Genomic DNA, 56869 nt, shown 5'->3' on the forward strand with positions numbered 1-56869 from the left:
ACAAACGCGACAACGAAATCACCCCGGTCAACCTGCGCCCCCACCCCTACGAATTCGCGCTCTACTACGACTGCTGACCGGTTGAGCCCAGCCCGCACTGCACGTCGCGGGCTGGGCTCACTGGTGCGGGGCACCTCCGCGATTAAGCTGCGGTGGTATTGGGCCGCCTGGCCATGCCGCTGCCGTATGTCTCGAGGAGCCGATGAACGCAGACGACGACTTTCTGCGGCAGCGGATGCCGCCGCAGCAGCCGCCGGGGCGCTGGACGCCGCCTCCGCAGCAGCCACCGCCGCTGCAGATGCAATTCCCGCCGCCGGTCCGGATGTCGCGGCCCCAACCTTCCCGGGGCTGGCGGAAAGTGGTCCTTTCCGCGACGCTGGGACTGGTCAATCTGGGCCCATCGCCCGCCGAGCGGGAAGAAATGGCGTACCACGCTGCCATCCGGTCACTGCCGAATGGCAGCTACAAGGTGGGTGTGCTCGGTAAGGGCGGTGTCGGCAAGACGACGGTGGCGGCCAGCGTGGGGTCGGTGTTCGCCGCACTTCGCCGGGCCGACCACGTGGTGGCGCTCGACGCCGACACCGCGTTCGGCCGGCTCGGCAGCCGGATCGACCCGCATGCCACCAGCTCCTACTGGGATCTGGCCGCCGATCAGAGTGTGCAGTCGTTCTCCGACATCCGCAGCCGGGTGGGCGCCAACGCGGCCGGACTGTACGTGCTGGTCGGCGAGCCGGCAGCTGGGCGCCGGCGGACCCTGGACGCGGCGTTGTACCGGGAGGCCGCGTTGCGCCTGGACCGGCACTTCACCATCTCGATCATCGACTGCGGTTCGACGATGGACTCGCCGGTGACCCAGGAGGCCCTGCGTGACCTCGACGCTCTGATCGTGGTCTCTTCGCCGTGGGCAGACGGCGCCGGTGCGGCCGCTAAGACCATGGAGTGGCTGGCCGACCGCGGCCAGGGCGGGCTGCTGCAGCGCACCGTCGTGGTGCTCAACGACTCCGACGGCCATTCCGACCGGCGCACCCGCTCGGCACTGACGGCGCAGTTCCTGCAGCACGGGCAGGCAGTGGTCGAGGTGCCGTTCGACCCGCACCTGCGTCCGGGTGGGGTGATCGACGTGATGCACGAGATGGCGCCGGCGACCCGCCGACGTTTTCTGCAGATCGCCGCGATCGTGGCGCATTACTTCGCGTCACGGCCCCGGGGCCGCGACGCGAGGCCGGGCACTGCTCACAGCACGTAGCGCACGACGCTCTCAGCGACGCAGGCCGGCTTGGCCTGGCCGTCGATGGACACCGTGGTCGAGTAGGTCACCTGGTGGGCGCCGCCGCCCACATCGGCGACCTCCACCACGGAGGTCTCCGCACGGATCTTGGAGCCGACCGGTACCGGCGCCGGAAAGCGCACCTTGTTCAGCCCGTAGTTGATCGCCAACTTGACCCCGTCGAGGCGGCTGATCTGCGCCATCAGCTGCGGCAGCATGGCCAGGGTCATATATCCGTGGGCGATCGTGGTGCCGAACGGCCCGGTGGCCGCACGCTCGGGGTCGACGTGAATCCACTGATGGTCACCGGTCGCGTCGGCGAACAGGTTGACGGCGTCCTGGGTGATGGTCACCCAGTCGCTGTGTCCGATCACCTCACCCTGGCATGCGGCAAGTTCATCGATTGATCCGAAGGTACGCACGTGGGTGAAGCTCCTTTGCTAATCCGTTGCCACCGCGCCGCTTTGGCGCAGCTGGTTGATCTCTTCGGTGGTCATGCCCAGCCGAGCGGCCAGCACCTGCTCGGTGTCGGCGCCCAACGCCGGTGCCGCGACCGCAGGCGGGTGTGCGCCGTCGATCGACGCCGGCAGCCCGGCAGCCAAGTACTCCCCCACCCGGGGCTGATGCAGCGGCGTGAACATCGGGTTGTCGTGCACGCGCTCGCCGGCGGCCACCTCGGCAAAACTGCGGTACCGGTCCCACAGCAGCGACGTCCCCGCCAAGGCGGTTTCGATCTCTGCCGCCGACCGCTCGGCGAACCAGCCGCTGAACAGTCCGGTCAGAAGGTCGCGGTGACGATAGCGCTCTCCTTCGTCACCGAAATCGATGCCGCGCGCCTGCGACAGGGCCGCAAGGACTTTCGTGGAGCCGGTCAGCTCGGCCAGGTCACGGAAGTGCCGGTCGGTCAGCGTGACGACCATGAACGCCGCGCCGTCGCCGCTGGCGAAGCTCTGTCCGTACTGTCCGTAGATCGCATTGCCGATGCGTTCTCGCCGATCGCCGTTCACCATGGCCTCGGTGAGGAAACCCAGGGCACTGGCGGTGCCCAGCGCCACATCCTCCAGCGCCAGTCGGATCTGGGCGCCCGCACCGGTCTGGTCGCGGCGGCGCAGCGCGGCGGAGACCGCCAGCGCGGCGTGCAGTCCACAGGCGATATCCCAGGCCGGCAGCACGTGATTGATCGGGGCGGCGTAATCGCTGGGCCCGGTTATCAGCGGAAAGCCGACACCGGCGTTGACCGTGTAATCCACGGCGGTGGAGCCGTCGGCACGTCCGAGCACCTCGAGATGGATCAGATCGGGACGCCGCCCTGCCAGCGCTTCATAGGAAAGCCACTGCCGGCCAGCCATATTCGTCAGCAACACGCCGCTCTCGGCAATCAGTTCCTGCACCACGCGCTGACCCTCGGGCGCGCGCAGGTCAGCGACCACCGAGCGCTTGCCCTTGTTGAGGCCGGTCCAGTAGATCGAGGTGCCGTCATCGGTGACGGGCCAGCGCCGGTAGTCCGCCGCTCCGCCGATCGGGTCGACACGCACTACGTCGCAGCCCAGTTGCGCCAGGGTCATTCCGGCCAGCGGGACGGCGACGAAGCTGGCGATCTCGATGACGCGTACCCCGGCCAACGGGGCCCCAGCGGTCCCCAAGACCGGAGCGCTCGCCTGCATGACCTGCCCTTCGTCGATGACTGCCTCGACTATATGCCTACCAAAACGCCCGGCCCGGCCGGCGGTGAGTCCGTGCCGAATCTCAATCGTTGCCGAACCGCGATATGAAAACCCGTGGCGGCGAACAGGTCACGGCCGCGAATCGTGTTTGACTCCGTTGCGAAGGGCTTGACCGCACGACATTTGGGATGGGACAAGAGCATGAAGAGCGTTGAGAAGTTGCGTAAGGCGGCGAGTCGGCTACCGCGCCGGCTGACGGTCGCTGCGGTGGGGGCCGCGCTGCTGAGCGGCCTGGTCGGGGCTGTCGGTGGTGCGGGTAACGCCTCGGCGTTCTCCCGCCCGGGCCTGCCGGTGGAGTACCTGCAGGTGCCCTCGGTCTCGATGGGCCGCGACATCAAGGTGCAGTTCCAGCCGGGCGGCGCCCACGCGGTGTACCTGCTCGACGGGCTGCGCGCCCAGGACGACTACAACGGCTGGGACATCAACACCCCGGCGTTCGAGGAGTACTACCAGTCCGGGTTGTCGGTGATCATGCCGGTGGGCGGGCAGTCCAGCTTCTACTCCGACTGGTACCAGCCCTCGCAGGGCAACGGCCAGAACTACACCTACAAGTGGGAGACCTTCCTGACCCGGGAGCTGCCCACCTGGCTGGAGACCAACAAGGGTGTGTCGCCCTACGGCAACGCGGTGGTCGGCCTGTCGATGGCAGGCGGTTCGGCGCTGATCCTGGCGGCCTACTACCCGCAGCAGTTCCCGTACGCAGCAGCACTTTCGGGCTTCCTGAACCCGTCAGAGGGCTGGTGGCCGACGCTGATCGGGCTGGCCATGAACGACGCCGGTGGTTACAACGCCAACAGCATGTGGGGGCCGTCGTCCGACCCGGCCTGGCGGCGTAACGACGCGATGGTGCAGATCCCGCGGCTGGTGGCCAACCGCACCCGGATCTGGGTCTACTGCGGCAACGGCACGCCCAGCGAGCTCGGCGGCAACAACCTGCCCGCCAAGTTCCTGGAGAGCCTGACGCTGCGCACCAACCAGCAGTTCCAGCAGAACTACGCGGCGGCCGGCGGCAACAACGGCGTGTTCAACTTCCCGGCCAACGGTACGCACGACTGGCCGTACTGGAACGAGCAGCTGGTCGCGATGAAGCCCGACATCCTGCGCACTCTGGGTGTGGGAATCGACCCGACCTGATAAGGCCCCCCAACACGTCGGCGGCAGTGCAGTCCAGCACTGCCGCCGACGTGTTTATGGGATGGAAAACCATTCGGCCGTAACGCGGGTCAGCGCCACAACCCGCGACGGTCGACATAGCGATGGCTGTACCAGGTGGCCAACAGGCAGATGACCGTTGCGGTGGCCAGCATCCAGGTACCGCCCACGAAGATGCCGATGACGCCACCCACCGCTGCGCCCAAGATGTACCCGCTGAGCAGCATGAAATTTCCGAGCCAATCGTGAATCGTCCCGCCGCTGATGTGGCGCTCGATGCCCTGCCCCAGCTTCACCACCGTGCCGGTCACATAGCTCAGGGGAATCGAGACCTCACCATTGCGGACGAACGTGGTGTTCAGTGCGCCGACCCCGAACGCGACCAGCAGGATCGGCAGCAGCGGCACCGGCAGCGCGGGCCCGCCCTCGATCCAGTCGGTGACGGTTGCGGCCAACAGCGACGCGGCGGTCAACCGCAACGCCCCGTGCGGCCGGCTGCGCCACACGTGGCGGTGGCACAGCGAGGCGATCACCACACCGGAGATGAACGACACCAGCAACGCCGCGGCGGAAATCGACATCCACTGGCTTTCGGTGAACAGGCCCAGTACCGCGCGCCCGGCGTTGCCGGTCATAAAGGTGACGAAGTAACCCTCGGAATGGGTGAAAGCCGTGGCGGCCAGCACCCCGGCCAGCCCAGCGAGAACCCACGACAGTCGTATCTCACTGCCGTAGCGGTTAGCCAGCACTCGCGCCTATGTGTGTCAGCCGACCGGACCCGGAACGAGGGTCACGGTCGCGGTCTGCTCGCCGCCACCCGGGTTGCGCCACGTCAGGGTGACCTCGTCGCCCGGGTGGTGCTGGTCGAGTTCACCGGTCAGGTCGGTGGCCGAATTCACCGGCAGGCCGTTGACCGAAGTGATGATGTCGTCCCGGGCGATACCGGTGGCGGCGGCCGGGGTGCCGTCGAGCACCTGTGCGACCCGCGCGGTGCCGTTGCTGTCGACGACACCGACACCCAGGAATGCCGTCTCACCGATGTGCACGGTGGGCGACGGGATGCCGGACCGGATCTGGTCGGCAATGGCCATCGCCCGGTTGATCGGGATCGCATAGCCCTCGCCGCCGGGCTGGGCGAACTTGTAGCTGTCGGAAGCGGCGGTGTTCATCCCGATCACCTGTCCGGCGGCGTTCACCATCGGACCGCCGGAGTCGCCGGGACGGATCGCGGTGTCGGCCTTGATCATGTTGGTCAGGGTCTCGGTGCTGCCAGTCAGCTCGTCGGCTGCTGACACGGTCTGGTTCAGTCCGATGACGCGCCCGGGCGCCACACTGGGCATTCCGCCGTGGCCGCCGGCGTTGCCCATCGCGACCACCGGATCACCGATTGCCACCTGAGAGGAGTCGCCGATGATGGCCGCCGGCAACCCCTGGGCGCCGCGCAACTGCAGCACCGCGACGTCGTGGCTGCGGTCGAACCCGAGCACGTCGACCGCGTAACTCTGGCCGTTGGCGACCGAGACCGCGGTGAGCCCGGTGGCGCCGGCGACGACGTGGTTGTTGGTCAGCACCACGCCGCTGGGGTCCAGCACGATGCCGGTCCCGGCGCCGACCGCACTCTGGTAGTCCATCTGGGCGTCGATGTTGACCACCGCCGGGCTGACCTGGGCGACCACGGCCGCATGGTCGAGCGGAATGAGGGGCAGAGTGGGCGATGCCTGAGCCGGGGCCGCCACCAATCCCGCAGTGGCGATCGCCGCGGTCATCACGCTGAGCAGCCGCCTCTGGCCGGGGCGATGCGCTCTGCTCATACGTCCTACCTCCTGCAGTCGGGCGCGGCCAGCCGCCTGGACCCGGCGCACCCCGGGACGTCCCGACGCTGAACTCGCGAAACAAGAATCCCCAGCTTACCGGAACCGCGAATTCGGCTAGCAAACGCTGTACGCACCGCAGCGCAGACGCCGCCGGGCGCAACTCTTGTGCTCAGCGCCCGTGGAGGGAAGGCTGAATTCGGCGAGGAGGCTGCCATGGCAGACAAGACCGGAACTTCACGGGGCGGCACGGCCGCCACCGCGGCCACCCCGGCCGCCATTCGCAATGTCGCTCTGGTCGGTCCACCCGGCTCGGGAAAAACCACCCTGGTCGAGGCGATGCTGGTGACCGCCGGGGTCTTGCCCCGGGCAGGGTGCGTCGCCGACGGCAGCACGGTCTGCGACTACGACGAGGCGGAACTCCGCCAGCAACGTTCGGTCGGCGTCGCGTGCGCCTCGCTGGCGTACGACGGTGTCAAGGTCAACCTGATCGACACCCCCGGCTACGCCGACTTCGTCGGCGAACTGCGTGCCGGGCTGCGGGCCGCCGACAGCGCCCTGTTCGTTATCGCGGCCAACGAGGACGTCGACGACGCGACTGCCGCACTGTGGCAGGAGTGCAGTCGAGTCGCCATGCCGCGCGCCGTCGTGATCACCAAGCTGGATCACGCGCGGGCCGATTTTCCGGCCCGGCTCGCCGCCGCCCAGGAGGCTTTCGGCGACACTGTGCTGCCGCTGTATCTCTTCGCGCCGCCCGAGGCCTCCGGACTGATCGACCTTTTGGCGGCCGAATCCTTCGAACTGCCCGGCGCCGAGTCACAGCGCAGCGCGCTGATCGAGGCGATCATCGAGGAATCCGAGGACGAGTCGCTGCTGGACCGCTACCTGGGCGGCGAGCAGATCGATCCGGCGGTGCTCACCGCTGATCTGGAGCGGGCCGTGGCGCGCGGTAGTTTCTTCCCGGTCATTCCGGCTTGCAGCGTCACCGGCACCGGCATTGCCGAGTTGCTCAAGGTCATCTCGACCGGTTTTCCCGCTCCGCCGGAACATCTGCTGCCGGAGGTGTTCCGCCCGGACGGTGTGGCGCGCACCGGGCTCAGCTGCGACCCGGACGGGCCGCTGCTGGCCGAAGTCGTCCGAACCACGTCGGACCCCTACCTCGGCCGGGTCAACCTGGTGCGGGTGTTCTCCGGAACCATCAAATCCGACAGCGCAATTCACGTCAGCGGTCACTGCACGGGATTCTTCGGCGACGGCACCGGACGCTGCGACCACGATGAGGACGACCGGATCGGGACCCTGGCGTTTCCGTTCGGCAGGCAACAGCGCCCGGCCACCGTCGTGATGGCCGGGGACATCTGCACGGTCGGCCGCCTCAGCCACGCCGAGACCGGAGACACCCTGTCCGGCAAGGACGAACCCCTGGTCTGCAAACCGTGGTCGATGCCGGATCCGCTGCTGCCCGTGGCGGTCATTCCGCACGCCAAGACCGACGAGGACAAGCTCGCGGTGGGGCTGGCCCGGCTGGCCGCCGAGGATCCCAGCCTGCGCATCGAGCGGAATCCGGAAACCCACCAGACCGTGCTGTGGTGCATGGGCGAAGCACACTCCGGCATCGTGCTGGACGCACTGGCACACCGCTATGCGGTGTCGGTGGACACCGTCGGGCTGCGGGTGGCACTGCGAGAGACGTTCGCCACCAAGGCCAAAGGCCACGGTCGTCATGTCAAGCAGTCCGGCGGCCACGGCCAGTACGCGGTCTGCGACATCGAGGTGGAGCCGGCCGGTCAGGGTGCGGGCTTCGAGTTCATCGACCGCGTGGTCGGCGGGGCCGTGCCACGCCAGTTCATCCCCAGCGTGGAGAAGGGGGTTCGCGCCCAGATGGAGCGCGGGCTGACCGGCGACGCCGGCGGCTATCCGGTGGTCGACATCCGGGTCACCCTGATCGACGGCAAGGCGCACAGCGTCGACTCCTCGGACTTCGCCTTCCAGATGGCCGGCGCCGCCGCGCTCCGTGATGCCGCGACCAACGGGACCGTGCGACTGCTCGAGCCGATCGACGAGGTCACCGTGCTGATACCCGACGAACTGGTCGGTGCGGTGATGGGCGATCTGTCCGCCCGCCGCGCCCGGGTGCTGGGCACCGAGCAGGCCGGCGCCGGCCACACCTGCGTCAAAGCCGAAGTACCGCAGACCGAGCTCATCCGCTACGCCGTCGACCTGCGATCGTTGACGCACGGCGCCGGTTCGTTCACCCGCGGCTTCGCCCGCTACGAACCGCTGCCGGAGTCGGCGGCCGTACACGCCGCCGGCATCGCCTGATCCCCACAGAGAACACCGAGAGGACGCCAATGTCGACAATCGCCGGGCTGCCTGCGCACGTGGTGTTGCTGCACGTGGTGGTCTCGCTGGTCCCCGTGACCGCGCTCCTGCTGGTGGTGTGCGCGCTGTGGCCGGCGGCCCGCCGGCGGTTGGTCTGGCTGCTGGTGGCGTTTTCCGCCGTCACGCTGCTGGTGACACCGCTCACGGTCACCGCCGGCGAGTGGCTGGCCGACACCGGCAAGTTCGCGCCCTCTCCCAAGCTGGACGCGCACATGGCCGCCGGCGAGTACGGCCTCTACATGGCACTGGGCCTGGCGGCCGCCGCGGTACTGCTGGCGGGGCTGCACGTGGCGCTCTCACGAGGCCGCAGAGTCAGCGCACTGCTGCGACTGGGGATCGTCACCGTGGTGATCGCACTGGCCGGTGGATCGATGTTCGCGATCCACACCATCGGGTCGACCGGGACCGAGGCGGCCTGGGGAGACCTGCTCACCGAGGCAGACGGCGACTAACCCTGCGCTGATGGCGTAGCTGTTGGCACAATGGACGCCATGCGCAACGTGAGGCGGGGAATTGTGGCGATCGCCGGGTCGATGGCCCTGGCTGTCGTGTCGGTGGGAGCGTCGGCCGGGATCAGTACCGCGGCCCAGACATCGCCGGCACGGGGGTTGGCCGTCGCGGCGATCGAGCCGGCCGCCGGCTCGGTCGTGGGGGTGGCTTACCCGGTGATCGTGACCTTCACCGCCCCGGTCGGGGACCGGGCGGCCGCCGAACGAGGAATCCACATCAACTCCACGGGCAACAATGCCGGCCACTTCGAGTGGACGAGCAGCGATGTGGTGCAGTGGGTCCCGGACGGCTACTGGTCACCGCACAGCAAGATCGATGTCGACGCCCACGGCATGACAACAGGTTTCGAGACCGGCGACGCGGTGGTGGGGATCGCCGACATCTCCGATCACACCTTCACCGTCAGCGTCAACGGCGAGATCCAGCGGATCATGGCGGCTTCCATGGGTAAACCCAAGCGCCCCACGCCAGTCGGCTCTTTCACCGCGCTGTCGAAAGAACGCACCATCAAGTTCGACTCGCGCACCATCGGGATTCCGCTCAGCGACCCGGAGGGCTACCTGATCAATGGTGAGTATGCCGTTCGGGTCACCTGGAGCGGCGTCTACGTACACTCCGCACCCTGGTCGGTGGGCTCACAGGGTTACTCGAACGTCAGCCACGGCTGCATCAATCTGAGCCCCGAAGACGCCGCGTGGTACTTCAACTCGGTGCACCTGGGCGACCCAATCATCGTGCAGGCCTAAGGCGATCGTAAACGCGGCGACGGGCCGCCGCGCTTACGATCGCCTTGGCCTCGGACGGGACGCACCGCGTCAGCAGGCGCCGAGGACTGCCGTGGGCATGTTCGCCACGTAGCGCTCAGCGCGCTGGTCGCCAGGCAGTTTGCAGCCGGCGGCCAGGCGGTTACGCAGCCGGTTCATGCCGGTGCGGTGATTCGTCGAGCCGTGCAGAGCACGGATGCTGATGAATGCCATGATTTTTCTCCTGCCGGGAAACTCACCGGCCGACAACCATGGGTCGGCGGAACTGGTTCTTCAGTCCGCGGCGGAGGCGCCGGAACCGGTGAGGAACAAATCGATCGTGCAACTCGGATACGGATGCGGACCGTCACTGGAACTCACGTCGCCCTCACCTCCTTCCGGCCGGGACACACGGGCATGTCGTGGTAATTTCCACCATGGTCCCATCGAAATACCAGGTCGTCAACCGCAAACGGGCTCCGGTGGTGCCGGCCGCCGAACCGACGGCGACCGGTACCTTCCCGAAACCCGTTCGCGGAAAACGCTATTGGACGTCCGGCTCAGAGCAGCCCGAGCAGTTGCAGATCGGTGACGTACTTGACGATGACCGCCGGCGTGACATGCGGAATGTCGGGATGCTCGGGGTCAGGCCCGATCCCGGCCGACTGCACCGCGGCACGGAACCGGTCCGTCGTTGCGATCGACCCGCAGATCGGCGGCTGCGGCTTCTGGTAGTTGTGCAGCAGCGGCAGCAGCGACGCCTGGCGCTGGTGTTCCGGCAACGCCCGAAGCGTGGTCTCGAACCGCTGCAACCAGTCGCCGTAGTCGGCTATCCGCCGGATCGGGTAACCGGCCTCGATCAGCCAGTCGACGAACTCGTCCATCCCCAGACCGTCGTCGTACGGGTTCATCACGTGGTAGGTGGTGAACCCCCCGCTCGCGAAGGACCCCAGCGCGGTGGCGGCCTCGGCGACGAACTCCACCGGCAGTCCGTCGTAGTGGGCGCGTTGCCGCTGACCGTCGTCGCTCAGTTCGTAGAACGAACCGGGTGCCACGCCGGTCGCCACCAGGCTGAACATCATCCGGGTGAACATGTCGGGCAGGTTCAGCTGCCCGGCGTAGCTGGTGTCGGCCAGGATCATGTCGCAGCGGAACACCGCCACCGGCAGGCCGCACAGGTCGTTGGCCTCACGCAACAGCACCTCGCCGGCCCACTTGCTGGTGCCGTACCCGTTGGCGTAGCCGTCGTTGATCGCCCGGACGGCGCTCATCACCCGGACGTCGGCGTCCTCGGTGAACTTGCCCACCGGGATCTGGTCACCGACACCGATGGTGGAGAAGTAGGTGAACGGCTTGATCTTGCTGGTGAGCGCGATCCGGATCAGCTCGGCGGTGCCGAGTGCGTTCGGGCCGAACAGCTCGCTGTAGGGCAACACGTGGTTGACCAGCGCCGCCGGGTCGACGATCACGTCGACGGTGTCCGCCAACCGCTGCCAAACCTCTTGGTCCAGACCGAGATTCGCCTCACCCTTGTCACCGGCGATCACCTCGAGGTGCTTGGCGGCCAGTTCGGTGTAGCGGGCCAGCAGCTGCGCGTCTCCGCTGTCGAAGACCCCGTCGAGCCGCCGGCGGGCGTCCTCGTCGGACTTGGCACGCACCAGGCAGATCAGTTTTCCGTCCACCGGCGCCAGTCGCTGCAGCCACTCCAGCGCCAGGTAGCGGCCCAGGAAGCCGGTCGCCCCGGTCAGCAGCACGGTGCGCACCTGCTCCGACGGACCGGGCAGCGACGGAGCCGCGGCCAGGGTCGCCTCGTCGAGGAACTTGTCCAGGGTCAGGTCGGCCGCCGCCACTTCGACCGCGTCACGGCCGTGCACCGAGGCGAAGGTCGGCCGCTTGGAGCCGTTGCGCTCGGCGGTGATGTAGTCGGCGATCGCCGCCAGATCGTTTGCCGGACTGACGATCACGCCCACCGGCACGTCGACGTCGAAGATGTCGCGCAGCAGATTGCCGAAGGTCAGCGCGGACAGGGAGTCGCCGCCCAGGTCGGTGAAGTGGGCATCGGGGGCCAGGTCGCCGGCCGAGGCGCCCAGCAGCGCCGCGGCGGCGCGACTGACGGTCTCCAGAACCGGACGCTGCGCTCCGTTCTGACGCAGCTCGCTCAACTCACTGGCCTGCCCCTGCGCCAGCTCGGCGTAGCGACGCTCGAGGCGATCGCCGTAGTGCGCCTTGAGCTTCGGCCAGGCCAGCTTACGGATGCCGGTCAGCAGCCCGTTCTCCAGTGTGAACGGTTCGGTCTCGACGATGAAGTCGCGCGGAACCTCGTAGGACTGCAGGTCGGCGTCCTTGGCCGCCTGCTGCAGCGACTCGGCGATGCCGGCTTTGAGGGCGGCCTCTGAGTCGAAGCGCGCCAGCGCTTCCGGAGTCGGAACCACCACAGCCAGCAGGTAGGGCTGCGCACTGTTGCCGTAGACATAGATCTGTCGCACCAGCGGGCTGTTGCCGAACACCGCCTCCAGCTTGGCCAGCGTGACGAACTCGCCCTGGGCCAGCTTGAGCACGTTGTTGCGCCGGTCGACGTAGACCAGGTGGTCCGGCGCGATCTCGGCCACCACGTCGCCCGTCCGGTAATACCCGTCGGTGTCGAACACCTCGGCGGTCACCTCGGGGCGCTTGTAGTAGCCGGGGAACAGGTTCTCGGTCTTGATCAGCAGCTCACCGCGCGGGTGCGGTGTGTCGGTGCTGAAGTAGCCCAGATCCGGCACGTCGACCAGCTTGTAGTCCATAACCGGCGGCCGCTGCACTTCGCCGTCGAAGAGCACCATGCCCGCCTCGGTGGAGCCGTAGCCGTTGAGCACATGCTGCTCGGTGAGCTGATCGATCCACGCCCGCAACTCGTCGGAGATCGGGGCCGAACCGGTCATCGCGAACACGCACCGCCCACCGAGGAGCTCGGCGCGCATCTGCGCCAGGACCTGCGCCTCGGCGGCGGCCCGGTCTCCGCTGACACCGTCGACTTCGCTGCGGAAGTGCTGGTAGAGCATCTCCCAGATCCGGGGGACGAAGTTCAGTTCGGTCGGGCGAACCAGCGCGAGGTCTTCGAGGAAGGTCGACAGGTCGCTGCGGGCGCTGAAGTAGGCGGTGCCGCCGTTGCCGAGCGTGCCGTACAGGATCCCACGGCCCATGATGTGGCTCATCGGCATGAAGTTCAGCGTGATCGAGACAGCGGTCGGGCCGAACCAGTTCTTGGCCGACCGCACCCACATCCGGGCCACGTTGCTCTCCGGGTACATCGCGCCCTTGGGGGCGCCGGTGCTGCCCGAGGTGTAGACCAGCAGTGCCAGCGGGTTGGAGTCGTCGCCGGCGTCCGCCTGGACCGGCAGCGACAGGACGTGGCCGCGGGTGAGCAGGTCGGCGAGCGGCTCGACGACCACCTCGACGCCGGCCAGCCTCGCCCGAGCGTCGGCAAGCGCCTCGCGGTGGTCGTCGACCTGCTCGTGGTAGTCGAAGACCACCAGGCGGGTGGGGGCCGGCCCGGTCAGCACCAATTCGACGGCGTCGGACAGCGAGTCGACGCCGGCGGCGATGACCCGGGGTTCGGTCTCGGCGACGATCGGCGCCAATGCGCTGATCGCCGCGGAGGTCTGCAGCGGCACGGAAACCGCGCCGATCTGGCCCAGCGCCACGTCGAGGACGGTGTAGTCGACGCTGGTGAAGCCCAGCAGCGCAACCCGGTCCCCGGGCCGCACCGCGCCGGCGGACAGGGCGGCGGCCGCGGCACGGACGCGCTCCCCCAGCTCGGCGTAGGTGATGGTCTCAAAGCGCGGCAGCAGTGCGGCGGTGGTGCGGCCGGTGGCCGGATCGGTGACGTACTCGACGGCGCGCTGACCGAGCGCGGGCCGCTGCGCGTAGCCCTCGAAGATGGTCCGGGCGATCTGCGCAAGTCGCGACTGGCTTTCGACGGCGGCGGTGACGGCCGGGTCGGGCCGGGCAGCGGCGAACTGCGGGTCGGTGGCGACTAATTCGGTGATGCGGCGGGCGAGTTGCTCCTCGTCTGCGGTGGACGTGACAGTGGACATAGTCAAACCTCTGATGAATATCTCGCGAAAGCGATTTTTAAGGGCACGGTCTGCGCCGATGTAACTACGTTAGCAAAACTAACTTAATCTGGGACCCCTGAACGGGTGTGACGTTGCACTCACCAGAACGTTTGCCGGCGTGTCAGCTCAGTGATTCCTCCAGCCACGGGAGCAGCCACTTCACCCCTTCGGGAGTCAGGTGGATCCCGTCGCTGCGGACTTTGATGCCGTCGACTTTGGCGGTGTAGGTGCCATTCGGCCCCAGCTTTTTGTTCAGGTCCATCACCGTGACGGAGCTGCGTCCGGCGACCTCTCGGCGCAGCAGCGCGTTCCAGCGGTCGACGCGCTCCGGTTGGTCCTCCGGCCACAGCGTGCCGTCGGGCCGCTCGCCGTATCGGCTGTAGGGCACGGTCGTCACCACAACCCGGCTGCCGGCGGACTCCAGCACGTCGAGCGCGCGACGCAGCTCCGCGGTCAGATAGGCGTCGAACGTCGGGTCGCCGATATGCGACCACTGGCCCTCGTTGACTCGGTCCACGGTCTCCCATCGGCCGACGAACAACAGCACGACATCGGGCTGGTCGGCCTTGACCTGCCGGGTCCAGCGCGCCGGCCATCCGTCGCACTCCTTGCCCTGATCGATGGTCTTGCCGGCCCAGCGATACGGGCCGGCTCGCACGATGCTGCAACCGACGACAGTGTGGTCGATGAAGTCATAGCCGGGGGTTTCCGGCAGATAGTGCATCAGGGTCCAGCCGATCGAATCCCCGAACACCGACACGGTGCGCGGCCGATTCGGGTCGCGCCGCACCGGCTGCGGCCGCGGAGTCTTGGGATCTGAAAGCCGCGGCGGGGGTGACGGGGACACCGCCGCGGCCGCGGCCACATCCGGGGTCACGCCGTTCTCGGCCGTGGGCCGCTCGACGACCGGGACCACCAGCAACGTGACCGCCACCGCGGTGCCGCTGACGGCCGCCCCCAGCGGCAGCACCGACACCCGCGCCGGCCGCCATCGGCGGATGGGCTCCTCGATGACCCACCATGACACCGCGGCCAGCAACACGGTGGCGGCGCATCGCACCCCGAACAGCGCCCACCCCGACCACCCGGTGCGCTGCCCGTTGAGGACCAGGAAAACCGGCCAGTGCCACAGGTACACGCCGTAAGAGATGGTCCCCAGCCACACCAGCGGAGACCACGCCAGCCCACGGGCGATCAGGCCGCTCTGGTGCAGGGCGACCGGAGCGATCACTGCGATCGCGGCGACCGCCACCAGGGTCAGCAGGCCACCACGGAACTCCGTGGCCGAGCCGGTCGCGCGGTGGGCCGCCATCGCCAGTACGGCCAGCCCACCCAGTGGCAGCAGCCGGGCGACCCACAGCGCGCGGCGGGTCCGCACCACCGACCAGCCGGCGGTCAACGCCGGCCAGTCCCCCACCAGCAGGGCAGCCGCCGCGGCACCGATCAGCAGAGCCTGCGCGCGCGTGTCGGTGCCGAAATAGACGCGATCGCGGGCGGCGTCCGAAGCCAGCATCTCCGCGGCAGTCGCCGACGCGGCCGCCCCGGCGCTGGCCAACAGGAACACCGTGAGCCGCACCCCGCCGACCGTGGCCCACCCGCCGCGGCGCCGGGCGCGGGCTCCCAGCAGCAGGGCGATCGCGATCAGCAGCAGCGGCCAGGCGAAGTAGTACTGCTCCTCCACGCCCAGCGACCAGGTGTGCTGCAGCGGTGACGGCGTGCCGGCCTCGGTGAAGTAGTCGGTGTGCTGCGCGACGAAGCGCCAGTTGGCCACCCAGAAGAAGGCCGCGATGGCATCCTCGCGCAGGCCCACCACCGCCTCCGACGGCAGCAGCTCGTGGGCTATCGCGACGGTCACCACCATGAGCACCAGAGCCGGCAACAGACGGCGGATGCGACGGATCCAGAATCCGGCCAGGTCGATCCGCCCGGTCCGGCCCAGCTCGTCGATGAGCAGGGAGGTGATCAGGAATCCGCTGAGCACGAAGAACAGGTCGACACCCAGGAACCCACCCGACAACCCGGGGATGCCACCGTGGTCGGCCAACACCAACATGACGGCCAGCGCGCGCAGACCGTCGAGAGCGTGGATGCCCGGACGTCGCCGCTCGCGTCGCATGCGGTCCGCGGCACGCGCAGTGGCCAACCGGGCGGGACGGGGGGCCGGCGCAACCCAGCGGGTTTTGCCCGAGGTGCGCATCGAGGTGGCCCCGCGAGTCCGACTCCCGGCCGGCTGACTCACATGATGGTCGCCGTAGGCGCCGATTGGTCGATCCTCTCGCTGGTGGACCAACGAAAGCTTAGGGGGCGATCAGGCTTCTGGACCGGATGACACGCTCGCGATCAGTAGACCAATTCGGCAGTGCGCCACCAGATCAGCGCGATGAACAGCGCCAGGAGCAGCACGCCGGCGGCGGCCTGGAGCCGGTCCCGGTCGCCCAGTGGCGGGTAGGCGTAGGCGCACGCGATCACCACCCCGGTGATCAGGCCGCCGACGTGGCCCTGCCAGCTGATGTTCGGCACGGCGAAGGTGAAGACCAGGTTGATGACGATCAGGGCCGCGATCCACCCCACGTCGACGTTCAGCCGTCGGCCGATGATCAGGGCGGCGCCGAACAGCCCGAAAATGGCACCCGAGGCACCGGCCGTGGCGGTGGTCAGGGGCGCCAGCAGATAGACGGTGACCGAACCGCCGAGTGCACTGAACAGGTACAGCGCGATATAGCGCGGTCGGCCGAGCCGGCTTTCCAGCGCGGGCCCCACCACGTAGAGCGCCCACATGTTGAGCAGCAGATGCAAGGCGCCGTAGTGCAGGAACGCCGAGGTGATCAGTCGATAGACCTGGCCGTCAGCCACCGCCGGCGGCCAGAGCACCAACGCGGCCTGCAGCTCGTGCGAGGACAGCTGGCCGACGAACGCCAGCACGCTCAACGCGATCAGGCCGTAGGTGACCACCGGCGTGTGGCTCATGACGCGGGACATCGGGGCGGTAGCCCGGCGCCGCACCGGCGCGCCACCGGCCTGGGAGCAGTCCACGCAATGCTGGCCGACGGCGGCGGCTCGCATGCAGTCGCCGCAGATATAGCGCCCACAGCGGGTACAACTCAGGGCGGTGGCCCGGTCGGGATGCCGGTAGCAGACGGTCATGGCTATACCTTCTCAGAGCGCGATTTCCCGAACGCTGCCGGTAGATTTCACACCATGTCGTCGCAAGCTCCGCGCCAGGCGTTCAATGACACCGTCACCCGGTTTTGGAGCTTCGCCGCTCCGGCCTATGACGCCCGGTTTCTGCAGCGTTGGGTCTATCGGCCGGCTCAGGACGAGCTGATTGCCGCGCTCCGGTCGCACCGGCCGGCCCGGGTCGCCGACATCGCCTGCGGCACCGGCATCCTGGCTGACCGCATCGAACGTGAGCTGTCTCCCGAGGCGGTCTTCGGGGTGGACATGTCCGACGGCATGCTCAATGAGGCGCGGGAGCGCTCGTCGCGCGTGCAGTGGCTGACCGGGCCCGCCGAACAGCTGCCCTTCGAAGACGGCGCGCTTGACGCGGTGGTCACCAGCTCGGCGTTTCACTTCTTCAATCAGCCGGCCGCGGTGCGCGAGTTCTACCGGGTGTTGGCGCCGGGCGGGATGGCAGCGGTCACGGGGATGAGCCCCCGGCTGTCCGACCCGCTCAAGGAGCTGACCGGGATCCGCTGGAATCCGGCGCGGCAGCCGACGCCCCGCGAGATGCGCGCCCTGTTCACCGACGCCGGTTTCACCGTTGCCGATCAGCATCGCGTGGCGCGGCCGGCCTGGACGCTGGTCGTGTCGGATCTGATCACGGTCGGCGTCAAACCGTAAGTCGCCGGCGACGGCCCAGCCGCGGTTGACCCTGCGCGGTACCTTCGTTAGGTATGAGATCGATGAAGCTGGCCGGGACGACGGCGATCGCGCTGGTGACCTGGTTGGGTGCCTCCGGTGTCGCCGGGGCTGATCCGGCCCCTCCTCCCCCGCCCGCACCCAAGCAGGTGATCGACGGCGACGGCACCTTCGCGGTCGGTAAGGACATCGTGCCGGGCACCTACCGCTCCGACGGGCCCCGGGACGGCGCCGCCTGCTATTGGCGCCGCATCGGCGGCGACAAGACGCTCGACAGTGCGATGACCAAGAAGCCACAGGTCGTGCTGATCGAGGCGAGCGACACCGCGTTCCGGACCGACCGCTGCCAGACCTGGCAACTGGCCCAATGCCCGCCCACCTGCGCGCCGGTACCGCAGCAGTCGGTGGGCCTGCCCGATGTGCTGAAGGGCTTCGTGCCCCAGGCGCGGCCGCCGGCCCCGGCCCCCGGCGGCTAGCCCGCTCAGACTCGTTCGGCCTCGGCGAGCAGCAATGTTGCGCCGTCGACGAGCGTTCCGATCACCTCGTCGGTGCTGAAATCGCTGAGCCACAGGTTCGGGGTGTCGGTGCGATGCAGCATCGCGACGCCGTGCAGCGCCACCGACAACGCCGCCGCGATCCGGTCGGAATCGGGATCCGACGCCGACTCCGGCGTCTCCCCGCGGCACGCCAGCAACCCTCTGGTGACCGCGGCCAGTGCTCGCCGAGCCGCCGGCGGAGCGTGACCGTCCTGGGTCATCAGGGCGTAGCGCAGGGGGTGGCGCTCGGCGAACGACACATAGACGCGGCACCCGATGAGCAGGCGTTCCCGCGGGTCAGTGGCCCGCTGGATGTATTCGGCGATCTCATCGGAGACCTGATCCCAGCTGGACTCGGCGACGGCCTCGAGCACCCGCTCCAAGTCGTCGAAGTGTGCGTACACCGAGGGGGCGGCTATGCCGGCCTCCCTGGCGATGCGACGCAGCGAAACCTCCGCCTCACTCTCGGCGCTGTCGATGACCCGCACCGCGGCAGCCAGGATCTCGTCGCGCAGCAGCGCGCCGCGGCCGCGCAGATTGCGCCGACGGGGGTGAGTGGGCACGCGGTGATCCTAACGGTGTGTTAGTTGTCCCCACTCGTGTTCTGCAAACATCTTGCGCGCAAGATGACCTGGCATTTTTAGCGTTACATACGTATGTTTACAGCCGTACAGCTAACCGACTTGAGCGGTGTCGCCGTTGCTCCCGCGCTGAGCGGGCCCGACAGTCTTACTGTTACGCCAAGATACTCTTATTTTTCTTAACTCCGCTGTATCGTCGGATGCGCACTGGTTCCCGACACCCACAGGAGGCTCCCTTGCTTGACGCCGTCTACCGGGCCGCCCGCGGCAGGGTCAGCGCCCTGGCCGCCGGACTCAGTGAGGACCAGTTGAACCTCGTGGTTCCGGCGACCCCGGAATGGTCGGTGCGCGAGGTCCTGGCCCACCTCACCGGTGGCGCAGCGACTCGACGGCGCGCCGGGACAGTCCTGGACCGCACGGCACGTCGCCGAACGTCGCGACCGTCCGGTCCACGCCCTGCTCGAGGAGTGGGAGCGCGCCTCCCCGGCAGTCGAGGCGAGCCTGCCGGAGCGGTTCGCCGGACCCAACCTCGCCGCCGACGCGATCTGCCATGAGGCGGACCTGCGCGAGGCACTGGGCCTGACGCGCATTGACCGCGAGCACTGGCAGCTGTTCCTCGACGCCCTGGCTCGTACACCCGGCCGGCACCTGCCCGACACCGACGCCCTGGTGATCACCGATGAGCTGGGGCAGCAATGGCGTTGCGGTTCGGGCGAATCCGTCACCGAGCTGCGGGCCGACGGTTATGAGCTGCTGCGCGGCCTGTTCAGCCGCCGCTCCCGTCGTCAGATCGCGGACTGGGACTGGTCCCCTGCCCCGTCGGCGCGACTGGTCGACGGCTTCGGCGTTTTCGGCCACCGCGACGACGATCAGCCGATCCCGCCCCGCTGACCTCAGACTCCGCAGGAGGTCAGCCGCGGCGGCGAGAATGCCACCGATCCGACCCCGCCGTTGACGGCTCCGTTGTTGGCGAGTTGCATCGTCGTCACGTAGGTACAGGTTTGAATCTCGGTGGATAAATTGAGGTAGACCACGTTGAAGGTGTAGGCGAACGTGCGGACCAACTGCTTGGCATCCCAGGGCACGTCCAGCACGAAACCGAGCGAAGAGTCAAGAGTCCTGATCCAGATGGCCCGCTCGCCGGTCTCCCCGATCGACGGCACCACCGAAAACGGGGAACCGTCGGGCCTGGTGCCGGCGACACTGAGGCTGTCGATGCGGTAGCCGGTGGCTTCGGCCGGTACCGGCGGGCCGGGCTGAATCCTGGTGGTGAACTGAATGGAATAGTTGGTGCCACCGCCGATCGCCCTGGTGGTGGAGAAGCTGGTCCAGCTGAATTCCTCCGGCAATTCCACACCGCAGTTGTCGATCGCCGCGTATGGATCGCCGCACGCGGGTGAGCCGGCCGGCGCGGCCAGCGCACGCGGGCCGGCCAACGCCGCGCCGAAGACCGGCACCGACCAGGCGGCCCCACGCAGGAAGATGCGGCGTGAGATCGCCGTCTTCGCACTGCCGGTCACGTGCCTCACAGTAGGCGATCAGGGCGCTTTCGGTTGTTCGGTCGGTGTTTGGATGCCATGCTCCCCGAATGCTGTGGAAGCGCTTGTCCGCCGTAGTCACCGGCCGCCGTTCCTGGCTCGTCGCGCTGGTTCCACTCCTGATCGCCGGCGCGCTGATGGCACTGAGCAACGGCAATGACGACGCGACTCAGTCGCCCCAGTCACTGCCGGCCAGCGCGGAATCGGCTCGCGCGGCCGCGGCGCTGTCCACCTTCGCCGGGGGCGAGCAGGCGACCGTGCTGCTGGTCGCCACCCGCACCGACGGCGCGCCACTGACTCCGGCCGATCTGGTGGCCGTGAACGCTGCCCGAGACCGTATGGCGCAGGTGCCCGATGTGCTCGCCGGCCCGGGTCCGCCGGTAGTGCCGTCCACCGACGGCCAGGCGGCGCTGGCCACGGTGCCGCTGAATGCCGAGTTGTCCGGTTTCGAGCTCACCGATGTGGTCAAAGCCCTGCGCGCGGCCGCCGCCGACGGGTTGCCGCCGACGCTGTCGACCCACGTCACCGGCGGTCCGGCGTTCGGCGCCGACATCGCCGACGCGTTCACCGGCGCCAACATCACCTTGTTGGCGGTCACCGCATTGGTGGTGGCGCTGCTGCTGATCGTCACCTACCGCTCGCCCGTGCTGTGGCTCATACCGTTGATGGTGATCGGGTTCGCCGACCGGGTGGCCACCGTGGTGGGCTCTGAGGTCGCGCGCGCCGCGGGCGTGACACTGGACGGCTCCACCGCGGGCATCACCAGCGTCCTGGTCTTCGGGGCCGGGACCAACTATGCGCTGCTGCTGATCTCGCGCTATCGCGAAGAACTGCGCGCCGAACCCGAACACCGCACCGCACTGGCCCGTGCGGTGGCCGCGGCCGCCCCGGCGATCCTGGCCAGCAACGCCACCGTGGTCCTCGCGCTGCTGACGTTGGTCTTGGCGGTCACCCCGAGCACCCGCAGTCTCGGGATCTGCGCCAGCTGCGGGCTGTTGGTGGCCGCGGTATTCGTGCTGCTGCTCCTGCCCCCGCTGCTGGCGTTGGCCGGCCGGAAGGTGTTCTGGCCGTTCATTCCCCGGGCCACGGCCGAGGCGAGCACGCCCACCGGAGCGTGGCACCGCGTGGCCGCCGCCGTCTCGCGCCGCCCGGCACTGGTGTGCACGGCGGCGGTCGCCGTCTTGGCGGTGTCGGCCACCGGGCTGCTGGGCACCGGAATCGGGTTGTCGCAGACCGAGCAGTTCCGGGTACAGGCCGACTCGGTGACCGGATTCGACACGCTGGCGGCGCACTTTCCCGAAGGGGCGGCCAGTCCGGCCATCGTGATCGGCCCCACCGTCCGGTCTGCCCAACTCAAGCAGGCGATCACCGCCGTCCCGGGCGTCGTCTCGGTGACCGAGACGGGTGTGTCCGAGACCGGGCGGACCATGTGGTCGGTGGTGCTCGACGCCGCACCGGGGACTGATGCGGCTTTTGATGCCGTTGCCGGACTGCGTGATTCCGTGGGTGCGGTGGATTCCCGCACGTTGGTGGGCGGCGCCGACGCGCAGGCCCTCGATGTGCGCGACGCGGCGGTGCGTGACCGCACGGTGCTGATCCCGCTGATCCTGTTGGTGGTGCTGGCCGTGTTGTTCCTGCTGCTTCGGGCGGTGCTGGCGCCGCCGGTTCTGGTGGCGGCGACGGTGCTCAGCGCGCTCGCGGCCCTCGGGCTGGGGGGCTGGGCCAGCCTGCACCTGTTCGGATTCCCGGCGCTGGACTACAGCACTCCCCTGTTCGCGTTCCTGTTTCTGGTGGCGCTGGGCGTGGACTACACCATTTTCCTGGTGACCCGCGCCCGCGAGGAGACTCCCGCGCACGGCACCCGCGACGGCATGGTGCGCGCGGTGTCGGCCACCGGCGCAGTCATCACCAGTGCGGGCATCGTGTTGGCAGCGGTGTTCTGCGTGCTCGGAGTGCTGCCGTTGATCGTGTTGACCCAGCTGGGCATCATCGTCGGCCTGGGAATTCTGTTGGACACGTTCGTCGTTCGCACCCTGGTGATTCCCGCGCTGTTCGCGCTGATCGGCGATCGGGTCTGGTGGCCGACGCCGCCGCGCTGAGATCTACAGTGCCGCCCAGATCGACTTCGTCTTGAGATAGCCGTCGATGCCCTCGTAGCCGAACTCCTTGCCGAGGCCGGACTGCTTGTAGCCGCCGAAGGGCACGTTGTGGTCGAAGGTCAGCTGGCAGTTCAGCCCCACCATGCCCGCCTGCAGCCGCTTGCCCAGATTGTGGGCGCGGGCCAGGTTGGTGGTCCACACGGTGGCCGCCAGGCCGTAGTTCGTGTCGTTGGCCATCGCGATGGCCTCGTCGTCGTCGTCGAACGGCAGGATCGTCACGACCGGGCCGAAGATCTCCTCCCGGTACAACCGGGAAGTGGCCGGGTCGACACCGGTGACCACGGTGGGCTTGATGAAGTAGCCCTTGCGGTCGAGTCGGTAACCGCCGCTGACGATCTCCACACCGTCCTTGCGGCCCTGGTCGATGTAGCCCAGGACGCGGTCGAGCTGCCGCTGGCTGACCAGCGGGCTGATCATGGCGCCTTCGTCCTTGGGACCGCCCAGCACCAGGTTGTCTCCGATCATCGCGATGCCGGCCACCACGCGCTCATAGACGCTGCGCTGCACGAAGACTCGCGAACCGCACACACAGCCCTGGCCGGAGTGCACGAAGATGCCCATCGAGGCCATCATGATCGCCATGTCCAGATCGGCGTCCTCGTAGATCAGCACCGGCGACTTGCCGCCCAGCTCGAGGGTGACCTTCTTCAGGCTGTCCGCGGCGTTGCGCATGATCTCCTTGCCGACCTCCGTCGAGCCGGTGAAGGCGACCTTCTCGACATCGGGGTGGGCGGTGATCGCCGCGCCGGCGGTGGCGCCGTAGCCGTGGACGAAGTTGGTGACACCGTCGGGAACCCCGGCCTGTGCGATCAGCCGCTCCAGCAGCACCGCGGTCAGCGGTGTCTCCTCGGCCGGCTTGACGACGCTGCTGCAGCCGGCCGCCAGCGCCGGAGCGACCTTGGCGCAGGCGTTGAACAGCGGGCCGTTCCACGGGTAGATCAGGCCGACGACGCCGTACGGCTCCTTGTGGGTGTAGGCGTGGAAATTGGCGTGCGTGCTGTTGACCCCGCCCTCCATCTGAACCTGGTAGCTGCTGCCGTTGAGCTTGGTACACCAGCCCGCGTAGTAGCGGAAGAACTCTGCGCAGGTGGACACGATCATCTCGGCCTGGACCGGCGGCATGCCGGCGTCCAGGGACTCCAGCTCGGCGAACTCCGCCGCGTGCTCATCCATCAGATCAGCGAGCCGCCACAGCACCTTGGCGCGCTGGCGGGCCGGGAGGTCGGTCCACACACCGGACTGGTAGGCCGCTTTGGCGCGGGCGACTGCTTCATCGACGGCTTCGGCGCCGGCGTCGCGGAACTCGGTGATCTGCTCTTCGGTGGCCGGGTCTATCACGGGGATGACGTCACCGGTACCGGGGCGCTTGGAGAGATCTTCGATCACCGACTGCACTGTCATTTGGCGGGTCCTTTGGTCACGACGGCTGATGCTGTGCACCTGCTTAGCATCTGCGACGCGCGGCGGTCAACAGTGGTAGGTGACGCCGGTCAGCTCTTCGGCGACCGTCCACAGCCGCTGCTGCGCGTCGACGTCACAGGCCCGGCCGGCGGCCCGCACCATCACCGGAGGGCCGATCTGCTCGAAACGCCCACCGGGGCCGTAGAACTGACCCCCGGCGGCGGTGGGGTCCGTCGCGGCCCGCAACATCGGCAGCGCCCCCTCGGCAGGACCCTGCGTGAACCAGCCCGTCACAAAACGCGACCGGCTGTTGAACACCCACCGGACCGCCCTGGACTGCTCGCGCAGGATCGAGGTGCGGGTGCCACCGGGGTGGGCCGCCAACGCGATCGCCCGACTGCCGGCCGCCTCCAACCGTCGCTGCAATTCGTAGGTGGCCATCAACTGGGCGAGCTTGGACTGGGTGTAGGCCACCGCCGGCGTGAACGACACCGCCAACTGCAGATCGTCGAACGCGATCCGGCCGCTGCGGTGGGTCTTGCTGCTCACCGCGATGATCCGTCCGGCCTCAGCGGCCAGCACGCGATCGAGCAGCAGACCCGTCAGGGCAAAGGGCCCAAGGAAGTTCGTGCCGAAGTCACCCTCGAAGCCGTCGACAGTCAGCTGCCGCCGCTGGTGCATGACACCGGCGTTGTTGACCAGGATGTCGATGACGGGGTAGCGGGCCCGCAGCTCATCCGCGCACGCCCGTACCGACGCCAGGTCACTGACGTCGAGGTGGACCACGTCGATGCGCGCGCCCGGAGCCGATCGCAGAATGTCGGCCCGGGCGGCGTCTGCCGCGGCGGTGTTGCGGCAGGCCAGCACGACCGTGGCACCCAGGGCCGCCAGTCCCCGCGCGACCTCGAGGCCCACCCCGGTGTTGGCACCGGTCACGACCGCCGTCCGTCCGGTCTGGGGTGAACCCTGCTGCAGCGTCCAGTGCGCCGCACCCATCTGGGCCGGCCGCCTCAGCCGCGGCCCGCCGTCGCGAAACGCTGGTCGGTGTAGCGCCGCAGGTTGGACAGGAAGCGGCGGAACGCCAGGTTCATCAGTGGTCCGCTGACCGGAGCCGCCCAGCCGGCCGGGCCGGTCAACCGATTCGCCAGGGTCCAGGTGAGCCGGCAACCCTGCGGCGTGGGTTCGATGAGGTAGTCCTCGACGAACACCGCCAGCGCCGAGGTCGAAGCGGCGTTGAATCGAAAGGCCATGTGCCGTCCCGGTTCCCAGGCCAGAAATTCTTCGTCTCCGACGATGCCTCCCCGCATGTCGACGGTGCGGGTGGTGCCGATTCCGTGCGGTTCGGGGCTGGTCCAGGTCACGTTGGTGATGACGCTGGCCCAGTGCGGCCAGGCTTCGGCGTCGGCCAGCACCTCCCAGATCTCGTCGGGGGTCACCGCCAGATCAACGCTGTTGCTGAATCGCTGCGGTGCGCGCTCGAGGAAATCGAGACCGACCCGCTCACACGGATGCATCCGAGACAATTGCCGTTCCTTTCCATGGCCTACGAGGCGGTCCGCGCACTCAGCGGGTTGATCAATTTGTACTCCGGCCGTCAGCGCGATGCGACCGCAGTGACCGCTTCTGGCCGCGCCCGCAGTGGCCGTTGCCGCACGATCGTCGGCCACCAGAACCACGGCCCGTAGATGCGCACCAGCGACGGCACGATGAACGACCGCACGATCAGGGTGTCGAGCAACAGGCCGATACAGACCGTGGAGCCGACCTGGCCGATGGTGCGCAGATCGCTGGCGAGCATGGCCAGCATGGTGAAGGCGAACACCAGCCCCGCCGAGGTCACCACCCCGCCGGTGCTGCCCAGCGCCCGGATCAGCCCGGTGTTCAACCCGGCCGGAAGTTCCTCTTTCAGCCGCGCGATCAACAACAGGTTGTAGTCCGAACCGACCGCCACCAGGATGATGAACGTCAACGGCAGGATCAGCCAGTGCAGATGCAGCCCGATCAGATGCTGCCAGATCAACACCGACAGCCCGAAGGCCCCGGCATAGGAGAACGCCACCGTTCCCGGAATCACCAACGCAGCCACCAGGCTCCGCGTGATCACCAACATGATCAGAAAGATCAGCACGAAGGCGGCGATCGCGGCGATCAGCAGATCCGATCGTGAGTACTGCTGAATGTCTTTGTTGTTGGACCCGGATCCGCCGATGTAGATCTTCGCACCGGCCAGCGAGGTCTCCTTCAGCGCGATCTTGATGGCGTCGGGAAACTTCTCGACATGTTCGATGCCCTCGGGCCCCATCGCGTTGCCCTCATGGGTGACGATGAATCGCGCGGCCTTGCCGTCGGGCGACATCATCAGCTGCATGCCGGTCTTGATGTCCTCGTTGTCGAAGGCCGGTCGGGGTATGTAGAAGAAGTCGTCGCTGCGAGAGGCGTCGAAGTCATTGCCCACATTGATCATGTCGTCGAACGTCTGGTCGGTGTTCTCGGCCTGAATACTGGAGGGGCCGTAGGTGTTGACGATCAGCGACCGCAGGGCGATCTGATCGTCGGCCATGATGTTCAGTTGCGCGACCATCTGCGGGAGCAGTGAGTCGACGACTTCCAGCGATGTCACGGCATCCCTGATGTTCTCCGCCAGCTTGTCGACGCTGTCCATCATGTCCCACAACGACCGGAACGCCCAGCAGACCGGGATGTCGTAACAGTGTGGCTCCCAATAGAAATAGCTGCGGATCGGCCTCATGAAGTCGTCCAGGTTGGACAGCTCCTCATCCATCTGCTCGGTGAGGGACTGCATCTCCTCCATGGTCAACACCGTGGCATGCATTTCGTCGGCCAGCCTCTGGGTCAACGCGATCGTGGTCTGCAGCACCTCGACGGTGTGCCCCATGATCTGGGCCTGCTTGTCGGTGTTGGCGTTCTGTTCCCGGGTGAACGGCAGTTGCTGGCCGTTGGCGCTGCCCTGCATGGTGAACAGGTAGGGCAGCGAGGCGTGCTCGAGGGGGCGTCCCATCGGCCTGGTGATGCTCTGCACCATCGCGACCCCGGGTAGGCGGATCAGCGCCTTGGCCACCCGGTCCAGCGAGATGAAGTCCGCCGAGTTGCGCATGTCGTGATCAGACTCGACCATCAGCATCTCGGAGAACAGCTTGCTCTTGGCGAAATGCCGGTCGGCGGCGGCGAATCCCAGGTTGGCAGCGGAGTTGTGCGGCTGATAGGTGCGATCGTCGAAGCTGACCTGGTAGGTCGGCGCAAACACCGCGCCGGCCGTCACCGCCGCGGCACTGGCGGTGAGGATCGGCTTGGGCCAGCGCACCACGCTGGTCGCAATCCGGCGATACAGCCGCGCCTTGGCGGTGCGCCTCGGATCGAACAGGCCGAACAGGCTGCCCACGCTCAGGATCGCCGGGGCGAGCGTCAATGCGCCCACGACCGTCAACACCATGCTGATGGCCACCGCCGGCCCCATCGTGTTGAAGTAGTTCAACCGCGCGAAGCTCAGACAGAAGGCCGCACCGGCGATCGTCAGGCCGGAGCCCAGGATCACGTGCGAAACGCCCCGATAGGCCGTGTAATACGCGTCTTCTCGGCTTTCGCCGTTCAGTCGCGCCTCGTGGTAGCGGCCCATCAGGAAGATGCCGTAGTCGGTGCCCGCACCCAGCGTCAGTGAGACGACCATGTTCACCGCAAACGACGACAGCTCGATGAAGCCGAGGTGCCCCAGAGTCGCGATCACCCCCTTGGCGGCCAGCATCAGGATCAGCACCCCGAACAGCGGCACCAGCATGGTGGTGAAGGAGCGGTACACCAGCAGCAGCATGAAGATGATCAGGAAGATCGTGGCGATCGTGATGTTGTTCAGGCTCGAATTCGCCGTCGCCACTGTGTCGGCGGCCAGCGGTGCCGCACCGCTGACATAGACCTTCAGGCCCGCCGGTGGATCCGATGTCGCGACGGTGTGCCGCACGGCGGCTACGGAGTCGTTGGCCTGCATCTGGCCGATGTCGCCGGCCAGGCGCAGCAACACGTACGCGGCCTTGCCGTCGAGGCTCTGGGCGCCGGCTGCGGTGATCGGTTTGCCCCAGGTGTCCATGACGTACTGGACGTGGTCGGTGTCGGCGCGCAGTGTGCGCACCAGTTCGTCGTAGTAGCGGTGGTCTTCGGCGGCCAGCGGGCGGTCGGCTTCCAGCACCAGCATGGTCATGCTGGTGCTGTCGGACTCTTCGAACTTCTCGCCGATCGCCAGCATCGCGGCCTGCGAGGGCGCATACGTCGGCACCATCGGCCCGGCGAGCTCCTCGGCGACCCTCTCCACCTGCGGCACAAAGGTGTTCGTGGCCATGGCCAGCAGACCCCAGAACACGACGATCGGTATCGCCAGCGCGCGGACCACACGCGCTACCAGAGGCCGCTTCTGGCGATGTTCACTCATGCGGACTTCACTCGGCAGGTGATGTCGGCGTTCTCACGGTTGTTGGTGTGCTCGTCTCGAATCACGCCGTCGACCAGGATCCGGCAACCGACGTAGTCGCCGCGCACCTGTACCGAGAGGCTGCCGGACACCACGCTCAGCATCGTCGTCTCCTCATGGGTCCAGGGCAGGGCATTCAACCCGACCGTGTGGGGATGGCCATCGATATCGACGTAAGACAGCAGTGCGCCGTCGCCCGCGGCGCCGAAAACCTCATAGGTGAGCTTCTTGGGGGTGAACTGTTCGGGTGCTTGGGGCGGGTTGACGGTCAGAACCGGCCCCGGAGCGGACAGTTGGTGGACCTTCCACATCGACAGCCCGCCCAGGCTCAGCGCGACGACGGCGGCCAGTGGCATCCAGGCGCGCGCCAGCAGCGACCTGCGCGTGGGCCGCGGCCTCACTCGGCTTGCGCTTTCGACGGCGCCGGGAGCAGCTTGTTGAGCCTTCTGACCCGCAGGATCTGGGCAGTCGTGTTGAGCGCGCCGAACATGGGAATCACCCCGATGAATGTCCGTTCCGAGGGCGTGGCGCCGTGGAGTTGTTCCAGGCTGCCCAGCACGTACAGGCAGCCCAGCGAGAAGATGGCGGCGGGAATGGTGAAGGCCAGCGGGGAACGCAGCTCGGTGACGGCACGGGTGGCGAACTCCAACTCGTCGGGCGACAGGTGCTGGCGGGTGCGAAGTTTGGTGAACACCGCCCGGCGGGCGCCGATTCCCTCACTGATCGGCAGCGGAGGCCGGCTTCGCAGTTGCCGGATGTAGAGGAGCAGGCCGGTGCCGGAGACCAGCAGCGCGATGCAGGCGACCGCGGCCAGATCGCCGAACAGGCGCCAGTTCGTGCCGAACATATTCCAGTTCATGCCGAGCCAGCCCCCGTCCGTCGCTCGCAGCCGCCGGGCCCCGGCGGACCCGGCAGCTGGTTTGGAATGCTATTCGTCCCGTAATGAGACGTCAACATCTCATTATGGGACTATGCTGTGGCTATCATGGGAATCGTGAATGAGCAGGGCCCGGAACTCACCGGCGCGCAAGCCCGCACCCGGGCAGCCATCCTGGAGGCGACGGCATCGGTGCTGGCCCGAGACCGTACCGCCACACTGCCGGAGATCGCCGCCGCCGCGCAGGTCGGCCGGTCCACCCTGCACCGCTATTTCGCCGACCGGGAGCGGTTGATCTACGCGGCCACCCTGGATTCGATCCGGGTCATCGGCGACATCCTCGCCGCCGCGGCGACTGCCGAGGGTCCGGCGATCGACGCGATGCGCCGCGTCATCACCGCGCTCGCACCGGAAGGCGATCGGATCGTGTTCCTGTTCGCCGACCCCGCGGTACTGCGCGACATCGCCGCTGAGGACCGGCCGAACTCCGCGCCGATCCTCGACCTCATCACCCGCGGACAACGAGAAGGCGTCTTCGACCCCGACATCAGCGCGGAATGGATTCGGATCGCACTGTTCGGGCTGTTGGTCAAGGCATGCAGCGAGGCAGCACGCGGGACGGTCCCGCGCCACAGCATCGTGCCGACACTGACTCGGATCTTTGAACGCGGCGTGACGCTGACTCCCTAGCCGGTGGCCTCAATCCCCGGGCGGGGTCTGCAGCGCCGGCAGGACCAGCGTGTCGATGACCTGACGGACGAAGGAGGCGTCGATCCGCTGGCCGCGGACCACCTGCAACAGCCCCATCGCCAAGAGGGCGTCGGCGACCAGTGACCAATCCCGCTGGGGATCAATCTCTCCGCGTGCCGCGGCCTGGGCAATGATCTTGGCGAGCAGGCCCTTGCCCTTGACCAACACCAAATCGTCGACCGCAGCGGCCAGGTCCGGATCGTGTGCCGCCTCCAGGGCGACGCGCAACACCAGATCGTTGGGAAAGGGCTCGTCGTCGTTACGCCCGACCCGCTCGACGAGGGCGTCGAGGTCGCCGTCCAGACTGCCGGTGTCGGGGGTGTCCCTGGTGAGCAGGTCGGGCCGCCAATAGATGAGTGCGTCGGTGACCAGGGCTGCTTTGGAGGACCAGCGACGGTAGATGGCCGCCTTCCCCACCCCTGCGCGAGCCGCGATGTCGTTCATATTGGCTGCGTCGTAACCGTTTTCCGACACCACTGCCAGGGCGGCATCCAAGATCGCCGGGTCTCGGGATCGGTCCAGGCGCCCGTCGGTGCGATGCCGCAGTCTGGACTCCATGGCGTCACACAGTCGTCGACTGCGGGATCGGCGCGGTGTCGGCGGCCGGCTCAGGGGCCGGCCGGTCGCGCATGGCGAAAGTGTTCAGCGGCCACCAGAACCACCGGCCCAGCGCCGCGGCGATCGACGGAGTCATGAAAGCCCGCACGATGAACGTGTCGACCAGCAGTCCCAGCGCGATCGCGGTGCCCAACTGCCCGATCACCCGCAGATCACTGACCATCATCGAGGCCATGGTCGCCGCGAACACCAGGCCGGCCGCCGTGACCACCCGACCCGAAGCGCCCATACCGCGGATGATTCCGGTGTTGAGGCCGGCCCCGATCTCCTCTTTGAGTCGCGATACCAGCAGCAGGTTGTAGTCCGATCCGACGGCCAGCAGGATGATCACCGTCAGCGGCAGCACGATCCACTGCAGTCCCAGCCCCAGGATGTCCTGCCACAGCAGCACGGACAGCCCGCACGCCGTGCCCAGCGACGCCAACACCGTGCCCACGATCACCAGCGACGCCACCAGGCTGCGGGTGATCAGCAGCATGATCGCGAAGATCAGGATCAGCGTGGACAGGCCGGCGATCATCAGGTCGATCTTCACGCCGTCCTGCATGTCGCTGTACATCGAGGCGGTGCCGGCCAGCGACACCTTCGAGCCCTCCAGCGGCGTTCCCTTCACCGCGTCTGCGACGGCTTCCCGGATGCCCTGGACGTGTTTGATCCCCTCCACCGAAGCGGGGTCGCCCTGGTGGGTGATGATGAATCGCACGGCGTGGCCGTCCGGTGAGACGAACATCTTCAGGCCCCGGATGAAGTCGGGGTTGTCGAAGACTTCCGGTGGCAGATAAAAGGAGTCGTCGTTTTTGGCCTCGTCGAAGAACTTGCCCATCAGGGTTGAGCCTTCGGCGTTCTCCTGCAGATGGTGCTGGATCCCCGACATCGAGCTGTAGGTCGCGAGCATGAAGCCGCGCATCTTCTTCATCGAGTCGATGGTCTTGGGCAGGTCTTCGAGCATCTGCGGCATCAGAACGTCAAGCCGGTCGACGTCTTTGATGGTGGTGCCCATGTCATCGGTCATCGTGTCGACGTCGTCGAGCATGTCGAACATCGACCGGGTCGAGGCGCAGATGGGGATATCGAAACAGTGCGGTTCCCAATAGAAGTAGCTGCGCAGTGGCCGGAAGAAGTCGTCGAAGTCGGAGACGTGCTCGCGGACGGTCTCGATGTCGCTCTGCAGCTCGTGCATGTGGAGGGTCATCTCATGGGTGTTGTCGACGACCTGCGACATGATCGAGTACATGTGCTCCATGGTGGCCACGGTCCGGCCCATCTCGTCGGCCTGCTCCAGCATCGAGGCCATGGAATCGTTCATGAACTTCGCGGTCTGCAGCTGACCGGAAGCCTGCATGGCGATCTGGAACGGGATGGAACTGTGCTCGATCGGAGCGCCGAGCGGACGCGTGATGGTCTGCACCCGTCCGATGCCCCGCTCGTGGAACACGCTCTTGGCGATCCGGTCGATCACCAGCATGTCCGCCGGGTTGCGCACATCATGGCCGGCATCCACCATCAGCAGCTCGGGGTTCATGCGGGCTTGGGAGAAGTGCCGCTCGGCCGCTGTTTGGGCCACGTTGGCGGCGATGGTCTCCGGGGTGAAGTGCCGGTCGTTGTAGTTGGGCACGTAGGTGGCCAGGGCCAGGAATCCGATCGCCGCGATGAACGTCGTCACCACGATGATCGGCTTGGGCCACCTCGTCACCAGGGTGCCGATGCGACGCCAACCACGTTCGGAGACTTCCCGTTTGGGATCGAAGATGCCGAACTTGGACGCGACCACCAGCACCGCCGGGGCCAGGGTGAGGCCGGCCACCATGGTGGCCACCAAGGCGATGGCGCAGGGCACGCCCATGGTCTGGAAGTACGGCAGCTTGGTCGCGGTCAGACACAGGGTGGCCCCCACGATGGTCAGGCCCGAGCCCACGATCACGTGCACCACGCCGTTGTAGGCGGTGTGGAACGCCTCTTCGCGATCCTGGCCGCGGGATCTGGCTTCGTGATAGCGGCCAAGCAGAAAGATGAAGTAGTCGGTGCCCGCGGCGATGGTCAGCATCGTGACCATGCTGACCGCGTAGGGGGTCAGGCCGATGATGTCGAGATTGCCGGCCGTGGCCACAATTCCCTCGGCCGCGTACAGCTCGAACCGCACCAGGATCAGCGCGACGATCGCCGATCGCAGCGAACGGTAGATGACCAACAGCATCACGAAGATGACGCCGATGGTGACCGCCGTCATCAGTTCCATGCTGTTGTGGGCCGCGATCAGGGTGTCGGTGTTGAGCACCGTGTTGCCGGCCACGTGGGCCTGCACCCCCGGCGGTGCCGGGACCCCTTCGACGATCTTGCGCACCGCGGCCACCGACGCATGGCTGGGCGTAGTGCCCTGGGCGCCGTCGAGGAAGACCTGCACGTAGGCCGCTTTGCCGTCCGGGCTCTGGGATCCGGCGGCGGTCAGCGGATCGCTCCAGAAGTCCTGCACGTTCTGCACGTGCTTGTCGGCTTTGAGTCGGGCGACGATCTCGTTGTAGTACTCGTGCGCGCTGTCGCCGAGCTTGTCGTCGCCTTCGAGGACGACCATCGCCGTGGAGTCGGTGTCGAACTCCTCGAACTTGTGACCGATGGTCATCATGTCCTGGTAGGCGGGCGCGTCCAGCGGCGCCATCGGCACCGAGTGCTTGCCCGCCACCACCCCGAGTTTGGGAGTGAACACCGTGGTGCCGACTGCGATCAGCAACCAGAAGACGATGATGGGCACCGCCATGACCCAGAGCAGCCGGGCGATGCGCGACCGCGGCGGGTGCGACAGGTGGTTGCTCATACCGACTTCACCAAGCAGTAGATAAAGGGCTTGTACTCGTCGATGCTGCGATCGTCACGGACGTTGTCGTCGACGATGATCCGGCAGCGCAGATGCTCCATGGCGGTGTTTCCCTGAGCGACGATGTTGGCCGACATCGACGGCAGGGTGGTGACGATGGTGTGCGACCAAGGCAGGGGGGCGTCTTCGACGAGGTGCGGCTGCCCGTTCTCGTCGAGGAAGTTGACGCTGACGGTGCCGCCCGAGGGTGCCGTCAGTTCATAGGTGATGTGTTTGGGGTTGAACGGTTTCGTCTCGTCGGCGTTCGCCTCGGAACTCGCCGTCCGCGCACCCGCACCGAAGCTGTTGCGAACGCGGACCACCACATAGGCGCCCAGCGCGATCACTACGACAAGAAGCAGGGGTATCCACGCCTTCTTGAGCCGAGCGAGCACCCACCATCTCCTTGCCTTGCCCACCACCGGGATAGGGCCATCGCGCCGCATAAAAACGCCGGCGGAACCCGAGTTCCGCGTGGACCGCAACGGACTGTACCGCACCGCCGACCTGGCACGGAAGGTTGTGCGGCGCGCGAGCTTCGCGTGAACCATCACCCGCGCGCGAGCGTGGCTAGTCTGGCGGCAAGTCGCGGGACAACCTATGGAGAGCGCCGTGGAGAAGTCAGCGTGAGCACCGTAGCCCTGAGCACCGAACTGCCGATCTCTGCGCAACGCGCCGCGGCCTTGGCGCGCAAGCCCGCGTTGATGCAGTTCGTGCTGGCCCCTGTGCTCAAGCTGCCCGCCCTGCCCACCCCTGAACATTTCGAGGTGGGCACCACCGCGTCAGCGCGGCTGTGGTGGTTCGGGGTCGTCCCCGCGTGGACTCATCACATCGAAATCAAAGAGCTCGACGATCTGATGATCTACACGCACGAGCACGGCGGGCCGGTGCGCACCTGGAACCATCGGCTGACTTTCACTGCCCTGGACGAGCATCGCTGCCGCTACACCGACGAGATCGAGACCGATGACGGCATCCGGGGCTGGGGCACCCGCGCGTTCGTCCGGCTGATGTTTGCTCATCGACACCGCCGCTGGCACGCCCTCGCCGCCATCCTCGCATAGCCTGCGCCACCGCCAACGCGAATACGGCTGGTCAAACAATTATCTGGTGCCGCGGCGACACAACTACTACACTCAGTCGTAGATTCGGCTCAGTGGCTCCGGGAGATTGCCCATGGATGTTGTCGACATATCGCGGTGGCAGTTCGGGATCACCACGGTCTATCACTTCATATTCGTGCCGCTGACCATCGGTTTGGCTCCCTTGGTCGCGCTCATGCAGACGATGTGGGTGCTCACCGACAATGTCGCCTGGTATCGGCTGACGAAGTTCTTCGGCAAGCTGTTCCTGATCAACTTCGCTCTGGGAGTTGCCACCGGGATCGTGCAGGAATTCCAGTTCGGAATGAACTGGAGCGAGTACTCGCGGTTCGTCGGCGACGTGTTCGGGGCACCGCTGGCGATGGAGGGCCTGGCCGCGTTCTTCTTGGAGTCCACCTTCCTCGGGCTGTGGATCTTCGGCTGGGGCCGACTGCCCCGGGTGGTGCACCTGCTGAGTATCTGGGTGGTCGCCATCGCCACCAACCTGTCGGCGTTCTTCATCATCGCCGCCAACTCGTTCATGCAGCACCCGGTCGGCGCTCACTTCAATCCGGAGACCGGACGTGCCGAATTGGACAGCATCGTGGCGCTGTTCACCAACAACACCGCGCAGGCCGCCCTGTCGCACGCGGTCGCCGGCGCGTTCTTGACCGCCGGGACGTTCGTCGCCGCGGTGAGCGCCTGGTGGATGGTCCGGTCGGGCACCGCCGGCGCCCCGCAGACAGCCGACAGTGACGCGGCCACCCTGTACCGGCCGGCGACCATTCTCGGGTGTTGGGTCGCACTGGTTGCCGCGGTCGGCCTGTTCTTCACCGGTGACGTGCAGGGCAAGCTGATGTTCGTTCAGCAGCCGATGAAGATGGCGTCGGCGGAATCGTTGTGCGACACCGCGACCGACCCCAACTTCTCGGTTTTGACCGTCGGACGGCAGAACAACTGCGACCACCTGACCCGGGTGATCGAGGTGCCCTATGTGCTGCCGTTCCTGGCCGAGGGCCGCGTCAGTGGTGTTCGGCTCGACGGGGTCCGCGACATCCAGCAGCAGTTCGAGCAGAAGTTCGGCCCCGGCGACTACCGGCCGAACCTGTTCGTGACGTACTGGTCGTTCCGCGTGATGATCGGCCTGCTTCTGTTTCCGGTGCTGTTCGCGATGGTCGCGTTGTGGCTGACACGCCGCGGACAGATCCCCCGGCAGCGCTGGTTCTCCTGGTTGGCGCTGCTGACCATCCCCACCCCGTTCCTGGCCAACAGCGCCGGCTGGGTCTTCACCGAGATGGGCCGGCAGCCTTGGGTTGTCGTCCCGAATCCGACCGGCGACCCGAATGTACGGCTGACCGTCGCCGAAGGCGTGTCGGGGCACAGTGTGGGAATGGTGGTCACCTCGCTGGTGATGTTCACCCTGGTTTATGCGGCCCTCGCGGTGATCTGGTTCTGGTTGATCAGGCGCTATGTGGCCGAGGGCCCACTGGAACACGACGCCGAACCCGCGCCGCCGGCACCACCCGCCGAAAACGACGTGGCGCCACTGTCGTTCGCCTACTGAGGTAGAAGGAGGTCATCGCGATGGACCTAAACCAGGTCTGGTTCGTACTGGTCGCGGTGCTGTTTCTCGGGTTCTTCATCTTGGAGGGCTTCGACTTCGGCGTGGGGATGCTGATGGCACCTTTCGGCCGCGCCGGTGCCGGTAGCGGGGAAGCGCACCGGCGGGCCGCGCTGAACACCATCGGACCGGTCTGGGACGGCAACGAGGTCTGGCTGCTCACCGCTGGCGGGGCGATGTTCGCCGCGTTCCCGGGCTGGTATGCCACGGTGTTCTCGACGCTGTACCTACCGCTGCTGGCCATTCTGTTCGGCATGATCGTGCGATCCGTGGCCATCGAGTGGCGCGGCAAGGTCGACGACCCGAAGTGGCGAGCCTGGGCAGACCTCGGGATAGCCGCCGGTTCCTGGCTGCCGGCGATTCTGTGGGGTGTGGCGTTCGCCGTCCTGGTCCGTGGCCTGCCCGTAGACGCCGATCACCACGTCCGCCTGGCATTCACCGACGTGATCAACGCCTACACCCTGCTGGGCGGCCTGGCCACCGGCGGTCTGTTCCTGTTCTACGGTGCGGTGTTCACCGCGCTGAAAACTGCCGGGGCGGTTAGGGACGACGCGCACCGGTTCGCCACCCGGCTGGCGCTGCCGGCGACCGCGCTGGTGGGCGGGTTCGGGGTGTGGACGCAGCTCGCCTACGGCACCGGGTGGACGTGGCTGGTGCTGGGCGTCGCGGTGGCCGCCCAGCTGACCGCGGTGACGCTGGTGTGGCGACGGGCCTCCGACGGCTGGGCCTTCTTCTGCACCGCAGTCGTCGTCGCAGCGGTGGTCGTCTTGTTGTTCGGCGCCCTGTATCCGGCCCTGCTGCCCTCCACCTTGGATCCACAGTGGAGCCTGACGATCTACAACGCCTCATCGACCCCGTACACGTTGAAGATCATGACCTGGGCCGCGGTGATCTTCGCCCCGCTGACAATGGTCTACCAGGGCTGGACGTACTGGGTGTTCCGCCAACGGATCTCGGCCGACCACATTCCGCCGTCCATCGGGCTCGCGAGGCAGCCCTCCTGAGCGCCCCGGCATCTCGGGCACCGCTGGACCCCCGGCTGTGGCGCGCATCGACGGCGATGCGCCGATACCTGCTGGCCATGGTGGGCTGCGGAGTGGTGATCTCGGCATGCGCCGTGGGATCCGCGATCATCTTGGCCGACATCGTGTCTCACGTGATCGCCGATCCGTCGACACGAAGCGTCGCGCACTGGTCACCGCTGCTGGCAGCCCTCGCGCTGGTGTGGGCGGTGCGCACCCTGGCGCACTGGCTGCAGGCACGACTGGGCCAACGCGGAGCCAGCGCGGTGATCGCCGACCTGAGCGGGCAAGTGCTGACCGCGGTCACCGCACGCTCCCCCCGCCGCCTGGCCACCCAACGGGACGATGCCGCCACCGTGGTCACCCGCGGATTGGACGGCCTGCGCCCCTACTTCACCGCCTACCTGCCCGCACTGTTGCTGGCCGCGATCCTGACCCCGGCCACCGTGCTGGTGATCGCCTGCTACGACCGTCGCGCGGCGGTTCTCGTCATGATCACGCTGCCGCTGATTCCGGTGTTCATGGTGCTGATCGGCCTGGCCACCGCGGATCGCTCGGCGGCGGCCCTGGCGGCCATGACGACACTGCAGGCGCGGCTGCTGGATCTGATCGCCGGCATCCCGACGCTGCGCGCCCTCGGGCGGGCGACCGGACCGGAGCGCCGGATCGCCGAACTGTCCGACGCGCAGCGGCGGTCGACGATGGCCACCCTGCGGATCGCGTTCCTCTCGGCGCTGGTGCTCGAGCTGCTGGCGACGCTGAGCGTGGCCGTGGTGGCCGTCAGCATCGGCCTGCGACTGGTGTTCGGCGAGATGGGCCTGACGGCCGGGCTGACGGTGTTGCTGCTGGTGCCCGACGTGTATTGGCCGCTGCGCCGGATCGGGGTGGAGTTTCACGCCGCGCAGGACGGTCGCGCCGCCGCGGAGAAGGCCTTTGCGCTGATCGATGAACCCCCTCGCCGGGCGCCGGGCAGTCGCACGGTGGCGGCGCGAAGTGCAGTGATCGACCTCGCATCGCTCAGTGTGGCCGGCCGAGACGGCGATGCGCCGGCCGGCCTCACCGCGCTGATCGAACCCGGCCAGGTCACCGTGCTGACCGGTGCGAACGGGGCCGGCAAGAGCACCACGCTGGCGGCGATCGCCGGCCTCACCGAACCCAGCTCAGGGCGCATCACGGTGGCCGGCGTCGACATCGCCGATCTGGACCCGCCCGCCTGGTGGGCCCAGCTGTTCTGGCTGCCACAGCGTCCGGCGCTGATTGCGGGCACGGTGGCGGAGAACCTGGCGTTGTTCGGCGACCTCGCCGACGTCGAAGCGGCCTGCGCCGACGCCGGATTCGACGACGTGCTCGCGCAACTGCCCGACGGGGTGCACACCGCGTTGGGTCGCGGCGGCGTCGGCTTGTCCTTGGGGCAGCGACAGCGGCTGGGATTGGCGCGAGCGCTGGGGTCCACGGCCCCGGTGCTGTTGCTCGACGAGCCGACGGCTCATCTCGATGCCGCCACCGAGCAGCGGGTGTTGGCGGCCCTGGTGCGACGGGCTCGCGCCGGGGCGACGGTGGTGGTGGTGGGCCACCGCCCGCCGGTGCTGGCGGCCGGGGACCGGGTCGTGACCGTGCACAGCGAATTGGCCGCAGATCATGCGACAGCCTGATCCGCTGCCGGCCGCCGTGGGGCTGCTGCGCCCGCGCCTGCCCCGACTGGTGCTGGCCGGCCTGCTGGGGACGTTGTCGCTGTGCAGCGCGCTCGCCTTGGCCGCTGTCTCGGCATGGCTGATCACTCGGGCCTGGCAGATGCCGCCGGTGCTGGACCTGTCGATAGCCGTGGTGGCGGTGCGGGCGTTGGCGATCTCGCGCGGGGTGCTGCGTTACTGCGAGCGGCTGGTGAGCCACGATGCGGCACTGCGGGCCGCCGGCAGTGCCCGCGGGCAGCTCTACCGGCGGCTGGCTCACGGCCCGGCCGAGACCGCGGTGCGGTTGCCCAGTGGTGAGCTGGTGGCGCGGGTGGGCACCGATGTCGACGAGCTGGCCGACCTCCTGGTGCGTGCCTTGCTGCCGATTACGGTCGCGGGGGTGCTGGGCGTGGTCGCCACCGCGGTGATCGCGGTGATCGCGCCGGCGGCAGCGGTGGTGCTGGCCGTCTGTCTGCTGGTCGCCGGTGGGGTGGCTCCGTGGCTGGCCGCGCGGGCCGCGGCGGCGCAGGAACGCACCGCCCGCGAGCACCTCGCCGAGCGTGACGTCGCAGCGATGCAGGCGCTGGAGAACGGCCCCGAACTGCGGATCGCCGGACTGCTGCCCGCCGTCATCGCGGAGTCCCAGCGCCGCCAGCGGGCGTGGGCCGCAGCCCTGGATGGGGCCGCCCAGCCGGCCGCGATCGCCGCTGCTCTGCCCACCGCCGCTGTCGGGGTCAGTGTGCTGGGCGCGGTGGTGGCAGGCATCGGCCTGGCCGACGCCGTGGCACCCACCACCCTGGCGATTCTGATGTTGTTGCCGCTGTCAGCGTTTGAGGCGACCACCGCGCTGCCGGGGGCGGCCGTGGCGCTGACCCGCTCGCGGATCGCGGCGCGGCGCATACTCGAGCTGGCCCCGGTGGAACCCCCGGTGGCCGACGCGCCGGCGGTGCTGCCGGAGGCGGCGGCCCAGACGCCCGTCCTGCACGCCGACCTGCGATCTGGATATCGGGCGGATCAGTCCGTTCCGGTGCGGCTCGACCTGGCTCCCGGGGATCGGCTGGCGATCACCGGACCCAGCGGGGCCGGCAAGACCACGCTGCTGATGACCCTGGCCGGCCTGCTCACGCCGCAGACCGGCGGCGTCTGGCTCAGCGGGACTCCGGTGCGGGAGCTTTCCGAAGCCGACCTTCGACGGGCTGTCAGCTTCTTTGCCGAGGACGCGCACATCTTCGCGACCACAGTCCGGGACAACCTGCTGGTGGCGCGCGGGGACTGCCGCGACGACGAACTGCGGGTGGCGTTGAGCCGGGTGGGGCTGGGACCGTGGCTCGACGGCCTTCCCGACGGTCTGGCGACGGTGCTGGCCGGCGGCGCCGAAGCGCTCTCGGCAGGTCAGCGACGGCGCCTGCTGCTGGCCCGCGCCGTGGTCTCGCCGGCCCGGATCGTGCTGCTCGACGAACCCACCGAGCACCTCGACGCCGACGGTGCGGACCAGCTCCTGCGCGATATCTTGGCCGTGCCCGGCCTGTTCGGGGCCGATCGGACGGTCGTCCTCGCCACCCACCAGCTGCCGGACGGCACCGCAGCGCCCGGCTTCGCAACGCTCGCGATTCCCGCTGACCCGACGGCGGCGACCCGCAGCGCCCGGCTTCGCCGTGCTCGCGATCCCCGCTAGGGTGCATCTGTCGGCTTCCCTGAACCAGCCGGCAGAACGGTTGAGTCAACTCATGACCACAGCAGAGACGTCGGCGCTGGAATCGCGGGTCGGCCACTACTACCAAATGGACGGCACCTACCTGGTGGGCCGCGAGAAGGTCCGCGAGTACGCGCGGGCCGTGCAGGACTACCACCCCGCACACTGGGATGTCGCGGCCGCCGCCGAAATGGGCTACTCGGGGCTGGTGGCGCCCCTGACGTTCACCTCGGTCCCGGGCATGAACTGCAATCGCCGCATGTTCGAGTCGGTGGTCGTCGGCTACGACACCTACATGCAGACCGAAGAGGTCTTCGAGCAGCACCGGCCGATCGTCGACGGCGACGAACTGCACATCGATGTGGAGCTGACCTCGGTGCGCCGCATCGCCGGCCGCGACCTGATCACGGTGACCAACACCTTCACCGACACCGCCGGCGAGCGGGTGCACACGTTGCACACCACCGTCGTGGGGGTGACCGCCGAGGACATCGATCCGACCGTCAAGACGGCGGTGCACAACGCGATGATGCACGACGTCAACATTCTCGAGGTCGGCGAATCCGACGCCGCCTACCAGAAGACAGTGCGGCCCGAAGGGGAGGTTCGGATCTCCCAGGGCGGTCTGACCCGCACCCCCGCGACGCCGTCCTTCGAAGACGTCAAGGTCGGCGACGAGCTGCCCACGCGCCACACCCGGCTGGCGCGCGGCGACCTGGTGAACTACGCCGGTGTGGCCGGTGACGCCAACCCCATTCACTGGGACGAGGACATCGCCAAGCTGGCAGGCCTGCCCGACGTGATTGCGCACGGCATGCTCACCATGGGTCTGGGTGCGGGTTTCGCCTCCGCCTGGACCGGTGATCCGGGGGCGGTCACCCGGTACGCGGTGCGACTGTCCGCACCGGCGATCGTGTCGGCCAAGGAAGGCGCCGACATCGAGTTCAGCGGCAAGATCAAGTCATTGGATCCGGAGACCCGCAGCGGTATCATCCTGATCGCCGCGAAGTCCGAGAACCGGAAGATCTTCGGCCTCGCGACCATGAACGTCCGCTTCCGCTGACTCTCGCCCGACTACAGGCGAGCGCAGGTCTGACAGGCTGCCTGCAGCACAGCAACAGTGAAAATCCAGTCCGCTGACAGGTAGTTTCCAGTGAATCGTGCGTAGTATCAGTCCCCTGAGATGACGCTTGTGAAGAGAAACCTCTCCCAGACGCAGAGGCGTGGACCGGATTCACCCGGTTGAGGACATAACCGGATAACTCGAATCGGCCGCGATTTCTGGTTTGGAATTAATGGCGATGGGGCTATTAAGAAAATATGTAATCGGGGAATAGCTGCAGATAGCCTGGTGACAGCTGCCTCACAACAACTTTCGAAGATGTACTGGTACCACTGTCAACTGAAAAAAGTCGCACGCTTTTTACATCGCAAGAGCCTTCAATAGACCACGGCCGTCTAGGGTTTGGGCTTCGACGGCGAGTTCCGAGCGTCGGCAGTCAGAACGCGTGACGTAAGGAGTCACCCGAGATGGATTTTGCTGCCTTGCCACCGGAGATCAACTCCGGCCGAATGTATGCAGGTGCGGGCTCCGGCCCCCTGCTGGCCGCCGCTTCGGCTTGGGACGCGCTGGCTGCGGAATTGAGTTCGGCGGCGTCGTCCTACGAGTCCGTGGTGACGAGCCTCGCCGAGGAATGGTCCGGCCCGTCGTCCGCCTCGATGGCCACCGCAGCCGAGCCGTACGTGGCGTGGATGGCCACCACCGCCGCACAGGCCGAACTGTCGGCAAACCAGGCCCGCGCTGCAGCGGCAGCCTACGAGGCCGCCTTCGCGGCCACCGTGCCACCGCCGGTCATCGCGGCAAACCGGACCCAGCTGGCAACCCTGATCGCAACGAACTTCCTGGGACAGAACACTCCGGTGATCGCGGCCACCGAGATTCACTACGCGGAGATGTGGGCGCAGGATGCCGCGGCGATGTACGGCTACGCCGCAGCGGCCGCGGCGGCAACTCAGCTCAGCCCGTTCACGGAGCCCCCGGAGACCACCAACCCGGCCGGGGCGGTCAATCAGGCCGCCGCAGTGGCGGAGGCGACCGGAAATTCGGCGGCGTCCAACATCGCGCAGGAGGTCTCCCAGCTGCTGACTGCGATGCCCCAGGCGCTGCAGTCGCTGTCCGCCAATCCCGTGGGGACGGCGGCGGCGAGTTCCCTGCTGGAAAACTGGAACCTGATCTTCGCCACACTGACCGGGCCCACAACCCCGCTCGGCTGGTCGACCATCCCCGGTGGCTATTGGCTGGCGTTCGGGCAGATCTACTCCTGGATCATGAACACGATGGCCGCGGAGGCCTTCTTCGCCGGCCCGAAGGCCATCACCGGAGCGCTCGCACCACTTGCACCCCTGGCACCGGCCATGCTGCCGGTCGCCGGCCTCAGCAGTGCCACCGGTGTCCTGGGCAACGCCGCAACGGTCGGCAAGTTGTCGGTTCCGGCGTCCTGGGCGGTCGCGGCGCCGGCCACCAAGCTGGTCAGCATGGCGTCGTCCTTGCCCGCAACGCTGGAGGCCGCTCCGCTGGCATCGATCGCCGGTCAGGACGCCATGTTCGGCGAGATGGCACTGGCCAGCCTGCTGGGCCGCGGCATCGGCGGCACCGCGGCCCAAACCGTGGGCGCGGGAACCCGTCCGCTGCGCAACAGCGGCGGCCCTGATGCCTTCGGTCCGATTCCTCCCGGTGAGGCCGACCCCGCCGCCGCAACCATCATCGTCATTCCGGCACCGGATGAGTGAGCCGGCGATGACCAAACATGGCCCCTTCCCGCTGACCCGGTCGCACCCGACCAGATAAGGGAGTCGAAATGTACTTCTCTTTGCTCCCGCCGGAGATCATCTCGGCCAACATGTACACCGGCCCCGGTTCCGCGTCGCTGATTGCCGCCGCCACGGCCTGGGAACGTCTGGCCGGCGAATTGAGCTCCGCCGCATCCGAATACGAAGCGGTGATCACCTCGCTCACCGATGAATCATGGACCGGCCCGTCCGCGGCGGCGATGACGGCCGCCGCCCAGCCATTCATCGCCTGGATGTCGACCACCGCGGCCACCGCAGCTCAGGCGGCCGCACAGGCGCAGGCCGCTGCCACCGCCTACGAAACGGCGCGCGCGGCGACCGTCCCACCGGAAGTCGTCGAGGCCAACCGCGCCCAGAACCAGATGCTGTACGCCACGAACTTCCTCGGCCAGAACCTGGCGGCCATCGCGGCCAACGAAGCCCAGTACCTGGAGATGTGGGCGCAGGACGCCGCCGCCATGCAGACCTACGCCGCTTCGGCTGCCGCGGCCACCAAGATCACCGCGTTCACCGAGCCGCCGCAGACCACCACCGGGACTGCCGCGGCCACGTCGGCGGCCAACGCGGGGGCGGCGGCCGCCTCGGGCAACCCGGTCATCGATTTCCTGGCCGAGCTGGCGACCCAGTACAACAACTTCGTCAACAACCTCCTCATCCAGCTCACCGGCAATCCGGATGCTCCGGCCAACTTCGCGGCGGTGTTCTCTTCGCTGAAGGGTCCGGCGGGCCTGACCACGCCGTTCAACGACGTATCGCTGCTGGTGAACTTCCCCATCCAGAACTTCCTCAAGTTCGGAACCCCGGCCGGCCGGGCCTTCGAAGGCGTCGGCGGCCTCCCGGCCACCGGGCTGGGCGCCGGACTTCGCGTGGTGGGCCCCGCCGGCCTGACCTCAGCGGTGTCGGCAACCATGTCGGAGGCAAACCTGGTGGGCAACCTGTCCGTTCCGCCGAGCTGGGCCTCGGCCAGTCCCGCGATCCGGCTGGCGGCCACCGGCGCTCCGGCCGCAGGCCTGGCTGCCGCACCCGCCTCGGGTATCGGCGGTGGCCTGCTCAACCAGGCGGCGCTGGGCGCCATGGCCGGCGGCGCCCTGGGCAGCGCAACCCCCCGCCCCGTGCCCAGTGGGCGGATCCGGATTCAGGGCGGCAAGGCCAAGACTCCGGTCAAGCTCGACGCGGTGATCGCCAAGCTGCAGAGCCAGCCCGAAGCGGTCCAGCACTGGAACGTCGACCAAGCCGGACTCGACGAACTGCTTGAGGAACTGTCCCGCAAGCCCGGCGTGCACGCGGTGCACCTCAAAGGCGCCAAGAAGGCAACGCGCCCCGTCACCTGACGCCCCTGTGCGGCGCTACCTCCTGCGAAAGAGAGACACATGCTCCTCGAGTTCTGGCAGAACTTCACCCACAACCTGTTCAAGCCACTGTTGTTGTTCTTCTACTTCGGCTTCCTGCTCGCACTGGCCAAGGTGCCCTTCGAATTCCCGAACGCGGTGTATCAGGGCCTGACGATGTATCTGTTGCTGGCCATCGGCTGGCACGGCGGTGAGGAACTCGCCGGCATCGACCTCTCGCAGATCGGTGGAATCCTCGGCTTCGTCATCGTCGGATTTCTGCTGAACTTCCTGATCGGCATGCTCGCCTACGTCTTGCTGAAGTATCTGACGAAGATGCGCGACATCGACCGGGCGACGGTAGCCGGGTACTACGGCTCCGACTCGGCCGGCACGTTCGCCACCTGTATGGGGGTGCTGGCCACCGTCGGCATGGCTTTCGACGCCTACATGCCCGTGATGCTGGCCATCATGGAAATCCCCGGCTGCCTGGTGGCGCTGTTCCTGGTCGCCCGGCTGCGCCACCGGGGCTTGGACGCCTCCGGAAACATGCCCCACGAGTCGGGCTACACGGTGCCGGCCGGTTCGGTTCCGGCAACCGCAGCCGCACAGGCCGGCGACCCCGCGGGCGGCCTGGCCGTCGGAAGGAACCCCGAGCGCCCGGACGTCGTAGCGACCTCGAACGGGCGCCTGATCAACCGCGAGCTGGTGCGGGAGGTCTTCCTCAACCCGGGCATCTGCCTGCTGCTCGGCGGCATCGCGATCGGGTTCATCAGCGGGCTGCAGGGGTCCAAGGTCACCGGCGTCGACGACCCCGTCTTCGTCACCGCGTTCCAGGGCGTCCTGTGCCTCTTCCTACTCGAGATGGGCCTGACCGCGGCACGCAAGCTGAGGGACCTGAAGGCCGCCGGCCGTGGCTTCATCCTCTTCGGTCTGCTGGCGCCCAACGTCTTCGCAGCGCTGGGAATGTTTGTGGCGCACACCTATTCGCAGCTGACCGGAGTTCACTTCCAGCTGGGCACCTACGTCCTGTTCGCTGTGTTGTGCGCCGCGGCCTCCTACATCGCCGTGCCGGCTATCCAGCGGCTGGCGATTCCGGAAGCCAGTCCCAGCCTGCCCCTGGCGGCATCGCTGGGTCTGACGTTCGCCTACAACGTCACAATCGGCATTCCGCTCTACATTGAGTTCGCCCGTCTCATCACGGCGCAGTAAAGGGAGGAGGAACGCTATGCGCAGCAGCCTGTTATCCATCGTGGGCATTGCCGCCGTCATCGGGTGTGCCGCGCCGGCGTACGCCGACCCCGATGCCAGCGACGCCGCCTTCCTGAATTCCTTGAAGGCCTCCGGGCTCGCCTTCAGCAGCAGCGATCAGGCCATTGCGGCCGGCCGCGCCATCTGCACCATGGCTGACAGCGGCGAGACGGGATTGCAGGTCGTCAAACGGCTCACCGATGACAACCCGGGGCTGACCATGGACGGCGCCGCGCAGTTCGCGGCAGCCGCCGCCAGTGCGTACTGCCCGCAGCACCTGCACAAGTAGCGGCTAGGCCTTTGTCAGCGCTGCGTAACGGGCGACATGGGAGTCGGTGGTTCCGAACTCGTATTGAATTGCGGTGAGGCGCTTGAAGTAGTGACCGATCGCCAACTCTTCGGTCATGCCCATGCCGCCGTGCAGTTGCACCGCCTGTTGGCCGACGAATCGGGCCGCCCGGCCGATCGTCGCCTTGCCGGCCGACACCGCGCGGGCGCGGGTCGCCTCATCCGCCTCGAGATTGAGCATTGCCAGGATTACCGCGGCGGCCGACTGCTCGACCTCCATGAACATGTCGACCATGCGGTGCTGCAGAACCTGGAAACTGCCGATCGGCTGCCCGAACTGCTGGCGTTGTTTGCAGTATTCGACGGTGTCCGCCAAGACTTTCCGCATGCAGCCGACCGCCTCGGAGCACACCGCCGCGGCACCCTCGTCGCGGGCCTGCGCCAATGACGGCCACGCCCCGCCCCGCTCACCGAGCAATGCGTCAGCACCGAGCCGCAGGTCGGTGAAGGTGACGTCAGCGGCGCTGCGGTCGTCGATGGTGCGATACGGGTGCAATGTGATGCCGGCGGCGTCGGCTTCGGTGAGGAACAACGAGATTCCGTCTTCGCCCTCGATGCGGGCGGTCACCAGCAGATGCGTGGCCAGCGGCGCGGCCACCACCACGATCTTCGAGCCGTTCAGCACCCAGCCGTCACCGTCGGCGCGTGCCACGGTCTGGGCTTCCTGCCAACGGTCAGCCGAATCCTCTTCCGCGGCAGCCAATGCCACAACGGCAGTGCCGGCCACCACGTCCTTGAGCACGTCGGCTGCGACCGGATTGCCGGAGCGGTGCAGCAGTCCGCCGGCCACGACCACGGTGTCGACATAGGGCTCGATCACCAGGGCATGCCCGAGCGCTTCGGTGATGATCATGAGCTCTACTGCGCCGCCGCCGATTCCGTCGAACTCTTCGGGGAACGTCGCGCCGAGAATGCCCAGTTCCCCGGCGAAGGCCCGCCAGATCTCGGGCTGCCACCCGGCTCCGGTCTTGACCGCGGCACGGCTGGTCTCGAGGTCGTAGCGTGCGGCGAGGAACTTGGTGATGCCGTCGCGCAGCATCTGCTGCTCATTGTTCAAGTTGAAGTCCATTTAGAGTCCCAATGCCGCCTTGGCCAGAATGTTCCGCTGAATTTCGTTGCTACCGGCGTAGATCGATCCGGCCCGGTCATTGAAGTAGTGCAGCGGTGCCACCGCCTGCCACGGTTCGCCTGACGCATATCCGTCGGCGGGAGGCTCATAGTCGGCAATAGGCCCGCCCGGCGCGGTGACATGCGGTTGGTAGATGCGTCCGCGCGGTCCGGCCGCCTCCAACGCCAGTGCGGTCAGTTCCTGGCTCAGCTCGGTGCCCAGGATCTTGAGCATCGACGACGACGCCCCGGGATTGCGGCCCTCGGCAACGGCGGCGAGCACCTGATATTCCAGGATTTCCAACACCTCTGCGCGAATCCGCGCATCCGCGAGCTTGCGCGTGAACGCGTCGTCGTCGGCGAGCGCTCCACCGCCTGGACCCGGTTGGCTCATGGCCGCCGTGGCGATCTCCTCGGCCATCACCTGCAGGCCCGGCGCCACGGCGCCGCCGCCGCGCTCGAACTCGAGCAGGTATTTCGCCACGGTCCAGCCGTTGTCGATCTCCCCGATGACGTTGGTCTTGGGGACCCGCACCTCGTCGAAGAACACCTGGTTCTGAATCTCTTCCCCGGAGGTCATCACCAGGGGCCGGATCTCGATACCGGGCGAGGTCATGTCGATCAGGACGAACGTGATGCCCTGCTGCTTCTTGGCGGTCCGGGAGGTGCGCACCAGGGCGAACATCCAGTTCGCCTCGCCGGCGTGGGTGGTCCAGATCTTGCTGCCGGTGCAGACCAAGTCATCGCCGTCGACGGTGGCCGCCATGGACAGGGCCGCCAGGTCCGACCCGGCCTCCGGCTCGGAGTAGCCCTGGCAGAAGAACACCTCACCGGTCAGAATCCGGGGCAGGAAGTAGTCCTTCTGGGCCTCCGTCCCGTAGCGGACGATCGCGTGCGCCACCATCCGGATGCCCATCGGCGACAACGAGGGTGCGCCGGCCAGCGTCGACTCGCGACTGAAGATGTAGTGCTGGGTCAGGGTCCAATCACAGCCGCCGTGCTCCACCGGCCACGCGGGCGCCGCCCAGCCCCGCTCGTGCAGGATTGCCTGCCACGCCATGCTGGCCTCGTGATCGGCGTAGACGCTGGTCATCAGCCGACCGGCTCGACGCAGCTCCGGGGTCAGCTTCTGGTCCAGAAACTCCCGCACCTCGGCTTGAAACGCCCGGTCTTCCTCCGACCACAGCAGATCCATTAATCTCCCCTGCCGTACCGGCGGATAGACGCTTTTCCGCGCAGTCTAGCGGCCGCTTTTTCCGGCCCGGCCCCCTGTCTGGGCTCCGGCTATCGGATGCGCCCGGCGATGCCGTCCACCAGCAGTGCGCGGCTCTCCGCGGCGCCGTCGAGCATCCGGGTGATCCGCTTGACGATCTGCCACCCGCCTGGGGAGTTCGCCCGCCTGAGGTGAAAGTAGTTGGCGCCGCCGCGCGCGACCCGAAACTGGTTGTCCTGTTTGACCAGCAGAGTCGACTCACATACGGCGACCGCCTCGTCACCGGTCACGGTGACCACCGCCGGGCCCAGGAAGTGCGTGCAGCCGCGGGCGATGAGAGCCTGGTGGCCGCCGGAGCGCACCATCGCCGCTATCTCCTCGCGGCCGTTCATCAGCCAGTTTTCGACGTCGTAGACGCCGTCGGGCCGCCACAGCGCTGCGGTCGATTCAGCGTCACCGGCATCCACCAGCGGGCCGTAGGAGGCGATCAGCCGCTCGATCGCGCGCTCGTCCTCGATCTGCTGCAGACGCCGTTCCAGTTCGGCCAGGCGCTGCTCGATCATCGCTGCTCCCGGCGGGGCAGGCCGGCCAGCTCGGCGAGCGCGACCAGCTGGTCGCCGAAGTGCGCCGCAGAACGCGCGGAGATCACGCAGCTGACATCGGTGGCACCGATGTCAGCCAGCCGGCCGATCCGATCGAGGGCCTGCTGCGGGGCGCCGATCGGGTCCAGGGGCGGCGTCGACAACACCACCGCGAATTCGTCCGGGAGGTCCACGGAGCCAAGATGTTTGGTCAGCTCTTCCCTGGTGAGGCCGAACGGTGTCCAACCGTCACCCAACTCCACCGCCCGGCGTAGTGAGCGGCGGGTACGTCCACCCACCCAGATCGGCACCCGCTGTTGTACGGCGCACGGCTGCACGATCATTGAGTCGAATCGGTAGAAGGCGCCGTGGTAGGCGGGGTTGGTGGTCGACAGCGACGCCCGCAGCGCCTTCATCGCGTCGTCGGCCCGGGCGCCGCGGTCCTCCCACGCACAGCCGAGCAGGTCGAACTCCTCTCGCAGCGACCCGACCCCGACGCCGAGAATCAACCGGCCGCCGCTGAGCCGGTCGAGGGTTCCATAGCGTTTGGCGAGCTCCAAGGGGTGGTGATAACCGAGCACCACAACCGATGTCACCAATTGGATCGCTTGGGTGCGGGCGGCGAGAAATGACAGCGTGGCCAGCGGATCCCAGTAGGTCGTGCCGCGGCCGGCCGCGGCGTCGGCGGGAACCGCGACATGTTCCGAGCAGGTGAGGTAGGCGAACCCGAGTTCGTCGGCGGCCGAGGCGATCCTGCTGATGTCCTCGACACCGCCCTCGGCTTCCCAGCTCGACGCCGTACCGGGGACCTGGATGACGACCGGCGTCGCCAAGCCGAGCCGCATCAGCAGGACCGAATCCGGGGACCGTTGTACCGCAAGGGCTCTGCGCCTTTCGTTGCGCCTCGGATCTGAGGTAACCTCGATGGTGAAACTAGAATGAATTTTAGTTATGGAGGCGTCTGTTGTCCAGCGGTGCGCAGTGGGCCCAGCAGTACGGCCCCTGGGCTGTGGTCGCCGGCGGCTCGGAAGGCGTGGGTGCGGAGTTCGCGTTCCAACTGGCCGAGGCCGGTATCGATCTGGTCCTGATCGCCCGCAAGCCCGAGCCGCTGCGCGACACCGCCGATCAGTGCCGGGCACGCGGTGTGCGCGTCCGTGAACTGGCCGTTGATCTGACCGCCGCGGATGCGGTGACGCGGATCGCCGAGGCGACGTCGGACATCGAGGTCGGACTGCTGATCTACAACGCGGGGGCCAACACCCACAGCGCGGAGTTCCTCGACGGCGATCCGGCGGCCTTCGAGCGCGTGCTCGACCTGAACGTACGGACGCCGCTGGCGTTGATCCACCATTTCGGCAGGCCGATGCGCGTCCGGCGGCGCGGCGGCCTGCTGCTGGTGGGCTCGCTGACCGGGTATCTCGGATCGGCGCGGCAGACCGTGTACGGGGGCGCCAAGGCGTTCACCCGGATCTACGCCGAGGGCCTCTGGCTGGAGTTGCGCGACTACAACGTTCACGTCCTGGAATTGGTGCTCGGCGTGACCAGCACGCCCGCCATGGCGCGGGCCGGCCTCAACTTCGACGTGCCGGGGCTGGTGATTTCCGATCCGGCCGAGGTCGCCCGCGAAGGCCTTGAACAGCTCGCCCGGGGGCCGGTGCACGTCATCTCCGCCCACGCCGGCAGTCCCGCCCTGCGCGCCACCACAGATCGAGCCGCGGCCGTGCTCGCCTCGCATCGGATGATGCAGAAGCTGCTCGCAACGGCCCCCCGAGCCGCCGATGCCCCGCCCGCCGATTGAACGCGAGGCCGCCACCCCCAGCACGCCCGCGCAGCGGCATCGCTGCGGACGCATCCTCTCCACTGCGGCCCGCCTCGGTGCCCGCGACGGGCTGGAGGCCGTCCGGATGCAGGACGTTGCCGATCAGTCAGGGGTGTCGATCGCAACCCTCTACCGCTACTACCCCACCAAACATCACCTGTTCAGCGCCTTGCTGTTGCACTACACCCAGACCGCCGGTTCGTCGCGCCCGCCGACGGGCTGTCCGGCAGACGATGTCACCGAGCTCATGGTCGGCATCTGCCGATCGATGCTCGCGCGGCCTCGCCTGGCTCGCGCCATGATCACCTCCGTCAATGCCCGCCGATCCGAGTCGACGGCGACCGGAGATTTCGCCCTGCGCGCCACCATCTTGTCCGCCGCCGGGATCACCCGGCCCTCGCCGCGGGACACCCAGCTGGCCCTGCTGGTGGAGCAGTGCGCCTACGGGATCTTGTCCTGGGCGGTGATGGGTGAGACGACCCCCGCCCAGGCCGAACGCGACATGCGCCGCGCCTGCGAGCTGCTGCTAGCGCCCTGGCGAGGTGATACGCACGCCGGCCGCGCGGCGCTGCGCTGACACCGCCACAACGCCACCGCTGGAGGTCGGCATCGCCAGCGCTGTCCCTAGGATCCAGGCGAACAAGAACGCCGGCATGACGGTGATGGCGTAACCCTCGAGCGACAGCGGGCCGCTTGGGAAGACGAACGTCAGCAGCAGCACCGGATGTACCGCTGCGGCGGCAAGGGCCAGGTGACCCGTGTAGGCCGGCAACGTGCGGCGCGAGTAGACCGCGGTCACGAATGCGCCCAGCGCGACCACCAGGGGCAGCCCCGACATGGCCAGCAGTCCGAACGTCAGGTCGTAGAGCAGTGCTGCCGCGTCGGCACTGCGGCGCCGGTACAGCAGCAGATCAAAGGCGGTGAATCCGCTCAGCAGCAGAGTCAGGCAGCCGATGAGGCCCGCGGCGAAGCAGGTCGGAATGACCGATTTGATGGGAACGCGATCCCGCAGGTAGGTCCACACCGCGGCACCGAAGACGAACCACAGCGTGACGCCGACGGTGTTGAGCGCCATCGTCAGGACCAGCCGGTCGTGGTGGGCCGCGGCCCACCGCGCCACCTCGATCGGCTGCGTTGTGGTGCCCGGGAACGACCAGATCGGACAGATCAGCAGCGTGGTCGCGGGCAGGCTGACACCGGCGATGCCCGACCACCGGGCCACTCGCGGCGCGTCCCAGGACGCGCCGATCACGAACGTTCCCCCGCTCCTCGGGCGAGGTCCCACTGACCGAAGTCCGCGGCCAGGACGTCGTTGACATCCACATGCGCGCCGTCGATGACGAAACCCGGCTCGGTCTCGGTGACGATTTCTCGCTGGAAGAGTACGGCTGCCGGTTCGCGGTCTCCGTGCGACCACGCCCGGGTCTGCCATGCCCACCGGTGGCCCGGGCTGGTCGACTGTCCGATCACACCGTCGCTGATCGCCCAGGTGCATTGGCGGGCCCCGCCGTAGATTCCGGTCCGGTCAACGCCCAGAACGGAGTTGATCCCGCGAAACCATTTGACTGCCACGTTCTTCCAGGTGGCGGCGTCGATGTCCTCGTCGACGCTGAAGAAGATCGGCGCTGACGGCGGTCCCCCGGCCGCGGCATGCAGCCGCAACGCCGTCTGCGCATCGGCCACGCCGCCGTCAAAACCCCGAGTGAAGTCCGACGGCGACTGCGTCCAACCCGGCTTGCCGAACTGGTAGCAGCTGGCGACCTGCAGGCCGACCGCGCGCAGCCCGTCCGCGTACTCACGGGTGACGGGCTTGAAATCGAAGGTGGCGCCGGGCCGAAGCTCGGACACATAGACCAACGCCCCGTCGAATCCGGCAGCCTTGATCTGTTCGGGCGGCACCAGCCGGTGGGCGAAATCGATGACCTGCAGCCCGTTCGCGCCGGCCCGCGGCACGCCGGCCGTCGCCCCGAGGGCGCCGGGCAGGGCCAGCGCCGGACCGAGTAACGCGGCGTACCTGAGCATGTCGCGCCGCGAAGCCGAACGCGTCACAACTAGGAAGGGTACCGGCCGGAACTTCGGCAGAAGGTGCTGATCACGGATTCACCGAAGTGGCCGATGGCCTCCACCGCGTGGCCGAGACTGTCGCCGGGAACCGCGACCTGCACCCAGGTCACCCCGACTTCGGCGAGGCGGCCCAGGCCGTCCAGGTAGGCGCCGGGATCGAAGTCGTCGTGGCCGAGCCGGCCGCCGGCGAGGTTGGAGAAGCAGACGTCGATGGTCGACCAGTCCCGGCCGGCCTCGTCGCAGCGGCGCTTCAGGTCGTCGATCCCGGATGCCAGCGCTTCGATCGAACTGAGCTCGGCGGTGCGGGCTGCGCTGGCCAGACCCGCCGGCGCCGCGAACGGCACCCAGCCATCACCGCGGGCCGCGACGCGCCGGCGCGCGTTCCCGGTGTTCCCGCCGATCCAGATCGGCGGATGCGGGCTGCTGGTGGGACGTGGATGAGCGGTGATTCCCCGGGCCCGGAAGTGCCGGCCCTCGAACGAGATGTCATCACCGGTCCAGATGGCCCGGATGACGTCCAGGCTCTCTTCGACCAAGGCCGTGCGCTCATCGAAGTCCACCCCCAAGGCCGCGAATTCGCCCTTGAGGTATCCCACGCCGACGGCCAGGGTGAACCTTCCCCCCGACAGGAGATCCAGTGTTGCGCCCGATTTCGCCACCACGAACGGGTTGCGGTAGGGCAAGACGACCACATTCGGTATGAACCGGATCTTTTCGGTATGCGCAGCGGCGAATCCCATTGCCACAAACGGGTCGAGGCTGTCGTGGCCGCCGGCGTCGAGCCAGCGCTGGGTGGGCGCCGGATGGTCTGTGAAGCCCATGGCGTCAAACCCGGCGGCTTCGGCGGCCCGTGCAACGGTGGCCACCCCGTGCGCAGAGGCGAGCTCGGGATCGCACGGATGGGTGATGATTGGATAGGTGAACGCGAATCGCATGCGGCTCCCCTTCGGCTGGAGTTGCTAAGCGGTCGTCGGCCGAGAGGGCCCGAGAATGTAATCGCCACTGTCGGGGTGGTGGTACCAGCCGCCCGCGGCGTGCGTTCCACCGTCGACATGCAGCGTCTGACCCGTCACGTAGGAACTCAGGTCACTGGCCAGAAATACGGCAGCGCCCGCCATTTCGTCGACGTGCCCGGTCCGACCCATAGGGATCATGTGGGCGGCGTTGGCCAGCATCCCGGCCGAGCCGACGCGCTCGATACCTTCGGTGAGCGTGAGGTCCGGGGCCAGACAGTTGACCCGGATGCCGTGCGGTGCCAACTCCAGAGCCGCAGTCTTGGTGAGGTTGATGACGCCCGCCTTCGCCGCTGCGTAAGCCGCGTAGCCGGGCGCGGCACGGGTGCCCTCGATGCTGGCGACATTGATGATGCTGCCCGCCGCTCCGCGTTGGACCAGCGTTTGCGCGACGCGCTGCGTACAGAGCAGGACGTGGGTGAGGTTGGAGCGGATCAGGGTGTCCCACCCTTTGGGTGCGGTGTCCAGCAACGGGGAGAAGAACACTCCGCCGGCATTGTTGACCAGCACCGTCGGTACGCCCGCCACGGCAAGGGTTTCGGCCAGTGCCGCATCGACCTGATCAGAGTCGCGAACGTCGATTGCGCAGGCGTGGCCGCCGACCAACTTCGCGGTCGCTCGGGCAGCTTCGGTGTCACGTTCCCAGATCACCACCCGAGCGCCGAACTCCGCGAAGCTCTCGGCGATACCGCGGCCGATCCCCGAACCGCCCCCGGTGATGACGGCGACGCGTCCATCGAGTGTCGCCGCCGCTCGCCGCAGTACCACTACCGATCCTCGGACTTCGGTCCCGCGAGCGGCTCGGCTATCGGCCGGACCAGGACTTCTTGCGCGGTGCTGGCCACATGGCGACCGGTGGCATCGACCAGGGTGCCGTGCACCAGAGCACGGTGTCCGGCGGTGGCAACGGTCTGCTGGGTGTAAAGGTGCCACCGATCGAAGTGGACCGGGCGGTGCAGCCACACGCTGTGGTCCAGGGTCAGTCCGACGTGCGTGGCATGGTCGATGGGCTCCGGGTGGGCACGAAAGGCGGTGTCCACCAGCAGATAGTCGCTGGCGTAGGCCAGCAGCACCGCGTGCAGCTGCGAGTCGCCGTCCACCCCGCGCGGCAACCGCATCCAATGGGCACGTGGGCCCGACGCCTGTGCGCCACCGAGGAAGACAGGCGCTTCGGCGGTGCGGACTTCCAGCGGCGGGGGTCGTTCGATCCAGGTGTTGCCCCGCCCGGCCAGGTGCGCCGGGGCGTGTTGCACCCAGTGCTGCAGCAGGGGAAGGGCTTCGGGCTCAGGTCCCGGCAGCGGCACGGGAACGCCGTCGGCGCTGTCGGGGCTGGTGTCGAAGGACACCGTCGCCATCATGAGGGTGCGCCCGCCCTGTTGCACGGTGACCTGCCGGGCCGACATGGTGCGTCCGTCGCGGGTGCGGTCGACGGCGATCTCCAGCGGTACGGCTGAGTCACCGGGGCGCAGGAACGACGCGTGGATCGAATGCGCCGTGAGCTCGGGCACCGTCGCGGCGGCCGCGGTCATCGCCTGGCCGATCAGCTGGCCTCCGAAGATCCTGCCGAACCGGCCGGCCTCATTGCCCGCCCGAAAGCGGTCGTCGCCCAGCGGGTGCAGCGTCAATACCTGCTCAAGCGTGTCCAGCGCGTCGAGCGTGGCGCGTTCCAGTCGGCTTCCGGACCCGAGCAGGGGGCCGACGTAGTCGGGTAAGGCGACCTCGGACGCCGACGTCTGCACAACTTCCTCCTCACCCGCTGGCCCGTCCGCGGCGGACTGCCGACACGGGTGAATAACTGCTAGCCCATTTAAGTAAAGGCGAACGACTCAGGTCAAACTCCCCCGCATTGTCCGGTTCCCGGCGCGGGTAACACCGTTAACAGCAGTCACATTGTTAACATCGGGCCGTGTCAGACTCTGCGCGGTCTCCCCGCCCTCGCCACCACGTCTCCCGACGTGACGCGCTGCGCTACGCATCCGCGGCGGCCCTCGGGCTGGGCGCAGCCACCGCCGGCGCACCGACGGCATCGGCCGCAGGCCCCACGCTCATCGATTACGCCATGCGCCAGATTCCGGCGCAGGATATCCGGGCCGCCGGCCATGCCGGCGTGATCAATTACGTCTCGACGTCGCGGCCCGGTTCCAACTTCGGGGCTAAGCCGATCACCCGGCCCTATGCCGAGTCGCTGACCGCCGCGGGGCTGGTGATCGTGAGCAATTACCAGTACGGCAAGCCCGGCGGTACGGCGCCGTCGGACTTCACCCGGGGATACCCCGGAGGAGTCGCCGATGCGCGCACCGCCTGGCAACTGCACTCCGCGGCCGGCGGCGGCCAGAGTGCGCCGATCTTCTTCAGCGTCGACGACGACATCGACCGCAACACCTGGAACACCGTGGCACTGCCCTGGTTTCGCGGGATCAACTCCGTGCTGGGAGTGCAGCGCACCGGGGTCTACGGGGGCATCAACGTGTGCCAGTGGGCGGCCGCCGACGGTGTCATCGGGGTATCCCGCACACCCGGCAAGCGGTGGGCTTGGCAGACGCGATCCTGGTCGCGGGGCCAGATCGACCCCGCGGCGGTGCTCTACCAGCGGATTGTGAGTACCGCCTCGACGCCGGGCCCGATCGTCGGCGGCATCGAGGTCGACGTCAACGACGTCCTGGCCCAGGACTGCGGCCAGTGGAATCTACATCCCTAAGGTCGCGAACCGATCAGGACTTGCTGGCGAAGAAGAGTGCCAGGGTAAGCAGCACGACACACGCGAGGCTCGTGTAGACGCCCAGAGATGCTGACGCCATGAGTGGGCTCCTGTCTGCGAAGACTGTTGGTCGGTTCGTTGAAGGCCGATCTACAGCAGCTGCGTAGCTGGACGGCCGTG

General features: G+C 67.8%; 52 protein-coding genes. 24 read left to right on the plus strand and 28 right to left on the minus strand.

The window, feature by feature from the left end:
• Together AWC18_RS22335 and AWC18_RS11680 are read left to right on the plus strand one after the other, a co-directional pair.
• The coding region (locus AWC18_RS22335; RefSeq protein ID WP_420093331.1) for a hypothetical protein at positions 1 to 77 on the plus strand (77 nt) is incomplete at its 5' end.
• 125 nt (positions 78 to 202) lie between these two features.
• The gene (locus AWC18_RS11680; protein WP_109470298.1) at positions 203 to 1246 is read left to right on the plus strand and encodes a MinD/ParA family ATP-binding protein; all 1044 of its coding nucleotides are present in this window, start codon (positions 203 to 205) and stop codon (positions 1244 to 1246) included.
• Here the strand turns inward: AWC18_RS11680 and AWC18_RS11685 are convergent.
• Positions 1234 to 1689 carry a MaoC family dehydratase gene (locus AWC18_RS11685; protein WP_064996868.1) on the minus strand — a complete coding sequence of 152 codons (456 nt, stop codon included), beginning with the start codon at positions 1687 to 1689 and terminating at the stop codon, positions 1234 to 1236. The two genes, AWC18_RS11680 and AWC18_RS11685, sit on opposite strands and share 13 nt — an antisense overlap.
• Positions 1690 to 1707: 18 nt before the next feature.
• Positions 1708 to 2931, minus strand: a complete 1224-nt coding sequence (locus tag AWC18_RS11690) for a CoA transferase (RefSeq protein WP_085138841.1) — start codon at positions 2929 to 2931, stop codon at positions 1708 to 1710.
• A 201-nt stretch (positions 2932 to 3132) separates the two neighbouring features.
• Here AWC18_RS11690 and ag85C point away from each other — a divergent pair, with 201 nt between their 5' ends.
• On the plus strand, positions 3133 to 4125 hold the full coding sequence (ag85C, locus tag AWC18_RS11695; RefSeq protein ID WP_076049429.1) for a diacylglycerol acyltransferase/mycolyltransferase Ag85C: 993 nt from the start codon (positions 3133 to 3135) through the stop codon (positions 4123 to 4125).
• Positions 4126 to 4214: 89 nt separating this feature from the next.
• On the opposite strand, the gene AWC18_RS11700 is transcribed toward ag85C, so the two are convergent.
• On the minus strand, positions 4215 to 4892 hold the full coding sequence (locus AWC18_RS11700) for a YoaK family protein (RefSeq protein ID WP_064996870.1): 678 nt from the start codon (positions 4890 to 4892) through the stop codon (positions 4215 to 4217).
• A gap of 15 nt (positions 4893 to 4907) precedes the next feature.
• A complete protein-coding gene (locus AWC18_RS11705; RefSeq protein ID WP_085138842.1) occupies positions 4908 to 5954 on the minus strand; it encodes a S1C family serine protease in 1047 nt (348 codons plus the stop codon).
• A gap of 216 nt (positions 5955 to 6170) precedes the next feature.
• Between AWC18_RS11705 and AWC18_RS11710 the strand changes: the two genes are divergently transcribed.
• The 3 genes from AWC18_RS11710 to AWC18_RS11720 are packed head-to-tail and all read left to right on the plus strand — an operon-like array spanning position 6171 to position 9592.
• Entirely contained in the window at positions 6171 to 8276 is a 2106-nt protein-coding gene (locus tag AWC18_RS11710; protein ID WP_085138843.1) for an elongation factor G-like protein EF-G2, read from the plus strand.
• Between the two features lie 29 nt (positions 8277 to 8305).
• Positions 8306 to 8788 (plus strand): hypothetical protein, encoded by a 483-nt coding sequence (locus AWC18_RS11715; RefSeq protein ID WP_085138844.1) that lies wholly within the window; start codon positions 8306 to 8308, stop codon positions 8786 to 8788.
• Positions 8789 to 8836: 48 nt separating this feature from the next.
• Positions 8837 to 9592, plus strand: a complete 756-nt coding sequence (locus AWC18_RS11720; protein ID WP_165758000.1) for a L,D-transpeptidase — start codon at positions 8837 to 8839, stop codon at positions 9590 to 9592.
• Positions 9593 to 9661: 69 nt separating this feature from the next.
• Here the strand turns inward: AWC18_RS11720 and AWC18_RS21660 are convergent, their stop codons facing one another.
• The 4 genes from AWC18_RS21660 to AWC18_RS11735 form a co-directional block, all read right to left on the minus strand.
• Positions 9662 to 9823, minus strand: a complete 162-nt coding sequence (locus AWC18_RS21660) for a hypothetical protein (RefSeq protein ID WP_165607195.1) — start codon at positions 9821 to 9823, stop codon at positions 9662 to 9664.
• 326 nt (positions 9824 to 10149) lie between these two features.
• Positions 10150 to 13665 (minus strand): carboxylic acid reductase, encoded by a 3516-nt coding sequence (gene car / locus AWC18_RS11725; protein WP_085138845.1) that lies wholly within the window; start codon positions 13663 to 13665, stop codon positions 10150 to 10152.
• 142 nt (positions 13666 to 13807) lie between these two features.
• Positions 13808 to 15802 carry an SGNH/GDSL hydrolase family protein gene (locus AWC18_RS11730; protein ID WP_234806507.1) on the minus strand — a complete coding sequence of 665 codons (1995 nt, stop codon included), beginning with the start codon at positions 15800 to 15802 and terminating at the stop codon, positions 13808 to 13810.
• A gap of 224 nt (positions 15803 to 16026) precedes the next feature.
• Positions 16027 to 16830 carry a rhomboid family intramembrane serine protease gene (locus AWC18_RS11735; protein ID WP_064996875.1) on the minus strand — a complete coding sequence of 268 codons (804 nt, stop codon included), beginning with the start codon at positions 16828 to 16830 and terminating at the stop codon, positions 16027 to 16029.
• Between the two features lie 54 nt (positions 16831 to 16884).
• Between AWC18_RS11735 and AWC18_RS11740 the strand changes: the two genes are divergently transcribed.
• Together AWC18_RS11740 and AWC18_RS11745 are read left to right on the plus strand one after the other, a co-directional pair.
• Positions 16885 to 17526, plus strand: a complete 642-nt coding sequence (locus tag AWC18_RS11740) for a class I SAM-dependent methyltransferase (RefSeq protein WP_085138847.1) — start codon at positions 16885 to 16887, stop codon at positions 17524 to 17526.
• A gap of 53 nt (positions 17527 to 17579) precedes the next feature.
• Positions 17580 to 18020, plus strand: a complete 441-nt coding sequence (locus tag AWC18_RS11745; protein WP_234806508.1) for an Rv1352/Rv1906c domain-containing protein — start codon at positions 17580 to 17582, stop codon at positions 18018 to 18020.
• A 5-nt stretch (positions 18021 to 18025) separates the two neighbouring features.
• On the opposite strand, the gene AWC18_RS11750 is transcribed toward AWC18_RS11745, so the two are convergent.
• Positions 18026 to 18643, minus strand: coding sequence for a TetR/AcrR family transcriptional regulator (locus tag AWC18_RS11750; RefSeq protein WP_234806509.1), 618 nt, complete (start codon positions 18641 to 18643; stop codon positions 18026 to 18028).
• A gap of 218 nt (positions 18644 to 18861) precedes the next feature.
• Between AWC18_RS11750 and AWC18_RS22340 the strand changes: the two genes are divergently transcribed.
• The gene (locus AWC18_RS22340; protein WP_085138849.1) at positions 18862 to 19215 is read left to right on the plus strand and encodes a maleylpyruvate isomerase N-terminal domain-containing protein; all 354 of its coding nucleotides are present in this window, start codon (positions 18862 to 18864) and stop codon (positions 19213 to 19215) included.
• A 339-nt stretch (positions 19216 to 19554) separates the two neighbouring features.
• On the opposite strand, the gene AWC18_RS11765 is transcribed toward AWC18_RS22340, so the two are convergent.
• On the minus strand, positions 19555 to 20181 hold the full coding sequence (locus tag AWC18_RS11765; protein ID WP_085138851.1) for a hypothetical protein: 627 nt from the start codon (positions 20179 to 20181) through the stop codon (positions 19555 to 19557).
• 68 nt (positions 20182 to 20249) lie between these two features.
• Here AWC18_RS11765 and AWC18_RS11770 point away from each other — a divergent pair, with 68 nt between their 5' ends.
• Complete coding sequence (locus tag AWC18_RS11770; RefSeq protein ID WP_085138852.1) at positions 20250 to 22298, plus strand: MMPL family transporter; 2049 nt, start codon at positions 20250 to 20252, stop codon at positions 22296 to 22298.
• 3 nt (positions 22299 to 22301) lie between these two features.
• Here the strand turns inward: AWC18_RS11770 and AWC18_RS11775 are convergent, their stop codons facing one another.
• From AWC18_RS11775 to AWC18_RS11800, 6 genes are all read right to left on the minus strand, one after another.
• Entirely contained in the window at positions 22302 to 23759 is a 1458-nt protein-coding gene (locus tag AWC18_RS11775) for an aldehyde dehydrogenase family protein (RefSeq protein WP_085138853.1), read from the minus strand.
• 66 nt (positions 23760 to 23825) lie between these two features.
• On the minus strand, positions 23826 to 24755 hold the full coding sequence (locus AWC18_RS11780; RefSeq protein WP_085138854.1) for an oxidoreductase: 930 nt from the start codon (positions 24753 to 24755) through the stop codon (positions 23826 to 23828).
• A gap of 14 nt (positions 24756 to 24769) precedes the next feature.
• The gene (locus AWC18_RS11785; RefSeq protein WP_085138855.1) at positions 24770 to 25273 is read right to left on the minus strand and encodes an SRPBCC family protein; all 504 of its coding nucleotides are present in this window, start codon (positions 25271 to 25273) and stop codon (positions 24770 to 24772) included.
• An 80-nt stretch (positions 25274 to 25353) separates the two neighbouring features.
• Positions 25354 to 28197 carry an MMPL/RND family transporter gene (locus AWC18_RS11790; protein WP_085138856.1) on the minus strand — a complete coding sequence of 948 codons (2844 nt, stop codon included), beginning with the start codon at positions 28195 to 28197 and terminating at the stop codon, positions 25354 to 25356.
• On the minus strand, positions 28194 to 28637 hold the full coding sequence (locus tag AWC18_RS11795; protein WP_076047406.1) for an MmpS family transport accessory protein: 444 nt from the start codon (positions 28635 to 28637) through the stop codon (positions 28194 to 28196). The genes AWC18_RS11790 and AWC18_RS11795 overlap by 4 nt, the downstream gene beginning before the upstream one ends.
• Positions 28634 to 29095, minus strand: a complete 462-nt coding sequence (locus AWC18_RS11800; protein WP_064996576.1) for a hypothetical protein — start codon at positions 29093 to 29095, stop codon at positions 28634 to 28636. The genes AWC18_RS11795 and AWC18_RS11800 overlap by 4 nt, the downstream gene beginning before the upstream one ends.
• A 126-nt stretch (positions 29096 to 29221) precedes the next feature.
• On the opposite strand from AWC18_RS11800, the gene AWC18_RS11805 reads away from it, so the two are divergent.
• Positions 29222 to 29803: a TetR/AcrR family transcriptional regulator gene (locus tag AWC18_RS11805; protein WP_082960927.1), complete on the plus strand. Its 582-nt coding sequence runs from the start codon at positions 29222 to 29224 to the stop codon at positions 29801 to 29803.
• Between the two features lie 9 nt (positions 29804 to 29812).
• Here AWC18_RS11805 and AWC18_RS11810 read toward each other — a convergent pair whose 3' ends face one another.
• The 3 genes from AWC18_RS11810 to AWC18_RS11820 are packed head-to-tail and all read right to left on the minus strand — an operon-like array spanning position 29813 to position 33724.
• Positions 29813 to 30421: a TetR/AcrR family transcriptional regulator gene (locus tag AWC18_RS11810; protein WP_064996575.1), complete on the minus strand. Its 609-nt coding sequence runs from the start codon at positions 30419 to 30421 to the stop codon at positions 29813 to 29815.
• Positions 30422 to 30425: 4 nt separating this feature from the next.
• Complete coding sequence (locus AWC18_RS11815; protein ID WP_064996574.1) at positions 30426 to 33290, minus strand: MMPL/RND family transporter; 2865 nt, start codon at positions 33288 to 33290, stop codon at positions 30426 to 30428.
• On the minus strand, positions 33287 to 33724 hold the full coding sequence (locus AWC18_RS11820) for an MmpS family transport accessory protein (RefSeq protein WP_207504708.1): 438 nt from the start codon (positions 33722 to 33724) through the stop codon (positions 33287 to 33289). The genes AWC18_RS11815 and AWC18_RS11820 overlap by 4 nt, the downstream gene beginning before the upstream one ends.
• Positions 33725 to 33955: 231 nt before the next feature.
• On the opposite strand from AWC18_RS11820, the gene AWC18_RS11825 reads away from it, so the two are divergent.
• The 10 genes from AWC18_RS11825 (at position 33956) to AWC18_RS11870 (ending at position 46135) form a co-directional block, all read left to right on the plus strand.
• Positions 33956 to 34393, plus strand: coding sequence for an Rv1443c family protein (locus tag AWC18_RS11825; protein ID WP_064996573.1), 438 nt, complete (start codon positions 33956 to 33958; stop codon positions 34391 to 34393).
• Between the two features lie 112 nt (positions 34394 to 34505).
• Entirely contained in the window at positions 34506 to 35975 is a 1470-nt protein-coding gene (locus AWC18_RS11830; RefSeq protein WP_064996572.1) for a cytochrome ubiquinol oxidase subunit I, read from the plus strand.
• Between the two features lie 20 nt (positions 35976 to 35995).
• Positions 35996 to 37036 carry a cytochrome d ubiquinol oxidase subunit II gene (gene cydB / locus AWC18_RS11835; protein ID WP_064996571.1) on the plus strand — a complete coding sequence of 347 codons (1041 nt, stop codon included), beginning with the start codon at positions 35996 to 35998 and terminating at the stop codon, positions 37034 to 37036.
• A 56-nt stretch (positions 37037 to 37092) separates the two neighbouring features.
• Positions 37093 to 38706: a thiol reductant ABC exporter subunit CydD gene (cydD, locus tag AWC18_RS11840; RefSeq protein WP_064996570.1), complete on the plus strand. Its 1614-nt coding sequence runs from the start codon at positions 37093 to 37095 to the stop codon at positions 38704 to 38706.
• The gene (gene cydC / locus AWC18_RS11845) at positions 38693 to 40399 is read left to right on the plus strand and encodes a thiol reductant ABC exporter subunit CydC (RefSeq protein ID WP_083658168.1); all 1707 of its coding nucleotides are present in this window, start codon (positions 38693 to 38695) and stop codon (positions 40397 to 40399) included. Before cydD ends, cydC begins: the two co-directional genes overlap by 14 nt.
• Positions 40400 to 40451: 52 nt before the next feature.
• On the plus strand, positions 40452 to 41480 hold the full coding sequence (locus tag AWC18_RS11850; RefSeq protein ID WP_085138877.1) for a fused (3R)-hydroxyacyl-ACP dehydratase subunits HadA/HadB: 1029 nt from the start codon (positions 40452 to 40454) through the stop codon (positions 41478 to 41480).
• A gap of 467 nt (positions 41481 to 41947) precedes the next feature.
• On the plus strand, positions 41948 to 43207 hold the full coding sequence (locus tag AWC18_RS11855) for a PPE family protein (RefSeq protein WP_085138857.1): 1260 nt from the start codon (positions 41948 to 41950) through the stop codon (positions 43205 to 43207).
• A gap of 68 nt (positions 43208 to 43275) precedes the next feature.
• Positions 43276 to 44598: a PPE family protein gene (locus tag AWC18_RS11860; protein WP_085138858.1), complete on the plus strand. Its 1323-nt coding sequence runs from the start codon at positions 43276 to 43278 to the stop codon at positions 44596 to 44598.
• A 39-nt stretch (positions 44599 to 44637) separates the two neighbouring features.
• Positions 44638 to 45807 carry a sodium-dependent bicarbonate transport family permease gene (locus AWC18_RS11865; RefSeq protein ID WP_085138859.1) on the plus strand — a complete coding sequence of 390 codons (1170 nt, stop codon included), beginning with the start codon at positions 44638 to 44640 and terminating at the stop codon, positions 45805 to 45807.
• 16 nt (positions 45808 to 45823) lie between these two features.
• Positions 45824 to 46135 (plus strand): DUF732 domain-containing protein, encoded by a 312-nt coding sequence (locus AWC18_RS11870; RefSeq protein ID WP_085138860.1) that lies wholly within the window; start codon positions 45824 to 45826, stop codon positions 46133 to 46135.
• Positions 46136 to 46138: 3 nt separating this feature from the next.
• On the opposite strand, the gene AWC18_RS11875 is transcribed toward AWC18_RS11870, so the two are convergent.
• From AWC18_RS11875 to AWC18_RS11890, 4 genes are all read right to left on the minus strand, one after another.
• On the minus strand, positions 46139 to 47263 hold the full coding sequence (locus tag AWC18_RS11875; protein ID WP_085138861.1) for an acyl-CoA dehydrogenase family protein: 1125 nt from the start codon (positions 47261 to 47263) through the stop codon (positions 46139 to 46141).
• On the minus strand, positions 47264 to 48496 hold the full coding sequence (locus AWC18_RS11880; RefSeq protein ID WP_085138862.1) for an acyl-CoA dehydrogenase family protein: 1233 nt from the start codon (positions 48494 to 48496) through the stop codon (positions 47264 to 47266).
• Positions 48497 to 48585: 89 nt separating this feature from the next.
• Complete coding sequence (locus AWC18_RS11885) at positions 48586 to 49077, minus strand: nuclear transport factor 2 family protein (RefSeq protein WP_085138863.1); 492 nt, start codon at positions 49075 to 49077, stop codon at positions 48586 to 48588.
• Positions 49074 to 49940, minus strand: coding sequence for an LLM class F420-dependent oxidoreductase (locus tag AWC18_RS11890; protein ID WP_085138864.1), 867 nt, complete (start codon positions 49938 to 49940; stop codon positions 49074 to 49076). The genes AWC18_RS11885 and AWC18_RS11890 overlap by 4 nt, the downstream gene beginning before the upstream one ends.
• A gap of 119 nt (positions 49941 to 50059) precedes the next feature.
• Here AWC18_RS11890 and AWC18_RS11895 point away from each other — a divergent pair, with 119 nt between their 5' ends.
• Both AWC18_RS11895 and AWC18_RS11900 read left to right on the plus strand, forming a co-directional pair.
• Entirely contained in the window at positions 50060 to 50893 is an 834-nt protein-coding gene (locus AWC18_RS11895; protein ID WP_085138865.1) for an SDR family NAD(P)-dependent oxidoreductase, read from the plus strand.
• The gene (locus AWC18_RS11900) at positions 50874 to 51491 is read left to right on the plus strand and encodes a TetR/AcrR family transcriptional regulator (protein ID WP_085138866.1); all 618 of its coding nucleotides are present in this window, start codon (positions 50874 to 50876) and stop codon (positions 51489 to 51491) included. The genes AWC18_RS11895 and AWC18_RS11900 overlap by 20 nt, the downstream gene beginning before the upstream one ends.
• On the opposite strand, the gene AWC18_RS11905 is transcribed toward AWC18_RS11900, so the two are convergent.
• The 5 genes from AWC18_RS11905 to AWC18_RS11925 are packed head-to-tail and all read right to left on the minus strand — an operon-like array spanning position 51441 to position 55730.
• Positions 51441 to 52166, minus strand: coding sequence for a hypothetical protein (locus AWC18_RS11905; protein WP_208858358.1), 726 nt, complete (start codon positions 52164 to 52166; stop codon positions 51441 to 51443). The genes AWC18_RS11900 and AWC18_RS11905 overlap by 51 nt on opposite strands.
• Positions 52163 to 52936: a DUF1906 domain-containing protein gene (locus AWC18_RS11910; RefSeq protein WP_085138867.1), complete on the minus strand. Its 774-nt coding sequence runs from the start codon at positions 52934 to 52936 to the stop codon at positions 52163 to 52165. Before AWC18_RS11910 ends, AWC18_RS11905 begins: the two co-directional genes overlap by 4 nt.
• Before the next feature lie 29 nt (positions 52937 to 52965).
• Positions 52966 to 53913, minus strand: a complete 948-nt coding sequence (locus AWC18_RS11915; protein WP_085138868.1) for an LLM class F420-dependent oxidoreductase — start codon at positions 53911 to 53913, stop codon at positions 52966 to 52968.
• Between the two features lie 24 nt (positions 53914 to 53937).
• Complete coding sequence (locus tag AWC18_RS11920; protein ID WP_085138869.1) at positions 53938 to 54759, minus strand: SDR family NAD(P)-dependent oxidoreductase; 822 nt, start codon at positions 54757 to 54759, stop codon at positions 53938 to 53940.
• Entirely contained in the window at positions 54759 to 55730 is a 972-nt protein-coding gene (locus AWC18_RS11925; protein ID WP_085138870.1) for an acyl-CoA thioesterase, read from the minus strand. Before AWC18_RS11925 ends, AWC18_RS11920 begins: the two co-directional genes overlap by 1 nt.
• Before the next feature lie 167 nt (positions 55731 to 55897).
• Between AWC18_RS11925 and AWC18_RS11930 the strand changes: the two genes are divergently transcribed.
• Positions 55898 to 56689, plus strand: coding sequence for a DUF1906 domain-containing protein (locus AWC18_RS11930; RefSeq protein ID WP_085138871.1), 792 nt, complete (start codon positions 55898 to 55900; stop codon positions 56687 to 56689).
• Positions 56690 to 56869: the final 180 nt, after the last annotated feature.

It is taken from the genome of Mycolicibacter nonchromogenicus (assembly GCF_002101775.1).
GTDB classification, from domain to species: domain Bacteria; phylum Actinomycetota; class Actinomycetes; order Mycobacteriales; family Mycobacteriaceae; genus Mycobacterium; species Mycobacterium nonchromogenicum.

Excerpts from the sequence above, each read along its gene's own strand:
- AWC18_RS11775 (WP_085138853.1), bottom strand. The coding sequence starts at position 23,759 with ATGACAGTGCAGTCGGTGATCGAAGATCTCTCCAAGCGCCCCGGTACC.
- AWC18_RS11790 (WP_085138856.1), bottom strand. The coding sequence starts at position 28,197 with ATGAGTGAACATCGCCAGAAGCGGCCTCTGGTAGCGCGTGTGGTCCGC.
- AWC18_RS11780 (WP_085138854.1), bottom strand. The coding sequence starts at position 24,755 with ATGGGTGCGGCGCACTGGACGCTGCAGCAGGGTTCACCCCAGACCGGA.
- ag85C (WP_076049429.1), top strand. The coding sequence starts at position 3,133 with ATGAAGAGCGTTGAGAAGTTGCGTAAGGCGGCGAGTCGGCTACCGCGC.
- AWC18_RS11770 (WP_085138852.1), top strand. The coding sequence starts at position 20,250 with ATGCTGTGGAAGCGCTTGTCCGCCGTAGTCACCGGCCGCCGTTCCTGG.
- AWC18_RS11705 (WP_085138842.1), bottom strand. The coding sequence starts at position 5,954 with ATGAGCAGAGCGCATCGCCCCGGCCAGAGGCGGCTGCTCAGCGTGATG.
- AWC18_RS11815 (WP_064996574.1), bottom strand. The coding sequence starts at position 33,290 with ATGAGCAACCACCTGTCGCACCCGCCGCGGTCGCGCATCGCCCGGCTG.
- AWC18_RS11890 (WP_085138864.1), bottom strand. The coding sequence starts at position 49,940 with ATGCGGCTCGGCTTGGCGACGCCGGTCGTCATCCAGGTCCCCGGTACG.
- AWC18_RS11880 (WP_085138862.1), bottom strand. The coding sequence starts at position 48,496 with ATGGATCTGCTGTGGTCGGAGGAAGACCGGGCGTTTCAAGCCGAGGTG.
- AWC18_RS11870 (WP_085138860.1), top strand. The coding sequence starts at position 45,824 with ATGCGCAGCAGCCTGTTATCCATCGTGGGCATTGCCGCCGTCATCGGG.
- AWC18_RS11800 (WP_064996576.1), bottom strand. The coding sequence starts at position 29,095 with ATGAACTGGAATATGTTCGGCACGAACTGGCGCCTGTTCGGCGATCTG.
- AWC18_RS11730 (WP_234806507.1), bottom strand. The coding sequence starts at position 15,802 with ATGCGACGCGAGCGGCGACGTCCGGGCATCCACGCTCTCGACGGTCTG.
- AWC18_RS11900 (WP_085138866.1), top strand. The coding sequence starts at position 50,874 with ATGCCCCGCCCGCCGATTGAACGCGAGGCCGCCACCCCCAGCACGCCC.
- AWC18_RS11855 (WP_085138857.1), top strand. The coding sequence starts at position 41,948 with ATGGATTTTGCTGCCTTGCCACCGGAGATCAACTCCGGCCGAATGTAT.
- AWC18_RS11875 (WP_085138861.1), bottom strand. The coding sequence starts at position 47,263 with ATGGACTTCAACTTGAACAATGAGCAGCAGATGCTGCGCGACGGCATC.
- AWC18_RS11915 (WP_085138868.1), bottom strand. The coding sequence starts at position 53,913 with ATGCGATTCGCGTTCACCTATCCAATCATCACCCATCCGTGCGATCCC.
- AWC18_RS21660 (WP_165607195.1), bottom strand. The coding sequence starts at position 9,823 with ATGGCATTCATCAGCATCCGTGCTCTGCACGGCTCGACGAATCACCGC.
- cydC (WP_083658168.1), top strand. The coding sequence starts at position 38,693 with ATGCGACAGCCTGATCCGCTGCCGGCCGCCGTGGGGCTGCTGCGCCCG.
- AWC18_RS11805 (WP_082960927.1), top strand. The coding sequence starts at position 29,222 with ATGGGAATCGTGAATGAGCAGGGCCCGGAACTCACCGGCGCGCAAGCC.
- AWC18_RS11810 (WP_064996575.1), bottom strand. The coding sequence starts at position 30,421 with ATGGAGTCCAGACTGCGGCATCGCACCGACGGGCGCCTGGACCGATCC.
- AWC18_RS11715 (WP_085138844.1), top strand. The coding sequence starts at position 8,306 with ATGTCGACAATCGCCGGGCTGCCTGCGCACGTGGTGTTGCTGCACGTG.
- AWC18_RS11865 (WP_085138859.1), top strand. The coding sequence starts at position 44,638 with ATGCTCCTCGAGTTCTGGCAGAACTTCACCCACAACCTGTTCAAGCCA.
- AWC18_RS11745 (WP_234806508.1), top strand. The coding sequence starts at position 17,580 with ATGAGATCGATGAAGCTGGCCGGGACGACGGCGATCGCGCTGGTGACC.
- AWC18_RS11710 (WP_085138843.1), top strand. The coding sequence starts at position 6,171 with ATGGCAGACAAGACCGGAACTTCACGGGGCGGCACGGCCGCCACCGCG.
- AWC18_RS11830 (WP_064996572.1), top strand. The coding sequence starts at position 34,506 with ATGGATGTTGTCGACATATCGCGGTGGCAGTTCGGGATCACCACGGTC.
- AWC18_RS11785 (WP_085138855.1), bottom strand. The coding sequence starts at position 25,273 with ATGCATCCGTGTGAGCGGGTCGGTCTCGATTTCCTCGAGCGCGCACCG.
- car (WP_085138845.1), bottom strand. The coding sequence starts at position 13,665 with ATGTCCACTGTCACGTCCACCGCAGACGAGGAGCAACTCGCCCGCCGC.
- cydB (WP_064996571.1), top strand. The coding sequence starts at position 35,996 with ATGGACCTAAACCAGGTCTGGTTCGTACTGGTCGCGGTGCTGTTTCTC.
- AWC18_RS11740 (WP_085138847.1), top strand. The coding sequence starts at position 16,885 with ATGTCGTCGCAAGCTCCGCGCCAGGCGTTCAATGACACCGTCACCCGG.
- AWC18_RS11735 (WP_064996875.1), bottom strand. The coding sequence starts at position 16,830 with ATGACCGTCTGCTACCGGCATCCCGACCGGGCCACCGCCCTGAGTTGT.
- AWC18_RS11885 (WP_085138863.1), bottom strand. The coding sequence starts at position 49,077 with ATGATCGAGCAGCGCCTGGCCGAACTGGAACGGCGTCTGCAGCAGATC.
- AWC18_RS22340 (WP_085138849.1), top strand. The coding sequence starts at position 18,862 with ATGCGCACTGGTTCCCGACACCCACAGGAGGCTCCCTTGCTTGACGCC.
- AWC18_RS11910 (WP_085138867.1), bottom strand. The coding sequence starts at position 52,936 with ATGCTCAGGTACGCCGCGTTACTCGGTCCGGCGCTGGCCCTGCCCGGC.
- AWC18_RS11680 (WP_109470298.1), top strand. The coding sequence starts at position 203 with ATGAACGCAGACGACGACTTTCTGCGGCAGCGGATGCCGCCGCAGCAG.
- cydD (WP_064996570.1), top strand. The coding sequence starts at position 37,093 with ATGCGCCGATACCTGCTGGCCATGGTGGGCTGCGGAGTGGTGATCTCG.
- AWC18_RS11850 (WP_085138877.1), top strand. The coding sequence starts at position 40,452 with ATGACCACAGCAGAGACGTCGGCGCTGGAATCGCGGGTCGGCCACTAC.
- AWC18_RS11690 (WP_085138841.1), bottom strand. The coding sequence starts at position 2,931 with ATGCAGGCGAGCGCTCCGGTCTTGGGGACCGCTGGGGCCCCGTTGGCC.
- AWC18_RS11860 (WP_085138858.1), top strand. The coding sequence starts at position 43,276 with ATGTACTTCTCTTTGCTCCCGCCGGAGATCATCTCGGCCAACATGTAC.